We start from the raw sequence: 52,609 nt of genomic DNA on the forward strand, positions 1-52,609 counted from the left end.
GAAAGGCTGGCCGGTCCAATGAGAGCCAGATCTATGCCTGGGAGCAGGTGGAGCAGTTCGTCGGCCTGTACCTTGCCGACACCGACCGCGACAAGCTCGACCCCATCCTCGACACCTGCGTCGAGGAATACAAGAATGGTCGCCGGGGCGCTGGTTACGGGCATCAAGTCGGACTTGCCCGGCGACGTGATCGCCACAGTGACGGAGCCGGTCTATGACACGGCCACCGGGCGCTTCCTGCTGATTCCGCAGGGTTCGCGCATCCTCGGCCGCTACAACAGCCAGGTCAGCTACGGGCAGAGCCGCGTTCAAGTCGTCTGGAACCGGATCATCCTGCCCGACACGTCCTCGCTCACGCTCGACAACCTGGCCGGCACCCGACCCGGCCGGCTACGCGGGCCTGGAGGATGGCGTCGATTGGCATTGGGATCGCATCTTCGCCGGTGCGGTGCTGACCACGCTGTTAGGCGTCGGCGCCGAGCTGGCCGCGCCGGAGAACCGCCAGGACGGCGATCGCATCATCATCGCCGGGCGCGACAGTGCGCAGGACAGCATCAATCAGGTCGGCCAGGAGATGACCCGGCGCAACCTCAACATCCAGCCCACCTTGACCGAGCGACCGGGCCTGCCGGTTCGCATCATCGTCAATCGGGATCTCGTGCTGCGGCCGTACCAGCCGTTGTTCTTCAATCGGGGGGCTTCGCGATGAGCACGACCAAAAGGCTGCGGCTGGGGCCGCTGCCCAAGACCGAAAGCGTCAAGCTGACCTTCGCTTGCCCGGCCGGCCTGAAAGCCGACCTCGACCGCTACGCCGCGCTGCACGCGCAGACGTATGGCGAGGCGGTCGATGCAGCGACGCTGATCCCGCACATGCTGGAGGCGTTCATCGCGGGGGATCGGGGGTTTCCGGGCGGCAGGAGAAACCGGGCGCGATTGCGACAATAATTGAGTACACTCATAAATGAGCAAACTCAGTCAATCGCCATCCATGATCACGACCGACGCGCTCGCCCGACCCGGTCGGCGCGACCGCAACATGCAGGACAAGCATGGCCGCATCTTCCAGGCGGCCGCAGCGCTGTTCGAGGCGCATGGCTATGCCGGCGTCACCACGCAGGCGATCTCCGAGCGCGCCGACGTCGGCGCGGGCACGCTGTTCCGCTACGCGTCCTCCAAGGACGAACTGCTGCTGATGGTTCTTAACCAGGCGTTGCGCGCGGCGCTGGCACAGGGCGCCGCGCGGGCCCGTGGATTGCGCGACCCGGTGGACATCGCGGTGGCGATGGTCGCGCCCATCCTGCAATTGGGCGGCCGGCATGCGGAGAACCTGGCGGTCTACCAGCGCCAGCTGATGTTCGGCGCCCCGGGCGAGAAATACCGCAACGAAGGCCTGGCACTGCTGGCCGGGCTGGAGGCGGCCGTGGCCGCCGGCCTGCTCGAGCAGGCCGGCGCGCGCGGCCTGCCGGCACGCCCGGAGCTGGCGCGAGTGGCCAGCATCTCGATCTTCGGCGCTGCGCATCTGGCGGTCTCGCGCGCCTCCACCGGCGCCCATCCCGGCCATGTCCCGATGGACGACCTGCGCGCGCAGGTCCGGCAAATCGTGGACGGCTATTTCGCGGGCCTGGCTACCGAAGGGCCAGCCTAGCCCTGTTCCCTTCGATACAAGGAGTTGTGCTTTGGACAAGATTAACAAGGTGACGGTGCTGGGCACGGGCGTGCTGGGTTCGCAGATCGCGTTCCAGACCGCCTACAGCGGCTTCGAGGTATCGGTCTACGACATCGACGAGGCGGCCATCGCCAAGGCGCGGCAGCGCCTGGACGGGCTGTTCGAAACCTACGAGGAGGAGGTGGCCGGCGCCGACGGCGACAAGCTGCACGCCGCATTGGCGCGCATCGCCTTGCACACCGACCTGGGTGCGGCCGTGGCCGATGCCGACCTGGTGATCGAGGCCATCCCCGAAGTGCTGGAACTCAAGCGCCAGACCTACGCCAGGCTGGACCGGCTGGCGCCGGAGAAGACCATCTTCGCCACCAACTCGTCCACGCTGCTGCCGAGCGCGATCCAGGACGCCACCGGCCGACCCGACCGCTTCATCGCCCTGCATTTCGCCAACCAGATCTGGAAGTACAACACCGCCGAGGTGATGGGCACGCAGGACACCGACCCGAAGGTGTTCGACGCGCTGCTGGCTTTCGCCGCCGACATCGGCATGGTGCCCATCGCGCTGCATAAAGAAAAAGCGGGCTACGTGCTCAACTCGCTGCTGGTGCCGCTGCTCAACGCGGCCGCCGAGCTGGCCGCCGGCGGCTATGCCGACCCGCACGACGTGGACAAGGTCTGGCGCATCGCCACCGGCGCGCCGCTGGGGCCGTTCCAGATCTACGACATCATCGGCCTGACTACGCCCTACAACATCCTGTCCCACGGCAACACCCACACCCAGCAGCTGGCGGCCTGGCTGAAGGAGCACTACATCGACCACGGCAAGCTCGGCGTCGCCTCCGGCGAGGGCTTCTACCGCTACGACAAGACCCCGAACTGACCCCTCATAAGGAAAGGACAACGCATGTACTACAGCAGCGGCAACTACGAAGCCTTCGCCCGCCCGCGCAAGCCGGCCGGGGTGGAGAACAAGACCGCCTGGTTCGTCGGCTCGGGCCTGGCTTCGCTGGCCGGCGCGGCCTTCCTGGTGCGCGACGGACACATGCCCGGCGAGCGCATCACCATCCTGGAGCAGCAGGCGATCGCCGGCGGTGCGCTCGATGGGCTGGACGTGCCCGAGAAGGGTTTCGTGATCCGCGGCGGGCGCGAGATGGAGGACCACTTCGAGTGCCTGTGGGACCTGTTCCGCTCGATCCCCTCGCTGGAGATTGAAGGTGCCAGCGTGCTCGACGAGTTCTACTGGCTCAACAAGGACGATCCCAACTACTCGCTGCAACGCGCCACGGTGAACCAAGGCGAAGATGCGCGCACCGATGGCCTGTTCACGCTCAGCGAGCAGGCGCAGAAGGACGTGATCAAGCTGTTCCTGGCCACGCGCGAGGAGATGGAGAACAAGCGCATCGACGAGGTGCTGGGCCGCGACTTCCTCGACAGCAACTTCTGGCTCTACTGGCGCACCATGTTCGCCTTCGAGGAATGGCACTCGGCGCTAGAGATGAAGCTGTATCTGCACCGCTTCATCCACCACATCGGCGGGTTGCCGGACTTCTCGGCATTGAAGTTCACCAAGTACAACCAGTACGAGTCGCTGGTGCTGCCGCTGGTGAAGTGGCTTCAAGGCCACGGGGTGAAGTTCCAGTACGGCACCGAGGTGACCGACGTCGATTTCGACATCGCCCCGGGCCGCAAGCAGGCCACCCGCATCCACTGGAAGCGCGACGGCGCCGATGGTGGCGTGGACCTTGGCCCGGACGACCTGGTGTTCATGACCATCGGCTCGCTGACCGAGAACTCGGACAACGGCGACCACCACACCCCAGCCAGGCTCGATGAAGGCCCGGCCCCGGCCTGGGACCTGTGGCGCCGCATCGCGGCCAGGGCACCGGACTTCGGCCGCCCGGATGTGTTCGGCGCGCATATTCCCGAGACCAAGTGGGAGTCGGCCACCGTCACCACGCTGGACGCGCGCATCCCGCAGTACATCCAGAAGATCGCCAGGCGCGACCCGTTCAGCGGCAAGGTGGTCACCGGCGGCATCGTCAGCGTCAAGGATTCGAGCTGGCTGCTGAGCTGGACGGTCAACCGCCAGCCACATTTCAAGAAACAGCCCAAGGACCAGATCGTGGTCTGGGTGTACTCGCTGTTCGTGGACACGCCCGGCGACTACGTCAAAAAGCCGATGCAGGCGTGCACCGGCGAGGAGATCACCCGCGAGTGGCTGTACCACCTGGGCGTGCCGGTGGAGCAGATCGACGAACTGGCCGCGACCGGCGCCAAGACGGTGCCGGTGATGATGCCGTACATCACCGCGTTCTTCATGCCGCGCCAGGCCGGCGACCGGCCCGACGTGGTGCCGGAAGGCGCGGTCAACTTCGCCTTCATCGGCCAGTTCGCCGAGTCCCGGCAGCGCGACTGCATCTTCACCACCGAATACTCGGTGCGCACGCCTATGGAAGCGGTGTATACCCTGCTGGGTGTGGAGCGCGGCGTGCCAGAGGTGTTCAATTCCACCTACGACGTGCGCACGCTGCTGGCGGCGACCGGCCGCCTGCGCGACGGCAAGGTACTGGACATTCCCGGCCCGGCGTTCCTGCGCAACCTGCTGATGAACCGGCTCGACAAGACCCAGATCGGCGCGCTGCTGCGGGAGTTCAAGCTGGTCACCGAAGATTGAAAACGCCGCGCGTGTAGACGCACGGCCTCATGCCGGGAGGCTCCATGCACACACCTCATCCGCCTGCCGGTCAGGCAAGCACAAGCGACAAGACCACCAGCCCACAGGTGGAGCATGGCCCTGGTGCGCACGGCCCTGGCAGCGCGCACCAGGTCACGCCGTTGCACGACCCGGTCTGCGGCATGGCGGTATCCGGGGACTCGCCGCACCGCGTCGAGCATGCCGGGGCCACGCAGGTGTTCTGCAGCGCCCGCTGCCTTGAGAAGTTCGTCGCCGAGCCCGATCGGTATCTCGCGCCCGTGCAGGCGACCGCTGCGGTGCCATCCGCCCCTGGCGGGCACGGGGCACACCATGGCGAACATGCCGCACCGGCCGCTTCTGCCTCGCAGGCAACAGGGGCGCCGTCTCGCGCCGGGATGCTCTACACCTGCCCCATGCACCCGGAGATCCGCCAGGACCACCCCGGCACCTGCCCAAAGTGCGGCATGGCCCTGGAGCCGGAATTGCCCAGCCTGGAAGACGACGACAACCCCGAGCTGAAGGACTTCTCGCGCCGCTTCTGGTGGACGCTGCCGCTGTCGGTGGTGGTCATGCTGCTGGCAATGGCCGGCCACCGGCTGCACCTGTTCGACATGGCGACCCAGAGCTGGGTGGAACTGGTGCTGGCCGCGCCCGTGGTGCTTTGGGCCGGCGCACCGTTCTTCCAGCGCGGCTGGCAATCGCTGGTCCATCGCAGCCCCAACATGTGGACGCTGATCGGCCTGGGCACCGGCGCAGCCTTCGTCTACAGCGTGGTGGCCACCGTGGCGCCGGGCGTCTTCCCCGCGTCCTTCGTCTCGATGGGGCGGGTCAACGTCTACTTCGAGGCGGCGGCGGTGATCATCTCGCTGACGCTGCTGGGACAGATGCTGGAACTGCGCGCGCGTTCGCAGACCTCGGCAGCGATCAGGTCACTGCTGGGGTTGGCGCCCAAGACCGCCCGGCGCGTGCGCGAGGATGGCACGGAGGAGGACGTGCCGCTGACCCACGTGCAGGTGGGCGACCGCCTGCGCGTGCGGCCCGGCGAGAAGGTGCCGGTCGACGGCATCGTGCTCGAAGGCGCAAGCGCGCTCGACGAGTCCATGCTGACCGGCGAGCCGCTGCCGGTGACCAAGCGCGCAGGCGACCGGCTGATCGGCGCCACCCTCAACACCAGCGGCGCGCTGCTGATGCGCTGCGAGCGGGTCGGTACCGACTCCGTGCTGTCGCAGATCGTGCAGATGGTCGCCCAGGCGCAGCGCTCCAAGGCGCCCCTGCAACGCATGGCCGATGGCGTGGCCGGTTGGTTCGTGCTGGCCGTGGTCGGCGTGGCCATCGTCACCTTCTTCGCCTGGGGGCTGTTCGGCCCCGCCCAGGGCTGGGTGTTCGGCCTGATCAACGCGGTCTCGGTGCTCATCATCGCCTGCCCGTGCGCGCTGGGCCTGGCCACGCCGATGTCGATCATGGTGGCGACCGGGCGCGGCGCCAGCCAGGGCATCCTGTTCCGCGACGCGGCGGCCATCGAGAACCTGCGCAAGGTCGACACGCTGATCGTGGACAAGACCGGCACGCTGACCGAGGGCCGCCCGGCCTTCGACCGGGTGGTGCCCGCCGAGGGCTTCGCCGCCGAGGAGGTGCTGCGCCTGGCGGCCAGCCTGGACCAGGGCAGCGAGCACCCGCTGGCCGACGCCATCGTCCGCCAGGCGCGCGAACAGGGCATCGCCTTGGATGCGGTGGAGCAGTTCGACTCGGGCTCGGGCATCGGCGTGCAAGGCCGCGTCGCCGGCCGTTCGCTGGCGCTGGGCAACACCGCGCTGATGGCCCGGCTCGGCGTGGCCGTCGAGGTGCTGGCGGCGCCGGCCGAGGCCCTGCGCCGGGAAGGCGCCAGCGTCATGCACCTGGCCGTGGAGGATCGGCTGGCCGGGCTGCTGGCCGTTTCCGACCCGGTCAAGGCGAGTACGCCCGAAGCCCTGTCGGCGCTGCACGCGGCGGGTATCCGCATCGTCATGGCCACCGGCGACGGCGTGACCACCGCCCGCGCGGTGGCCGCGCGCCTGGGGATCGACGAGGTGCACGGCGAGGTCAAGCCCGAGGACAAGCTGGCGCTGGTCGAGCGCCTGCAGGCCGAGGGTCGGGTGGTGGCGATGGCCGGCGACGGCATCAACGACGCCCCGGCGCTGGCGCGCGCCGACGTCGGCATCGCCATGGGCACCGGCACCGACGTGGCGATGAACAGCGCCCAGGTGACCCTGGTCAAGGGCGATTTGCGCGGCATCGCCGTGGCGCGCGGGCTGTCGCAGGCCACGGTGGCCAACATGCGCCAGAACCTGGCGTTCGCGCTGGTCTACAACGGCCTGGGCGTGCCGCTGGCCGCCGGCGTGCTTTACCCGCTGACCGGCTGGCTGCTCTCGCCGATGTTCGCGGCCCTGGCCATGAGCCTGAGCTCGGCCTCGGTGGTGGGCAATGCGCTGCGGCTGCGCGCCCAGCGTATCAATCCAGGCCGAACTGGCTGATCCCGCACATGCTGGAGACGTTCATCGCGGGGATCGGGTTTCAAGAAGAGGCGCATTCCACAGGCACGATCGCCAAAACACAGCGAATGGGAAAACCCCTTTCTCATGGCTTCAGCAAGACCTTGCCCTTGCGCCCCGGTTGCAGGCTGGCGGCCGCGGCCTGGGCTGCATCGGCCAGGTCGTAGATCGCCTCGACCGGCAGCAACAGTTCACCGGCCAGCGTGCGCTGCAACAGTTCGCCCACCAGCCGGCGCTTGTCATCCGCCGACAAAGCCTGGCTGACCTTGCTGCCCCAGAAACCCTTGACCGTGGCCTGCTTGAAGATGAGTGAGCCCGAGTCGATCTGCATCGGCTCTCCTGCCATCGTGCCGAAGGAAACAAGCGTGCCGCCTTCGCCCAGCAGGCCCAGCAGCGCTGCACTGGCCGCGCCGCCGATGGAGTCGACGGCCGCGTGGGCCAGGGTGGAGCCAAGGAGCGCGCGGGCGCGTTCCTGCCACTCCGGCTGCGCAGTGGAAATGACGTTGCCGATGCCCAGGGCCGCCAGTTCGTCCACGCCCGCGTCGCGGCGCACCAGACTCAGCACCTGCACACCGCGTGCGGCGGCCAGCATGGCCAGCGTCTTGCCGACCGCGCCGTTGGCCGTGTTCTGCACGATCCACTGGCCCGGCTCGGCGTGCAGGAACTCCAGCAGCATCAACGCACTGAGCGGCATGGCGATGAGCTGCGCGGCGGTCTCGTCGGGCAGGGCCTGCGGCACCGGCACCAGCAGCCGCGCCGGGGCCAGGAAGTACTCGGCCCAGGTACCGTGTGCCGAGGCCACGGCAACACGCTGGCCGACGGTGGCGCCTTCGACACCCTCGCCCAGTGCATCGACGATGCCGACCGCCTCGCTGCCGCCGATGGCGGGAAGTTCCGGCTTGTAGCCGTAGCGGCCGCGGATCGTCCACAGGTCATGGTTGTGGATCGGCGCCAGCGAGGTCTTGATGCGGACTTCGCCCGCGCCAGGCTGCGGCACCTGACGGTCGCCGAGTTCGAGGACGTCGGCAGGCTCGCCAAATGTGGTGTGGATGGCACTGCGCATGATGCTGTTCTCCTGCTCAGGCCACGGAAACATGCAGGCGCACGTCGATATTGCCGCGCGTGGCATTTGAATACGGACACACCTGATGCGTGGCCTCCACCAGCTTGCGCGCAGCGGCCTCGTCCAGGCCCTGAACTTCCACATGCAAGTCCACGTCCAGTGCATAGCCGCCGGTGGCCGTCTGGCCGATGCCGACCTCCACCGAGGTGCGCGTCCCGGTCGGCGCCAGGCCCAGTTGCTTGGCGGCCACGGGCAAGGCGTTGTCGAAGCAGGCGGCGTAGCCCATGGCGAAAAGCTGCTCGGGGTTGGCGCCGGTCTTGCCGGAACCGGGCGTGGCCAGGTCGAGCGCCAGGCTGCCGTCGTCCAGCGCGGTGCGGCCGGAACGGCCGCCCGTGGCGGTGGCGCGGGTCTTGTAGAAGATCTTCATGGCTGGCTCCTGTTGGATGAGAGAGGCAAAGGATGAAAGCGGAACGTCACGCAACGCCGGCGAGCGCGGCCTGCGCCTGCGCCAGCGCGTCGGCATACGGTGCGCGCAAGCGCAGGTTGGACGCGCCATCGGCGCTTTGCACCACCACGGCCTTGGCGTAGCTGAAGCGACGGAAGCCGTGGATGCCGTGGTAGGCGCCCATGCCGGACGGGCGCACGCCGCCGAAAGGCACGCTTTCGACCACGGCATGCGTCATCACGTCGTTGATGACCGCGGCGCCGGAGGTGGTGCGGTCGAGAAACGCCTGCTGCCTGGCTGGATCGTTTCCGAAGTAATAGGCCGCCAGCGGACGCGGATGCGCGTTGTCTGCATTCATGACGCTTCTACGTCCCGCGCCAGCAGGGACAACAGCGCCTGGGCCACGCCCTCGGAACTGCCTGGGTTCTGCCCGGTGACCAGGCGGCCATCGGTGACGACGTGCGCCTGCCAGTCCGGGCCCTTCTGGTAGTGGCCGCCCAAGCGGATGAATTCGTCTTCGATCAGGAATGGCACGACGGCGCTCAGACCCACGGCCGCTTCCTCGCTGTTGGTGAAGCCGGTGACACGGCGTCCCGCGACGAGCGGCTGGCCGTTCGCTGCACGCACCTTCACCAGCGCGCCCGGCGCGTGGCAGACCAGGCCCAGCGGTTTGCCGGCGCGCTCGAAGGCTTCGAGCAAGGCGATGGAGGCGGGATCGTTGGCCAAATCCCACAACGGGCCGTGGCCGCCGGGGTAGAACACCGCATCGAAATCCGCGGCGTCCACCTGCGCAAGCGGTACGGTGGCAGCCAGGGCCGCTTGCGCCTGGACGTCCTGGCGAAAGCGTTCGGTCGCGGCCGTTTGCGCATCGGGTTCGTCGCTCTTGGGATCCAGCGGCGGCTGGCCGCCTGCGGGCGAAGCCAGCGTGATGGCGGCGCCGGCGTCCTTGAACACGTAGTAGGGGGCGGCGAACTCCTCCAGCCAGAAACCGGTCTTGTGGCCGGTATCGCCCAGGCGGTCGTGGGAAGTGAGTACGAACAGGATTTTCATAAAAAGCTCCAGGCGTTATCGGGAAAGTGCTTGGTCGGCCGCGATGTGCCGTGCCGTGCCGCAGGCCAGCAACTGCCCCGTGGCGTCGCGCGCCTGCGTCAAAGGCGTCTTGTCCTGGCTCAACTTCGCCAGCAGCGCCGCGCCCAGCCACATCTGGTAAAGCACCCGGGCCAATGCCGGCGATGGTGAGCCAGCAGGCAAGGAGCCGTCCGCGCGGGCTTCGTCGATCAGTGCCGCGATCCTTGCCAGAAGCCGTTGCACACCGGCATCGAGTACCCGGCGCATGTCTTCGGAAAGGTCGGCCACTTCCGCCGCCAGCTTCACCACCAGGCATTCGTCGGCCCATCCCTGTGCCGGATCGGCGGGATCTGCGATCCAGGCATCCCAATACCGCATCAGGCGCTCGTTGCCGTTGCCGGGCACCGAAAGCAGGCCATCGAGCTTGCGCGCGTAGCCATCGACGTACTGTTGCAGCAGCTCGCACCCGAAGGCTTCCTTCGACGGGAAGTAGTGATAGAACGAGCCCTTGGGCACGCCGCAGGCCTTGAGGATTTCGAGCAGCCCCAACGCGGAAAACCCTTTGTGCAGCACGAGCCGGTGCCCCGTATCGAGGATGTGCTGGCGTGTCGCTTCGGCTTTCTTGGTCAGGTGCATGCTGGGCATTATGCATTAAAATAGACCGGTCGTCTACATCTCGGATTCAATCAACACGAAGACAGCCATAGCGCCTATCGGTCCCGCAGCCCTCGCGGAGTAAACCGGCTTTGGCCGGCGCGTCGGGCCGCCTCGATCAGCGCCGTGCTGGCCGGGCTGTCCTTGCCGGCGAAAGCGTAGAAGCGCGCCGTCGCCAATTCCGACAAGGCCAATGCAAAGCTTGAGCACGACAAGGCGCTGTCCAACGCAGTGATGTCGCTGATGGCCGACCACATCGAGCTATTCAAGCAGTTCAGCGACAATCCCGGCTTCAAGACTTGGCTTACAGATGCCAGCTTCAGGGCGACCTATCACCCACCAGCAGGTCCGTAGGTCAACCTGCTGACTTCGCGTGGTTGGTTTACGGGATCGCCCCCCCCCGGCGCATGCCCACGCACGCAGACGCAGACTGCGGCAGCCTCGACGCCAGACACCCCAACGGAGGTGTCGCCGCGCCAGAGGTCGGTTGACACAGCGGTGATCCAGCACTAAACCCAGCCAACATGCCCGTCGGACAGGGGTAATAAGCCTGTCTGCTTGAGCACGTGGTTGTAGTAACTGTTGAGCCGCGGTAGTTGCTACTTCCCGGCGCAGGTGGTCTCACTAGCGAGTTGATACAAGTAGTCCGCCCACGCCTGCATCATTTTTTTCCGCTCCGCCAAGTGCGCGGTGCGGTTATAGGCCCGCCCAAGCGGATCCCGGACTGCATGGGCAAGCTGGTGCTCGATGAAGTCCGGTCGGAACCCAAGCACCTCGTCCAGCACGGTACGAGCCATTGCGCGGAAGCCGTGCCCAGTCATCACGCTCCCGTCGTAGCCCATTGTCCGTAGGGCCACGTTGATTGTGTTCTCGCTCATAGGCCTGGACGCGCCGCGGACACTTGGAAAGACGTACTCGCTCCGCTGTGTCAGAGGGTGGAGCTCCCGGAGGATCGCAATTGCTTGGGTTGCCAAGGGGACGATATGGGGCGTCTTGGTCTTCGAGGCCGTATAACGCCACTCAGCGCCCTCCAGGTCGATGTCAGCCCATCGGGCGCTTCGCAGCTCACCTGGGCGAACGAAGAAGAGCGGAGCGAGCTTGAGGGCGGCTGTGGTGACTGGCGAGCCCTGGTAGGCATCGATGGCCCTAAGCAGCTCCCCGATCTTTGCGGGCTCCGTCAGTGCGGCAAGATGGGTTGTCTTCGGTTGCTCCAGAGCGCCCGTCAGGTCGGCCGCGGGGTTCCGCTCAGCGCGGCCGGTGGCGATGGCGTAGCGGAACACCTGGCCCGCGTGCGCTCGGGCGCGGTGGGCGGTCTCTATCACTCCGCGACGCTCAAGCTTTCGCAACGCATCCAGAAGCAGCGGCGCAGTCACTTCTGTGATCGGCAAGTCTCGGATGCCGGCCATGTCCTTCTCGATCAGTCGGCGCTCGCGCTTTACAGACTGAGGGCTCAACCCCTCCTTGGCGCGCTTCTCCAGCAACTCCAAGCCAACGGCGCCGAAGGTGGTCGCAGCCTGCCCGGCCTTTGTGATGCGCTCTACGCGAGCCACGTGCGCAGGATTCGCGCCAGATCGGACCAGGGCCCGAAGTCGGTCTCGCTCTGCACGAGCGTCGGCCAGCCCCATGGTTGGGTATTCGCCAAGGGTGATCATGCTCGCCTGGCCGGCGTGCCGGTAGCGGTACCGCCAGACTTTGGCGCTACTCGGGCGTACCTCGAGGCATAGGCCCTGAGCATCAGCGACGCGATACGCGCGCTCACGCGGCTTCTGGGCTCGGATCTTGGTGTCAGTGAGCATGTGAGTCAGCGATGTGTGAGTCAGCCGATGGAGGGGGGCTGATTGACTCACAGCGTGACTCACTTCCTGGGCGGATTCAACTGGACGACCATGGACAGCGGTGAGCGATAAGCCAAGTAAAATGCTTGCTCTGAAGTTGTCGAGTGGACTGCTCTGGACGTCAATGGATGGCTATTTGGTGGGCCCACCAGGATTCGAACCTGGAACCAAAGGATTATGAGTCCTCTGCTCTAACCGTTGAGCTATAGGCCCGCTGCCGGTGGGCAAGTGTAGTGGAGGCCGCGGCAGGCGGCCACCGCCGGCGGCTCCGGCATGCGCGGCTCAGTGCGTGGACTGCGAGTACGGGCGGGCGTCGGGCCGGGTGCCCCAGTCGCGGTTGGGCGTGGCCTGCATCGTGAAGCGCAGCTCGCCGCCGGCCATGATCTCGTCGTGGCGCAGGAACGCACGGTCCAGCGGCTTGCCTTCGAGGGTGACGCTGCCGATGTAGGGATGGGCCTCGTCCAGGTTCTCGGCGATGAGGGTGAAGTGCTTGCCGTTGGGCAGGTTCAGGCGCGCACGCGGCAGGAACGGGCGGCCGATGATGTACTCGTTGCTCCCCGGCGCGACCGGGTAGAAGCCCAATGCGGTGAACACGTACCACGCCGACATCTGCCCGAGGTCGTCGTTGCCGGCCAGGCCGTCCGGGCGCGGCGCGTACTGGGTGTCCATGATCCGCTTCAGCCGGGCCTGGGTGCGCCACGGCTGGCCGGCGTAGGCATACAGGTAGGCGACGTGGTGGCTGGGCTCGTTGCCGTGCGCGTACCAGCCGATCAGGCCGGTGATGTCTTCCATGTGCTCGAACACCGCCGGGTCCACCTTCGCATCGAACACCTCGTCGAGCCGTTGCAGCAGCCTGTCCGCACCGCCGTGCGCGGCGGCCAGCCCGGCCACGTCCTGTGGCACGTACCACGAGTACTGCCACGCATTGCCTTCGGTGTAGTCGCTGCCGTAGCCGCTGGCGGCCGGATCGAACGGCTCGCGGAAGCTGCCGTCGCGCCTGCGCGCGCGCATGAAGCCGGTGGACGGATCGAAGGCGTGTTTCCAGTTGCCGGCGCGCTTGGTGAATTCCGCGGCGATATCGTCCCGCCCCATGGCCCTGGCCATGCGCGCGATGCTCCAGTCGTCGTAGGCGTACTCCAGGGTCTTGCTCGCCGCCTCGCCTTCCTCGTCGATCGGCACCCAACCCAGTTCGCGGTACTGGGCGATGCCGTCATAGGGGCCGTAGTCGGCACTGGCGACCATCGCCTGCAGCGCCTCGTCGGCGTCGAAACCACGGATGCCCTTCATGTAGGCATCGGCGATCACCGGCACCGCGTGGTAGCCGATCATGCACCACGTCTCCAGGCCGTGGAACGACCATACCGGCAGGATCCCGTAGGGGCTTTCGCGGCGCGCGGCCAGCAGCGAGTTGACCATGTCGCTGCTGCGCCGCGGCGGCTGCAGCAGGGTCATCAGCGGGTGCAGCGCGCGATAGGTGTCCCACAGCGAGAAGGTCGAATAGTGGGTCCAGCCCTGCGCCTGGTGCACGGCGTTGTCGGGGCCGCGGTAGCGGCCATCGCTGTCCATGAACAGGGTCGGGCCGAGCATGCTGTGGTACAGCGCGGTGTAGAACGCGGTGCGCTGCGCCGGCGGTGCGTCCACCTCCACCGCCGCCAGCGCCTGCGCCCACTGCGCACGCGCGGCGGCGCGGATGCCGTCGAAATCCCACCCGGGCGCTTCGGCATCGAGGTTGGCGATCGCGCTGTCCTCGCTGACCGGCGAGATCGACACCTTGACCAGCAGTGGCTCGCGGCCGCCGGGGCCGAAGTCGAAACTGCCGACCAGTTGCCGGCCCTCGATCTGCGCACGCGCGCCCGGGTCCTTGTCCGCCGGCGGCGGGAAGCCACGGTAGACGACATCGCTTTCGGTGTCGTGGAAAGCGTGACCGCGCAGCGGCCGCGAGAAGCGCATGGCGAAGTACAGCTGCCGTCCCGGCGCCCAGCCGCGGGTCTGGCGGTAACCGGTCACGGTGCCATCCGCACGCAGCCGCAGGCGCGACCACAGGATCTTGCCCGGGTAGTCGTACATGCTGGTGCGCAGGTCGACCAGCACATGCGCCGGCCGCTCCGCGGGGAAGGCATAGCGGTGCATGCCCACGCGCGCGCTGGCGGTGAGTTCGGCGCGCACCCCGGAGTCGTCCAGGGTGACGGCGTAGTAGCCCGGCTCGGCGCGCTCGCTGCGGTGGTCGAAGCGCGAGGTGTAGCCGCTGCCCGGCCGGGCGACGTCGCCACGCTCGTACTTCACCTCGCCGCTGAGCGGCATCAGCAGCACGTCGCCCAGGTCGGAGTGGCCGGTGCCGGAGAAGTGGGTATGCGAGAAGCCGACGATGGTGGTGTCGTCATGCCGGTAGCCGGCGGCCCAGCCATAGCCGTCCCTGCGCGACCGGATCTGCGTGTCGGGGCTGAGCTGGACCATGCCGTGCGGCACCGTCGCGCCCGGATAGGTGTGGCCCTCGCCACCAGTGCCGATGAACGGGTCGACCGCCGCCAGTGCGCGCTCGCCGGCACTCTCGCCGGCCATCGCCGTGCCTGCCAGCAGCACCAGCGCGACCATCCACTTCGCCTGTCCGACTGCCATTGCCCGTCCCCTTGGATCGATCCAATTCCCATCGAAGATAACATCCGTCGCCATCGCGGTAACGGCGCGGCGCCACAAAACGAAAAGGCCCCGCGATGCGGGGCCTTCTCTTCGGTGCCGCGGCGGGGCCGCAGGCCGGTCAGTCGATGTCGAGGAAGCTGCGCAGCTGCTCGGAACGGCTGGGGTGGCGCAGCTTGCGCAGCGCCTTGGCCTCGATCTGGCGGATGCGCTCGCGGGTGACGTCGAACTGCTTGCCGACCTCTTCCAGGGTGTGGTCGGTGTTCATGTCGATGCCGAAGCGCATGCGCAGCACCTTGGCTTCCCTCGGGGTGAGGCCGGCCAGCACGTCGCGCACGGTTTCAGACAGGTTGATGTTGGTGGTGTTGTCGATCGGGGACTCCACGTTGGTGTCCTCGATGAAGTCGCCCAGATGCGAATCCTCGTCGTCGCCGATCGGGGTTTCCATCGAGATCGGCTCCTTGGCGATCTTCATCACCTTGCGGATCTTGTCTTCCGGCATGTCCATTTCCTTGGCCAGCTCCTCCGGCGTGGCCTCGCGGCCGTACTGCTGGAGCATCTGGCGGGAAATGCGGTTGAGCTTGTTGATCGTCTCGATCATGTGCACCGGGATGCGGATGGTGCGCGCCTGGTCGGCGATCGAGCGGGTGATCGCCTGGCGGATCCACCAGGTGGCATAGGTCGAGAACTTGTAGCCGCGGCGGTACTCGAACTTGTCCACGGCCTTCATCAGGCCGATGTTGCCCTCCTGGATCAGGTCCAGGAACTGCAGGCCGCGGTTGGTGTACTTCTTGGCGATGGAGATCACCAGGCGCAGGTTGGCCTCGACCATTTCCTTCTTGGCCTTGCGCGCCTTGGCCTCGCCATAGGCCATGACCCGGCTGATTTCCTTCAGCTCGTCCAGGCTCAGGTGCGATTCCTTCTCCACGTCGAGCGTGGCCTGCTGCTCGGCGACGATCTGGTCCTTGACGTCACGCAGTGCCGAGGACCACTTCTGCTTGCGCTTGATCGCGTCCTCGACCCATTCCAGGTTGGTCTGGTTGCCTTCCCAGGAGCGGATGAAGTCCTTGCGCGGCATGCGCGCGGTGACCGTGGCCAGGTGCAGCACGCGGCGTTCCTGGGCCTTGATCCGGCCCATGGTGTCGCGCAGCAGGCGCACCAGCACGTCGGTCAGCGGCAGCGGCAGCTTCAGGGTGACGAAGGTGGCCGACAGCTCCTCGCGCAGCTTGGCCTGCGTCTTGAGGTCGCCCTTGGCGTGGGCCTTCTTGAACTTGGCCAGGTCGCTGGCCAGCTGCTCCATGCGGTTGGCCACTTCCACCGGGTCCGGACCGGTCGGGCCGGTATCCTCGTCGCCGCCGACATCGTCCTCGTCCTCGTCGGCCTCGGCATCGCTGTCGTCGGACGCGTCGTCGCTGTCGGTGGCGGCCGGCGCCGGCTCTTCCTCGACCAGGTCGTTGAAGCCGACGATGATCTCGGCCAGGCGCTTCTTGCCTTCCTTGTGCAGCTCGTAGTCGGCCAGCACCGCCTCGACCGCGGGCGGGAAGGTGCCCAGTGCAGCCTGCACCTGGCCCAGGCCTTCCTCGATGCGCTTGGCGATGGCGATCTCGCCTTCGCGGGTCAGCAGCTCGACCGTGCCCATCTCGCGCATGTACATGCGCACCGGGTCGGTGGTGCGGCCACCTTCGGTGTCGAGTGCGGTAAGTGCGGCAGCGGCTTCCTCGGCGGCGGTATCATCCACCTCGCGGTTGCCGGTGTTGCCATCGCTCAGGATCAGCGTGTCGGCATCGGGCGCCACTTCATGGACATCGATGCCCATGCCGGTGATCAGGCCGATGATGTCTTCGATCTGCTCCGGATCGACCATGTCGTCGGGCAGGTGATCGTTGACTTCGGCGTAGGTCAGGTAGCCCTGTTCCAGGCCCTTGCTGATCAGTTGTTTGATATCGGACTGCTGGGCAGGACGTTCGTTGGCCATGTAGTGCTCGCGCCACCGGCTGGGGAAAGATAGAGAACCTACTATTATACCAGCGCAGCATAACGCTTGCCGGGCGGTGGTTTCACGGCGCGTCAGGGTCTGAGCAGGAAGGTCACCGGTCCATCGTTGACCAGGCTGACCACCATATGGGCCCCGAAGCGGCCGGTTTCCACCCCGCCTGCGTGTTTTTCACGGCAGATCGCCACCAATCGGTTGAATAGCCGTTCAGCCTCGGCCGGCGCCGCGGCGGTGCTGAAGCCCGGGCGCATGCCCGAACGGGTGTCGGCGGCCAGGGTGAACTGGCTGACCAGCAGCAGGCCGCCCCCGGTATCGCGCAGGGAACGGTTCATCCTGCCTGCATCGTCGGCGAAAACCCGGTATCCCAGCAGGCGCTCGGCCATCCGCGCCAATGCCGCCTCGTCGTCGCCCGGTTCCACGCCGACCAGCACCAGCACCCCCGGGCCGATCTGCCCGACCACTTCCTCCCCGACCGTGACCGACGCCTGGGTGACGCGCTGGATGAGGGAAAGCATGCGGGCTCCTGGCAAGGGGGAGCGGGCACGATATACCGCCCGGCACCGGCTGCGGGCAGGCGCTGCGGCGGCGCGGCCAGGTCCGCCACCCCGGCGGGCTAAACTTGCACGGATGAAACCGGAACGCACCGCCTCGCTGTACTACCGCCTCGCCACCGGACTGACCGCGCTGCCCTGGCGCTGGCAACGCGCCCTGGCCGACGGCCTGGCCTGGCTGTGGCGGCGGCTGGATGCGCGCGAAAGCCGGGTGACGCGGCGCAATCTCGAGCTGGCCTACCCGGAGCTGTCCGCGCCGCAGCGCGCGCGCCTGCACCGCGACATCCTCAGGACCACCGCCCGCCAGGCGCTGGAGACCCTGTACCTGTGGACCCACGATCCCGCCACCAACCTGGCCCGGCACCTGCGCGAACGCCACGGCCAGGCGCTGTACGACGCGGCGCGAGCCTCCGGCAAGGGGGTGATCGTGGTCGCCCCGCACTACGGCAACTGGGAGCTGCTGAACCAGTGGCTGGCTTCGCGCGGGCCGTTCGCCTTCGTCTACGCCCCGCCCGAAAGCCCGGCCGGCAACGCCTTCCTGCAACTGGCCCGTGGCGGCGACAACGTGCGCCAGGTGCGCGCCGAAGGCCCGGCGGTACGGCAGCTGTTCAAGGTGCTCAAGGACGGCGGCACGGTCGCCATCCTGCCCGACCAGCAGCCGAAGAACGGCGACGGCGTGTTCGTTCCGTTCTTCGGCGTGCAGGCGCTGACCATGACCCTGGTCAACCGCCTGGCCGAACGCACCGGTGCCACCGTGCTCTATGCCTGGTGCGAACGGATCGGCCCGGACATCGAGTTCGCCCTGCACGTGGAACCGGCGCCGGCTTCGATCGCCGACCCCGACCTGCAGGTCGCCGCCGGTACGCTGAGCGCGGGCATCGAAGCCATCGCCCGGCGCGATCCGGCGCAATACCAGTGGACCTACAAGCGCTACACGCTGCGCCCGCCCGGCAGCGGCGAAAGCGACCCGTACGCCACCGAGCGCCACCCGCATTGAATGCGCATGCATGATGCCCCTGCAACACTGCGTCACCCCCGCGATCGATTGAATCGCCGGGCGCCGACCCCATTAGGTTGCCGATGAACGCCACATCCCCCTCCCCCGCTGCCGCCCTTCCCTGCTTCGGCGAGACCGCGGCGATCCGTTGCGAACGCGCCGCCGCCGAACTGCGTGCAGGGCGGCCGCTGGTGATCGCCGAGGGCGACCGCCGCCTGGCCACGATGGCGCTGGACAGCGCCTCGCCGGCCGGCTTCGCCGCGTTCGCCCGGGCCGCGGACGACCGCCATTACCTGTTCCTGACCAGCCCGCGGGCGCGGACGCTGGGCATCGACAGCGCCCACGGCATCCGCATCGCACTGGCAGGGCAGGACTTCGACACCCTGGCGGCGCTGGCCTACCTGCGCGACACACCCTCACCCGGCGGCCTTCCCAGCGAAGGCGACGCCCTGGATGCCGCCGCCGTCGAAGTGGCGCGCCTGGGCCTGCTGCTGCCGGCACTGGTCTCGACCACCCTGCATGCCGGCGACAGTGCGTTCGACGGCTGCCTGCACCTGGCCCTGGACGACCTGCGCTGCGGCGCCGCCCAGGCCGGCCAGGACTACGAGCTGGTGACGCGCTCGCCGGTGCCGCTGCGCGATGTCGGCATGACCGAGTTCGCGGTGTTCCGCGGCGGGGTGGCCCAACGCGACCAGGTCGCGGTCATCGTCGGCAGCCCCGACCTGCAGGGGGTGGTGCCGGTACGCGTGCACTCCTCGTGCCTGACCGGCGACCTGTTCGGTTCGCTCAAGTGCGATTGCGGCGACCAGCTGCGGCGCGCCCTGCGTACGCTCAAGGAACTGGGCGGCGGCATCCTGCTGTACCTGGACCAGGAGGGCCGCGGCACCGGCATCGCCGCCAAGATGCGCGCCTACGGCTACCAGCACGAAGGCCTGGACACCATCGACGCCGACGCGCAGCTGGGCTTCGGCGCGGACGAGCGCCGCTACGGCAGCGCGATCGCCATGCTGCGGGGCCTGGGCGTGCAGCGCATCCAGCTGCTGACCAACAACCCCACCAAGGTGCAGCACCTGCGCAACGCCGGCATCGAAGTGCTGGGCTGCATCCCGGTCACCGGACAGATCACCCCCGAGAACGAGCAGTACCTGCGCACCAAGGCCGCGCGGGCCGGCCACCACCTGGATGTCGACGCGCTGATCATGTCCGCGCAGTGACCGCGGCCGTGCCGCGCGGATGACGGACCTCCCGGCGTCCCTGTATGGTCGCGCCATGATCGAACCGCCAAGCCTCCCCACCCTGCCTTCCGCCACGGACGACTGGCAGCCGCTGCCGGCCCGCGGCGCGCCCTTCGCCGCGATCGGCACGGGGCTGGCATCGATGGCCGTGCTGCTGCTGGCCAGCGGCGTGCTGTCGCTGGTACTGCGCAATCCCTGGTGGCTGCCGAGCATGCTGGCCGCCGCCGGCGTCGGCCTGCTGGGCGGGGCCTGGATCGGCTGGCGCCGCCATCGCCGCACGTTCTGGCGGCTGGACCCGCAGGCGCTGGGCGTGCGCCGCGGCCACCTGTGGCAGAGCGAAAGCCACGTGCCGGTGTCGCGCGTGCAGCACCTGGACCTGCGCCGCGGCCCGCTGCAGCGCGCCGCCGACCTGGCGACCCTGGTCGTGCATACCGCGGGCACCCGGATGAACACCGTCGCCATCGCTGGGCTGGCGCAGGAAGACGCCGAGCGCCTGCGCGACCGGCTCGCCCGCCAGCTCGACCACGACGACGCACTGTGAGCCTGCACGACACACCGGACGAGCCCCGGGAGCAGCGCCTGCATCCCTGGTCGTGGCTGTTCGAGCTGCAGCAGCACCTGCAGCAGTTCCTGCTGCCGCTGGTGGCGCTGCTGTTCTTCGGCAGCCGTCGCCAGGATGGCGAGTGGCCGTTCCACCTGGTCACCCTGGCAGTGCTGCTGGCCATGGCCGGCAGCGCGCTGCTGCAATACCTGACCTACCGCTACCGGATCGGCGATGACGCACTGACCGTGCGCAGCGGCATCCTCGAGCGCACCCGCCGCGAGATCCCGTTCGCGCGCATCCACAACGTGGTCGTGCACCAGAACCTGCTGCACCGCCTGTTCGGCGTGGCCGAACTGCGGCTGGAGTCGGCCGCTGGCAACAAGCCCGAAGCGCAGATGCGGGTGCTGCGGCTGGAACAGGCGCTGGAACTGGAACGGCTGATCCGCCAGGGCGGCACCCGCGTGCCGCTGGCCGCGGACAGTACCCAGGCCGCTCCCGGTACGCTGCTCGAACTGCCGCTGCCGGAACTGGTGCGGCTGGGGCTGATCTCCAACCGCGCGCTGGTGGTGGCCGCCGCCGCCATCGGCGCCGTCTGGCAGATGTTCCCGCGCGAGGTCGCGGAGGATTTCGTCCGCGACCAGGGCCGGCAGGCAATGGGCTATGCCAGCCAGCTGCAGCTGGACAGCGTGCCGCTGGCCGGCACCGTCGCCGTCGTCCTGTTGCTCGGGCTGCTGCTGATGGCGGCGATGTCCATCGCTCTGGCGATCGTGCAGTACCACGGCTTCCGCCTGAGCGAGGCCGAGCGCCGGCTGACCGTCGAGCGCGGCCTGCTGACCCGGCTGCGCAGCAGCGTCGCGCACCGCCGCATCCAGGCCTGGACCCTGCGCGAAGGCGTGATGCACCGCCTGTTCCGGCGTCGCCAGCTGCGCGTGGACATCGCCAGCGGCGGTGGCCAGGAGCAGGAGGGCCGGGCCCTGAAGGAGCTGGCACCGGTGGCCGCGCCCGCCGCCTGCGACGCACTGCTGCAGCATCTGCTGCCCGGCGTGCAGTGGCCGCCCGCGCAATGGCAGGCGGTGTCGATGCGCGGCTGGTGGCGGCTGTGCCTGCCGGCGCTGATCATCGTCGCGGCGGCCACGGCACTGGGCTGCCGCCAGTTCGGCGCCTGGGGCCTGCTGCCCCTGCTGTGGCTGCCCTGGTCGGCGCTCAATGCGCATCGCCAGGTCGCACGCATGGGCTACAGCATCGACCCGCAGCGGGTCGCGATACGCGGCGGATGGTGGAGCCGCTGGTGGCGCGTGGCCGAGCTGGACAAGCTGCAGGCGCTGCGCCTGGACCGCTCGCCGCTGGACCACTGCTTCGGCACCGCCACGCTCACCCTGGATACCGCCGGCGCTCTCGGCTCGCCGCCGCTGCGCCTGCATTTCCTCGAGGCCGCGCGCGCCCGCGAACTGATGGAGCATCTGGGGCGGGAGATGGCTCGACGCCGTCTGCGCTGGTAGCGGCACCCGCGCGGGCAGGGCCCGGCCCCCGCCCGGTGCGACCTGCGCGCCCGGCGGCCTATGCCCGCGAAGGCCCCCAGTAGCCCAGCTCGCGGCGGATCTGCAGGCCGCGCCAGATCGCGCCCAGCGGCTTGCGCCCGGGCTTCCCCAGGCGGCCGGCGATGAAATCCTCGGTGGCGGCGATCACCCGCTCGGACGAACGCCCGTCGCGATACGGATGGATCGAATCGGCATAGCGGGTGATTTCCGCCAGCAGCGCCGGCTCGGGCGACAGCGCGCGCGCCAGCATGTCGGGCAGGCGCCGCGGGTCGTCGAAATCGAGCATGTGCGGCTGTGGCACGCGGTTGCGGAAGGTCACCACCGGTTTGTGCTGGACGATGAACTCCGAGACGATCGACGAAGTGTCCGACACCAGCACATCGGCGGCGCGCTGCGCGGCCATCAGCTGTTCCGGTTCGATGAAGCACGCATTGGCGCCGGCCAGCGCACGGTAGCGCTCGAAAAGCTCCGGCGCGCACTTGGGGTGCAGGGTCAGCAGCCAGTAGCGTTCGCCGCCGGCGATGTCGGCGGCGATGCTGTCGTACAGGTGCGGCGCCGCACTGAGGCGCTCGGTGAAGGTGGAACCGAACAGCACCACCGCGCGTCCGCCGGCCGCCGCGCGCAGGCTGGCGGCCTGCCCGCCGTCATCGCGGAACAGCGGGTCGAGTTTCGGCCAGCCGGTTTCCTTCACCACGAAATGCCGCTCGCGCGCGGCCAGTTCCTGGAACGGCCGCGTCGTCGCCGGCCCCTGCGTGCAGTACAGGTCGAACAGGCCGCGCACCCGGAAATGGCCGCGGGCGTCCTCGCGCTTCTGCACGTTGAAGCCATGGAACAGCTGCACCTTGGCCCCGGCCACGAACGGCGGCACCCAGTTGGCGGCGCTGAGCACCGCGCGTGGCCGCATCGCCAGCGCCTGCTGCAGGCCGATGGCCGGTACGCCTGCCAGGGTCGCCCCGGCCGCGCCGCCCTCGAACCAGGCCGCGACCGCGTGGCCGTCCGCGTGCAACGCCTGCGCCAGAGGCGCGAGAATAGGCAGCGCATAGCGCTCCGTCGCAAACAGCAGGTATCCGGCCATCACCATGTCCTCTTCGACCGCTCCCACCGAACGGCCTCGCATCACGGCCTGCATTATCGCGTTCAACGAAGCCGCACGCATCGGCGACTGCCTGGCCTCGCTGGCGTTCTGCGACGAGATCGTGGTGGTGGATTCGTACTCCAGCGACGCCACCGTGGCCATCGCCGAAGCAGCCGGCGCGCGGGTGCTGCAGCGCGCGTTCGACGGATTCCGCAGCCAGAAGGCGTACTGCGTGGAGCAGGCCCGCCACGACTGGGTGCTGTGCCTGGACGCCGACGAGCGTGTGGGTACCGAACTCCGGCACGCCATCGAGCAGGCCCGGGACACCGGGTTCGACGGTGCGGCCGGCTACCGGTTCGCCCGCCTGTCCGAGTACTTCGGCCGGTTCCTGCGCCACGGCAACGCCTACCCGGACCGCGTGCTGCGCCTGTTCGACCGCCGTCGTGGCGGTTGGCGCGGCGCGCGCGAGATCCACGAGGCCGCCAGCGTCGATGGCCCGGTGCGCACGCTGCGCGGCGACCTGGTCCACTACCCCTATCGTTCATTCGAACAGCAGCTGGCCAAGACCCAGCGCTACGCGCGGATGATGGCCGAGCACGAGTTCGCCCGCGGCAAGCGCGCCACCCTGGGCAAACTGGTACTGGCGCCGGCCTGGCGCTTCTGGCGCGGCTGGCTGCTGCGCGGCGGCTTCCGCGACGGCTGGCACGGCCTGGTGTATGCCTACGTGCGCGCCAACTACGTGCGGCAGAAGACCATCATGCTGTGGCTGCTGCAGAACGGCCGGAACGTGGCCGATCCGCCGCGCGATCAGCCCTGAACCGGCTGCCTCAGCCGCGGACCGGCTGCCGCTGTTCGGCGGTCCGCTGCCCTGGCTGCCGCTGCTCGTTCTGCCGGCGGTAGCGCTCGGAGGCCGCCACCAGCGACAGGCCCGTAAGCACGCCCACCAGGGTGGCATAGGTGCTGACGGTTATCTGGTGGGCGAACATCGACTGGGTCACGCCGCACAGGATGTAGGCCACCACCACCATCACCCCGGCCGCTGCCGGGCCGCGGAATCCGTCCACGCCGCTATGGCGATGCAGGTGGATGAAGAGCCACAGCGGCAGGCCGTAGATGCACAGCAGCAGCAGCAGGCCGGGGATGCCCTGGGTGGCGCCCCACTCGGCGATGTCGTTGTGCGCGTGCCCCAGGTGGCAGCGCGCCTCCACCGCCTGCGGCAGCCGGCAGTCCGGCAGGCGCTGCATGGCGATGTCGAACTTGCCGATGCCCACGCCCGTCCATGGATGCTCGCGGAACGTGTCCCAGGCCACCTGCAGCCGTTCCAGGCGTGCACCGGCCGACGAGTCCACGTCTCCGGCCTCGATGCGCTGCACGTCGCTGTGCAGTTCGGTCAGGCGGGTAAGCTCGCGCAGTTGCGGGACCGCCAGCACCAGCGTCGCCGCAACCAGCAGCAGCCCGGCCAGCGACACCAGGCGCAGGCGTCCGCTGCCGCGGCGTATCGACAGCGTCATCGCCACCAGCAGTGCCAGCAGCGCCGGCCATACGCCGCGGCTGCCACTGAGCAGGATCACCGTGCCACCAGCCGCCATGCCCAGCGCGATCCAGCCCCAGCGCCCCGGGGGACGACAGAACACCAGCAGGATCATGAGCACCAGGGTGACATCGGCCAACACGATGGAATTGGTCCACGCCTCCGCACGCGGCCAGCCCTGGACCACCTGGTAAGCGGCGATGGCCAGGGTCGCGAACAGGCCGAACAGCGCGCCCCACCACAGCATTTCCTGACGGGGCCGGAACGCGCATACCCACAGCAGCACCCAGGGCATGGCCAGGAACCGGGTGCGGTAGCCTTCATCCCTGAACGCCTCGGCGGACTGCCACGACGACACCAGCGACGAGGCCAGCGCCGCCACGGTCAGGGCCAACAGCAGGTAGCCGATGACGCCGGCACGCACGCGCCACAGGTCGGAAAACCCCCGCGCACTGGTCAGCAGCAGTACCAGGGCAAACGGCAGCACGTTGAAGGGCGTGCTCACCATCGCCGCCGGCAACAGGAACAGCCCTGCCGATGCCAGCATGCCCAATGCGTCTTTCCGCTCAAGACCAGTGGTCGCGGTATACGTCAGATTGCGTGCCATCCTTGCAACTCTGGGACCAACGCCATGAATCATTCCCTACCAGACACGCCACGACCGGCGTCCATGGCCCTTGCGGTCGTGGATACCACCCCGGCCTAGACAACCGGGGGACAATACCACGCCTGTATGATTGTCCTTAACAGGCGGCTTCCTCCCGGCGATATCTCCTCAATGAAACGCATCCTGGTCACCGGCGGCGCCGGCTTTCTCGGTTCGCACCTGTGCGATCGCCTGGTCGGCAGCGGCCACGATGTGCTCTGTGTCGACAATTTCTTCACCGGCAGCAAGCGCAACGTCGCGCACCTGCTGGGCAACCCCGGCTTCGAGCTGATGCGCCACGACGTGACGTTCCCGCTCTACGTCGAGGTGGACCGCATCTTCAACCTCGCCTGCCCGGCTTCGCCCATTCATTACCAGCACGACCCGGTCCAGACCACCAAGACCAGCGTGCATGGGGCGATCAACATGCTGGGCCTGGCCAAGCGCCTGGATGCGCGCATCCTGCAGGCGTCCACCAGCGAGGTGTATGGCGACCCCGAAGTGCACCCGCAGCAGGAGGGCTACTGGGGCCGGGTCAATCCGATCGGCCTGCGCAGCTGCTACGACGAGGGCAAGCGCTGCGCGGAAACGCTGTTCTTCGATTATTTCCGCCAGCACGCGCTGGACATCAAGGTGGTGCGCATCTTCAACACCTACGGCCCGCGCATGCACCCCAGCGATGGGCGGGTGGTCAGCAACTTCATCGTGCAGGCGCTCAAGGGCGAGGACATCACCATCTACGGTGACGGCAGCCAGACCCGCAGCTTCTGCTACGTGGACGACCTGGTCGATGCCATGGTCCGCATGATGGACAGCGAGCGCGGCTTCACCGGGCCGGTCAACATCGGCAATCCCGGCGAGTTCACCATGCTGGAACTGGCCGAGAAGGTGATCTCGCTGGTTGGCGGCAGCTCCAGGCTGGTGTTCCAGCCCCTGCCGCAGGACGACCCGAAGCAGCGCCAGCCGGACATCGCGCTGGCCCGCTCGGCCCTGGACTGGGAGCCGAAAGTGGCGCTGGACGACGGCCTGAGGGAGACCATCGCCTATTTCCGCCAGGTGCTGGCGGCATGAGCATCGCGGCCACCACGTTCTCGGTCGTCATCACCAGCTACAACTACCTGCAGTTCGTCGTGGAGGCGGTGGAGAGCGCGCTTGCGCAGACCCGGCCGGCCGCGCAGGTCATCGTCGTCGACGATGGCTCCAGCGATGGCTCGCCGGCCATGCTGCAACAGCGCTACGGCGCCGATCCGCGCGTGACCCTGCTGTTCGGCGAGAACGAGGGCCAACTGGCCGCGTTCCAGCGCGGCACGGCCGCCGCCAGCGGCGACGTGGTCTGCTTCCTGGATGCCGACGACCGCTGGAAACCGCAGTACCTGGAGAAGATCGGCGCGGTCTACGACGCACGGCGCGATGTCGATTTCGTGTTCAGCGACCTGCGCACCTTCGGCATCGACAACCAGGACATCCTGTACGAGGACAGCAAGGCGCCGATCGACCTGGGCTACACCGCGATCAGCACCTACTTCTTCGTCACCTGGTACGGCGCACCGACCTCGGCGCTTTCCCTGCGCCGGCGCTGGGCGGACACCGTGCTGGACCTGCCGCCCAGTTTCCGCAAGCAGTGGAAGCTGTGCGCCGATGCCTGCCTGGTCCACGGTGCCAGCATCCTGGGCGCGCGCAAGTTCTACCTGCCGACCGGCTGCGTCGAATACCGGACCCACGGCAGCAACGGCTGGTGGGCGACCCGCCAGGAGCCGGCCTCGCTGCACCTCAACGGCCTGCGCAACTACGGGATCGTCCGCCACTACGCATGGCGCAGCGGGCTGGACGACAACTGCTGCGTGCTCAGCAAGAACGAGTACCGCACCAAGCCCGCACCGACGCGCAAGGAGCGCAAACGCTATGCGTCGCTGGCCCTGCGCGGCGATGCGCCGTGGTGGAAGCGTTACGAGCGCGCGGCCAGCATCCTGTTCGGGCACAGGCGCGGCCGCTGAAAGCCGGGCCTCCCGCGCGCCAGCGCGTGCCGGTGGTCAGCGACAGGACACTGCCCGGGTGCGGAAACGCCCGGGCAGGTTGTGCAGGAACCAGCGCACGTCAAGCTTGAGGCGATAGCCCTCCCGGGCAAGCCAGCGCCACGGCCCGACCGGTTCCTTCTCCCCGGTGCGGGCCTGGATGATCGACTCGAAGCTCTCGTCGCTGCTGACCAGGCCCGGCTTCAGGCCCAGGCATTCCACGCCGTGCAGCCAGGCCAGGTCCATGTAGTCGTCGACCGCCACGACCCATTCGTCCGCATGCCGCAGGAACCGCTCCGCCGCCGCCGGCGCCAGGTAGTAGCCGAACGTGCACAGCGGGCTGCGCCAGTAGCGGTGCAGGACGAACTCACCGAAACGGCACCACGGTTCGCTGGGCCTGTCGGCGGCATGCAGGCGGAAATACCCCACCTCCTCTGGCAACTGCGGCAGATCGGCCAGCAACCCCGGCAGGCGCGGGTCGATCGCGATGTCGTCTTCCAGCACCAGCATCGGCTGGCCACTTTCCACGCAGCGCTGCCAGAGCAGGTAGTGGCTGGCCCAGCAGCCCACCTCCCCCGGACGGAACGGCCTGCCCTTGCGCAGCAGCCGCTTCTTCTCGGCGACGTGGCCGAAAAGTGGATGCGGCTGGCGCCCGTTCACCGCTGAGAAGAACCGGAAGCGCAGCCCCCGCGCGGCCGCCTGGCGCTCCTTCGACACCCGCCGGTCAGCCGATGCGGGCAGGTTGATGACGTAGATCGGCAGTTCGCTCGTTGACCGAGACATGACAGAGACTTCTGGTTTCAGGGAAACGACGACGGTGGAACGCGGAACGCCCTGCCTGCAGGGCATCCGGGCCCGCGGCGCATACCACCGGCTTCGGGCGGGGCGGCTTCACATGACCCGCACATACCTTCACCAGCATTGCACGACCATCAGAAAACCGACGTGAATGGGCGTCGCCGGCCCATTCAGTCAGTGATTCTTCACCAGCCGCGCATGGAAGAAGCCATCACCGTCGTGCTCGCCCGGCAGGCGCTGGCGCGTCCCGGCATCGTCGTGGCCGAAGCCCTCCGGCAGCCGGTCGATGCGCGCATCCTCCGTCCGCGCCAGGAAGGCGGCGATCTGCTGCTGGTTCTCGCGACGCAGGATCGAACAGGTGGCGTACACCAGCACGCCGCCCGGCGCGAGCACCTGCCACAGGGCATCGAGCAGCCGCGCCTGCTGGGCAACCAGCGCATCGATGTCGCCGGGACGCCGGTGCAACAGCACGTCGGGCTGGCGACGGATCACGCCGGTGGCCGAACACGGCGCATCCAGCAGCACCGCGTCGAAGGGCTCGCCGTCCCACCACGCGGCGCAATCGGCCGCGTCAGCCGCCCGCACCTGCGCCGAGGCGCCCACACCGGTGCGGTTGAAGGTCTCGCGGATGCGCTGCAGGCGCCGCGCATCCACGTCCAGCGCCAGCAGCCGCAGGCCGGGATCGCGTTCCAGCAGGTGCGCCGCCTTGCCGCCAGGGGCGGCGCAGGCATCGAGCACCCGCGCACCGGGCGCCGGCGCCAGTGCATCGGCCACCTGCTGCGCAGACAGGTCCTGTACCGACACCGCGCCCTCACCGAAGCCCGGCAGGCTGGCGACCGGCACCGCGACCGGCAGGCGGATCGCGTCGGCGGCCAGGGCCGAGCCCTCGGCCTCGATGCCCGCCTCGTGCAGCAGCGAGAGATAGGCATCGCGCGGGTAGCGCTGGCGGTTGACCCGCAGCCACAGCGGCGCCGGCTGCAGGCTGGCGGCGAACACCGCCCCGGCCTGCGCCGGCCAGTCCCGGCGCACATGCTCCTGCAGCCAGGCCGGCCATGCGTCCTCGGCACGGGCGTCGGGGAAACCTTCACGCTGCGCCCGGCGCAGCACCGCGTTGACCAGCCCGGCCTGGCGCTCGCGCCCCAGCGCGCGTGCCGCATCGACCGTGGCCGACAGCGCGGCATGGGCCGGCAGCTGCAGCGCATCGAGCTGGGCGAAGCCGGCCAGCAGCAGCCCCTTCAGGTCGGCGTCGCGCGCCCCCAGCGGTTTCTGCAGCCATTGCCGCAACGCCTGCTCGTAGACCGCGTGGCGGCGCAGCGCGGCGAAGCAGATCGCTTCCAGCAGGGCGCGGTCACGGCCATCGTCCAGCTTCGGCAGCACGGCCGCCAGCTCGGCCTTCAACGAACGGCCGCGGCCGGCGACTGCCGCCAACACCTTGGCCGCCAGCAGGCGCGTCTGCACGCCCGGCTGGTGTGCGGCGCCGCCCTTCCACGGCCCGGATGCCGAGACCACCATCCGCTCAGCCCTCCACCGGCAGGTCGCGGCGGGCATTGAGGTAGTCGGCGGCGGTGATCGCCTTGCCGCCCTCGCGCTGCACCACGCGCAGGCGCAGTGCGCCCTGCCCGCAGGCGATGTCGATGCCCTCGCGGGATGCGCCGATCACCGTGCCCGGCGCCTTGCCGCGGTTGTCGTCGGTGGCCACCGCACCATGGATGCGCACGCGCTCGCCGGCCAGCATGGCCTCGGCCACCGGCCACGGGTTGAAGGCGCGCACCCGCCGCGCCAGCGCCGCGGCGTCCTGGCTCCAGTCCAGCCGCGCCTCGGCCTTGTCGAGCTTGTGCGCATAGGTGACGCCGGCCTCGGGCTGCGGCTGCGCGACCGGCTTGAGGCCGGCGCGCAGCAGGCCCAGGCCGTCGGACAACACCTGCGCGCCCATCTCGGCCAGGCGGTCGTGCAGCAGGCCGCCGGTATCGGTGTCGGCGATGGCCGTGCGCTGGCTCAACAGCACCGGCCCGGTATCCAGCCCGGCCTCCATCTGCATCAGGCACACCCCGGTCTCGCCGTCACCGGCCTCGATCGCGCGCTGGATCGGGGCCGCGCCGCGCCAGCGCGGCAGCAGCGAGGCATGCACGTTCCAGCAGCCGTGGGTGGGAATGGCGAGCACCGCCCTGGGCAGGATCAGGCCATAGGCGACCACGACCATCAGGTCCGGCTGCAGGTCGCGCAGTTGCTGCTGGGCCTCGGCGCCCTTCAGGCTCTCGGGCTGGAACACCGGGATCCCGCGGGCGATGGCATCGAGCTTGACCGGCGACGGCATCAGCCCACGGCCGCGGCCGGCCGGACGGTCGGGCTGGGTGTACACCGCGACCACCTCATGGTGGCGCGCGGCCGCACCGAGCGAGGCGACGGCGAATTCCGGCGTACCGGCAAAAACGATTCTCATGGCAATCCAACTCCCGGAAAGAACGACGGCGCCGGGGACGGCGCCGTGCGATGCGCTGGTGCACGCCCGGCCAGGCCGGGGGCGCGGCTCAGGCGACGTGCTTGCGCTGCTTGGCCAGCTTCTTGCGCACCATCTCGCGCTTGAGCGGCGAGAGGTAATCGATGAACAGCTTGCCGTCCAGGTGGTCCATCTCGTGCTGGATGCAGGTGGCCAGCAGGCCTTCGGCCTCCAGCTCCCGTGCGCGGCCCTCGCGGTCGAGGAAGCGCACCACGATGCTGTCGGCACGGGTCACGTCGGCATAGATGCCGGGCACCGACAGGCAGCCTTCCTGGTAGACCCGGCCGCCTTCGCTGGCGCTGGCGATCTGCGGGTTGATGAAGACCTGCGGCGCGTCGTGCTCCTCGCTGACGTCGATCACCATGAAGCGCTTGTGCACGTCCACCTGGCTGGCGGCCAGGCCGATGCCGGGGGCGTCGTACATGGTCTGGAACATGTCGTCGAGCAGCTGCTGGAACGCCGGGGTGGTCACTTCGGCAGGGTCGACCGGGACCGCCTTGGTGCGCAGCCGCGGGTCGGGGAATTCGAGAATGGGCAGGAGGGCCATGGGGTGCACCGGATGGGAGATGCCGCACAATTCGGCAGGACGTCCCAATTCTAGCGCCTGCGCTTGCCCCGCGCCCCGGGTTCTGCACTATAGTGCGCGAACCTGTTGGGGAATCAGGCAGATCGCAGCCATGCTGAAACAAATACGTACGGTCGCCGCCGTCGCGTTGCTGACCGTGACGACCTATGCGGTGGCGGTCGAGACGGGCGCCAGCCATCCGGACACCTACGTGGTGCGCAAGGGCGACACGCTGTGGGACATCGCCGCCCGTTTCCTGAAGAAGCCGTGGCTTTGGCCGGAGATCTGGCAGGCCAACCCGCAGGTCAAGAATCCGCACCTGATCTACCCGGGCGACGTCCTGAGCCTGGCCTACCTGGACCGGGTGACGCCGCAGGGCACCGTCCAGCCGGGCAAGCGCGACGAAGCGCCGATCAACGCGATCCCGCTGGCCCAGGTTGAACCGTTCCTGAAGAACCTGACCGTCATGGACAGCTTCAAGGAACTGCCCTACGTGGTCGGCCTGGAAGACAACCGCATGCGCGCCAGTGCCGGGCAGCAGGCCTATGTCCGCGGCCTGCAGGGCGCACAGCCCGGCCAGCGCTATGCCGTGCTGCGGCCCACGGTGCGTTATGGGCAGCCCAAGCCCAGCGACGACCTGGACGAACGCGGCAACGTGACGCCGTTCACCGGCGACCTGTGGAAGAGCTACGTGGCCAGCAGCGACCGCCATGAACTACTGGGTTACGAACTGGCCCAGGTCGCGACCGGCACGGTCACGCACGTTGGCAGCGGCGAGCGCGAAACCAGCACCCTGCTGCTGCAGGCCAGCGGCCGCGAAGTGCGCGCCGGCGACCGCCTGGTCCCGGTCCAGGCCAACCCCTACGACCTGCAGTTCGTGCCGCACGCGCCCACCGCAGCGGTGGCCGACGGCCACCTGCGTGTCCTGGCCGTGGCCGATACCCTGACCTCGGGCGGCCCGCGCGATGTCATCGCCATTTCCGGCGGCGCCCGTGACGGTATCGACAACGGCACCGTGTTCTCGGTCTGGCGCAGCGGCCGCCATGTCACCGACCGGGTGACCGGCATGGCCACCTCGCGTACCGATGATGGGCTCAAGCCCGGCGCCGGCCGGGTGTCGCTGCCGGCCGAATATGCCGCGCACGCAATGGTGTTCCGCACTTTCGACAAGGTCAGCTATGCGCTGGTGATGGAAGGCACCAAGCCGGCGCGCGTCGGGTACGAGCTCAAGCACCCGGACGCCCAGTAAGCGACGCGGCGTAATCCCACGCAGCAGTACGACGGCGCCCGAGGGCGCCGTCGTCGTTTCCGGGCCAGCATGCGCGCATGCCAGCCCTTCCCGACCCCACCGGCGAGCGCGCAGATGAAACCCGGGCGCTGTTGGCACTGGTGCTGGCCGGCGGCCGTACCCGGCCACTGCGCGACCTGCTCGACCACTTCGGCAGCGCATGCCATGCACTGGCCGCCGGGCCCCGGGCCTGGCAGGCCGCCGGCCTGGACCGTCAACAGGTGCAGGCACTGGGCACCGCGGCGCCGGCGGCCAGCGAACAAGCCCGCCGCTGGCTGGAGCACCCTCGCCACCACCTGCTTGGCTGGGGCGACGACGACTACCCGCCGCTCCTGCGCAGTTGCCAGAATCCACCGCTGGCCCTGTTCATCGACGGCGACCCGGCATGCCTGTGGCAGCCCGCCATCGCCGTCGTCGGCAGCCGCAATCCCAGTGCGGCAGGGTGCGAGAACGCCTACGAGTTCGCCCGCGCACTGTCGGCAAGCGGGCTGGCGATCGGCAGCGGCCTGGCCGCGGGGATCGACGCGGCCGCCCATCGCGCCGCGCTGGACGCCGGTGGCGCCACGTTCGCGGTGATCGGCACCGGTCCGGACCTGGCCTACCCGCGCCGCCATGCCCCTCTCCAGACGCTGGTCGCCGCCCGCGGCGCGGTGGTCAGCGAGTATCCGCCCGGCACACCGCCGCGCAACGGCCAGTTTCCGGCCCGCAACCGGGTGCTGGCAGCACTGTGCCTGGGTACGGTGGTGATCGAGGCCGCCGCGCGTTCCGGGGCGCTGATCACCGCCCGGCTGGCGGCCGAAGCCGGGCGCGAGGTGTTCGCGGTGCCCGGATCGATCCGCAATGCCATGGCGCGTGGCTGCCACCGCCTGATACGCGACGGTGCAATCCTGGTGACACAACCGGCCGACATTCTTGAAGGCGTGGCCAATCTGGCCGGCGAACTGGCAGGCGCCTTGCAAAACCGGTTGCTGACCCCCATTCCAGAGGCCCCGGGCAGTGCTTGCCCGGCCCCCACCCCACCGGACCCGGACTACCAGCGCTTGTGGAATGCGCTGGGCCACGACCCAACCGGTATGGATTCGTTGATCAGGCGCACTGGATTGACGGCCAGCAGGCTGTCATCCATGCTGCTGGTCATGGAACTGGAAGGGAAGGTGTCGTCCGCATACGGCTGCTACACCCGCACCTGAGGTTCCTTCACCTCCACAGCGCCGCATGGCGCAGGCCGAGGCAATGAAAGAGAGCATCCTGGACGTCCTGCTGTATCTGTTCGAACACTATTTCAGCGAGGACGCCGATCTCATCCGAGACCGCGACTCCCTGCAGAACGGCCTGATCCAGGCCGGTTTCAGCCCCACCGAGATCAGCAAGGCCTTCGACTGGCTCGACGCCCTGGCCGAGCAGCGCCCGGCCGTGGGCCAGGCCCGGGTGGACGGGCCGGTACGCATCTTCCATGGCCCGGAACTGGACAAGCTGGACGTGGAGAGCCGCGGCTTCCTGCTTTTCCTGGAACAGCACGGCATCCTCGATGCCGACCAGCGCGAACTGGTGCTGGACCGGGCGATGGCGCTGGACCAGGACGAACTGGACCTGGACGACCTCAAATGGGTGGTGCTGATGGTGCTGTTCAACCAGCCCGGCGCCGAAGCCGCCTACGCCTGGATGGAAACGCAGATGTTCGTCGACGAACCGGAGCCGCTGCACTGAGTACCCGTGGCGCGTTGCATCGCGCCCCGGAATCGGCGTGCGGCGCGAATGGACGCATCGGCCCCCGCGCCGACCTGGACCGGGGCGCATGGCCCGGCATTTCCACCGGGCTGGGTACCGGCCGAAGCAGCACGCCCCTGCACGCCCAGGCGTGCCCTAGCCTGGACAGCCACAAGGAGTCCCCGTGAGCGAGTGGTTCTATGCCGAGGGCAACCGCGAACGCCGCGGTCCGCTGCCCGCAGCGAGCATCGTCGAGCTGTTCCATTCCCGGCGCATTGCCGGCGACACCCTGGTGTGGCGCGAAGGTGCCACCGACTGGCGGCCGCTGAGCGAGTTCGCCGACGAACTCGGCCTGGACATGCCGCCAGGCCAGCCCGTCGCGCCGCCGTTGCCGCCCCCGGTGCAGCACGCGCCTGCCGTCGAGCCGGCGCCGGCGCGGCCCGGACTGTCCGGGTGCGCCGTGGCCGGCGTGGTCGCCGCGGTAGTGGGCGTGGTGCTGCTGGCGATCGGCGGCATTCTCGCCGCCATCGCGATACCCGCCTACAACAGCTACCTGATGCGCGCGAAGATAACCGCGGCGTGGGCGCAGCTGCAGCCGCTCACCCAGGACGTCGCCCGGTTCGCCAGCGCGGCCGGCCACTGCCCGGTCAACGGCGACAGCGGCTTCGAAAGCCCGGAAAGCTACGCCGCCGGCGATGTCGCGAGCGCGCGCGTCGGCCGTTTCGAGAACGGCCACTGCGGCGTGGAGGCGCGTTTCCGGGTACCCGGCAAACAGGCGCTTGACGGCAAGCACCTCTGGCTCGACTACGATACGCAGACCGCCACCTGGACATGCAGCTCCGACGTGGCGGACGAACATCTGCCAGCCCAGTGCCGCGGCTGAGCCGGGACGAACACCACCTTACAGGGGAATATTGATGAGTCAGTGGTATTACGCCGATGCGCAGCGCGAGCGGCATGGGCCGGTCGAAGCCGATGTCCTGCGCGACAAGTTCCGCAGGAACGAGCTGGACCTGGGCAGCCTGGTCTGGCGCGAGGGCATGTCGCAGTGGCAACCGCTCTCGGCGATGGCCGAGGAGCTGCAGCTGCTGGTGCCGGCGGCCGCCACGGCCGGCATCGACCTGCGCGCGGACTACCAGGCCATCGAGGACGGCACCGCCGTCGCCAAGGCCAGCGCGGCGGCGCCATCGCCGTATGCGGCGCCCGCCAGCGCCACCACCGGCGAAGCGGTGGTCAACGGCGGCGAGATCGTCTACGCCGGCTTCTGGAAGCGGGTGGCGGCCTATTTCATCGACAGCCTGATCGTCGGCATCGTCGGTGGCGTGGTGGCGATGGTCATCGGCATGGTGCTGGGCATCGGCATGGCCGGCGTCGGCGGCGGCAGCGATGCCATGGGCGCGGGGTTCATCGCGATCCAGCTGCTGACCAACCTCGTCTCCATCGGCCTGGCCGCCGCCTACTACGCCGGCTTCCATGCCTCGTCCGGCAAGGCCACCCTGGGCAAGATGGCGGTGGGCATCAAGGTGGTGCGCAGCAACGGCGAGCGGATCACCATCGCGCGCGGCATCGGCCGCTACTTCGCGGCCATGCTCAGCGGCCTGATCCTGTGCATCGGTTACCTGATGGCCGCCTTCACCGAGCGCAAGCAGAGCCTGCACGACATGATCTGCGACACCCTGGTGGTGGACAAATGGGCCTTCACCGACCACCCGGAATGGCAGCAGCGCGGGCTGGGCACGGTGACCATCGTGATCCTCTCGCTGTTCGGCGTAATGGTGCTGGTGGGCCTCGTCGCGCTGCTGGCGATCATCGGCATCGCCGCCTCCAGCTTCAGCTGAGTCACATGCCGCCGCTTGACAACGGCGGCCTCTCCGTGATTTCTCTGGACAAGGAAAGCTGAACGCCCGGGCCCTGCCCGGGCGTTGCGCATCTCCGTATCGGCCCCCGCGGCTTCACTATCGGGCGCGTTTGCGCCACCCTAGCGCCCCCCACCGGGCCCCGCCCTCCCCGCAAGAACCCACTGACATGCCCAAGCACCTGCTCATCGTCGAATCGCCCGCCAAGGCCAAGACGATCAACAAATACCTCGGCAAGGACTTCACCGTCCTGGCCTCGTATGGGCACGTGCGCGACCTGGTCCCGAAGGAAGGCGCGGTCGATCCGGACCACGGTTTCGCCATGCGCTACGACCTGATCGAGAAGAACGAAAAGCACGTCGAGGCCATCGCCAAGGCCGCCAAGGGCGCCGACGACATCTTCCTGGCGACCGACCCGGACCGCGAGGGCGAGGCGATCAGCTGGCACATCGCCGAGATCCTGAAGGAACGCGGGCTGCTGAAGGACAAGTCGATGCAGCGCGTGGTCTTCACCGAGATCACCCCGCGCGCGATCAAGGAAGCGATGGCGCAGCCGCGCGCCATCGCCGACAACCTGGTCGACGCCCAGCAGGCGCGGCGCGCGCTGGATTACCTGGTCGGCTTCAACCTCTCCCCGGTGCTGTGGCGCAAGGTGCAGCGCGGCCTGTCCGCCGGCCGCGTGCAGAGCCCGGCGCTGCGCATGATCGTCGAGCGCGAGGAGGAGATCGAGGCGTTCAAGGCGCGCGAGTACTGGTCGATCCAGGCCGACTGCGCGCATCCGACCCAGCATTTCTCGGCCAAGCTGATCAGGCTGGACGGGCAGAAGTTCGAGCAGTTCACCATCACCGACGGCGACACCGCCGAGGCCGCGCGCCTGCGCATCCAGCAGGCCGCGCAGGGCCGCCTGCACGTCACCGACGTCGCCAGCAAGGAGCGCAAGCGCCGCCCGGCGCCGCCGTTCACCACCTCCACCCTGCAGCAGGAAGCCTCGCGCAAGCTCGGCTTCACCACGCGCAAGACCATGCAGGTCGCGCAGAAGCTGTACGAAGGCGTGGCGATCGGCGAGGAAGGCACCGTCGGCCTGATCTCCTACATGCGTACCGACTCGGTGAACCTGTCGCAGGACGCGCTGGTCGAGATCCGCGACGTGATCGCCCGCGACTACGGCACCGCCTCGCTGCCGGACAAGCCCAACACCTACACCACCAAGAGCAAGAACGCCCAGGAGGCGCACGAAGCGGTGCGCCCGACCTCGGCGCTGCGCACGCCGGCGCAGGTGGCCAGGTTCCTGACCGACGACGAGCGCCGGCTGTACGAGCTGATCTGGAAGCGCGCCGTGGCCTGCCAGATGATCCCGGCCACGCTCAATACCGTCAGTGTCGACCTGTCCGCCGGCAGCGAGCACGTGTTCCGCGCCAGCGGCACCACCGTGGTGGTGCCCGGCTTCCTGGCCGTCTACGAGGAAGGCAAGGACAGCAAGAACGCCGAGGACGAGGACGAGGGTCGCAAGCTGCCGGCGATGAAGCCCGGCGACAACGTGCCGCTGGAGCGGATCGGCGCCGAACAGCATTTCACCCAGCCGCCGCCGCGCTACACCGAAGCGGCGCTGGTGAAGGCGCTCGAGGAATACGGCATCGGCCGTCCCTCGACCTACGCCTCGATCATCCAGACCCTGCTGTTCCGCAAGTACACCGAGATGGAAGGCCGCAGCTTCAAGCCCACCGACGTCGGCCGCGCGGTCAGCAAGTTCCTGTCCAGCCACTTCACCCGCTACGTCGACTACGACTTCACCGCCAAGCTCGAGGACGAGCTGGACGCGGTGTCGCGCGGCGAGGAGGAATGGGTGCCGCTGATGGAGCGCTTCTGGGGCCCGTTCAAGGAACTGGTCAGCGACAAGAGCGAATCGCTGGACCGCACCGACGCCGGCAGCGCGCGCGTGCTCGGCACCGACCCGGGCAGCGGCAAGGAAGTGAGCGCGCGCATCGGCCGCTTCGGGCCGATGGTGCAGATCGGCACCGTCGAGGACGAGGAAAAACCGAAGTTCGCCTCGCTGCAGCCCGGCCAGAGCATCTATTCCATCTCGCTGGAAGACGCGCTGAAGCTGTTCGACATGCCGCGCAGGCTCGGCGCCGACGCCAATGGCGAGGAAGTGAGCGTGGGCATCGGCCGCTTCGGCCCGTTCGCCAAGCGCGGCAGCACCTACGCCTCGCTGAAGAAGGAGGACGATCCGTACAAGATCGACCTGGCCCGCGCGCTGTTCCTGATCGAGGAAAAGGAAGAGATCGCCCGCAACCGCATCATCAAGGAGTTCGAGGGTTCGGACATCCAGGTGCTCAACGGCCGGTTCGGTCCCTACATCAGCGACGGCACCCTCAATGGCAAGATTCCCAAGGACCGCGAGCCAGCCTCGCTGACCCTGGCCGAAGTCCAGCAGCTGATGGCCGAGACCGGCAAGCCGGCGCGCAAGGGCTTCGGCGCGAAAAAGGCCGCCACCAAGAAGGCCGCGGCGAAGAAGAGCGCGGTGAAGAAGGACGCCGCGCCGAAGAAGCCGGCCGCCAAAAAGGCCCCGGCCAAGAAAGCGGCGGCCAAGAAGGCCACGACCACCAAGACCCCGGTGAAGAAGGCCGTCAAGAAAGCCGTCGTGAAGGCCGTGAAGGCACCGGTGGACGACGACACGCCGCCGTTCTGAGCGTGGCCTCCCGCTGCCGCCCCGGCAGGGGGATAATCGGTGTACCTGCTCCAGGCCGCCCACGGGCGGTCTGGTGCGTTTGGCCTCCCTGCGTTCCCACGGCCGTCGCCGCGGCAGCCAACGGTACCCCCGATGATTGAACTCGATCTGCAGAATGTGGTCCCGGCGCTGCGCGCCGGAAGCGTCATCGCCTACCCGACCGAGGCGGTCTGGGGCCTGGGCTGCGACCCGGCCAACGAAACAGCCGTGATGAAGCTGCTGGCGCTCAAACAGCGGCCGGTCGAAAAGGGCATGATCCTGATCGCCGCCGACGTGGCGCAGCTGCAGGGCTGGGTGCGACTGGACGCACTGGCCGCGGACCGCCTCCAGGCGGTGCTGGACAGCTGGCCCGGGGCCAATACCTGGATCGTGCCGGCCGGGCCGCTCGCCCCGCGCTGGATCACCGGCGAGCACAGCGGCATCGCGGTGCGGGTCAGCGCGCATCCGCAGGTACGCGCCCTGTGCCAGGCCTGGGGCGGCCCGCTGGTCTCGACCAGCGCCAACCTCGCCGGGCAGCCGCCGGCACGCGCCCGCGACCAGCTAGACCCGGCCCTGCTGGCACAGCTCGACGGCCTGCTCGACGGCGCCACCGGCGGGCTGGCGCAGCCCACCCGCATCCGCGTCGCCGCCACCGGGCAGGTGCTGCGCGAATAGGCCGCCCGGCGTGGGACCCGCTCCGGGGGCGGCAGGCGCCCGGCAGCGCACCGGAGACGCCCGCCTACCCGCCGTGCGCCATATGCGGCACCATGGCCGCATGCGCGTCCGCCTGCTCCTGCCCGGGTTCCTGGGCCTGCTGCCCGCCATGGCGATGGCCACCGAGCCGCCGCCCGCGGGCAGCGTGCGCATCTACCGCTGCGTCGCCGGCAATGGTGCGGTCACGCTGCAGGACGCCCCCTGCAACGGCGCGCACCGCCAGCAGGTGCTGGACATGCAGCGCCCCCAGGACCCGCCGCCGCGGCCGGTGGCGGCACCCACGACGCCCCCTGCGCCACCGCCGCCCGAGCGCGAGGTACGCATCGTGACCGTACAGCCGCCGCAACCCCTGTACGAGTGCATCGCGCCGGACGGCGAGCGTTACACCAGCGATGACGGCGTCGGCAATCCACGCTGGGTGCCGTTGTGGGTCGGCGGTTATTACCCGCCGGGGCCCATGGGCAGCCCCGCCCCGGGCTCCGCTGGCGGCGGACTCCAGGGCGGACGGCCCGGCCACGGCCATCCCCATCCCGGCGGGGCCGCGGTCGCCACCGGCACCTGGGTCCGCGACGCCTGCCACCCGCTGCCGCAGCAGGAAGTGTGCGCGCGACTGCGCGACCGCCGCTGGGAACTGGTGCGGCGCTACAACAGCGCGCTGCAGAGCGAACGCCAGGCCCTCACCCGCGAACAGCGCGGCATCGAGGCGCGGCTGGGCCGCGACTGCGGCGGTTACTGACCGGTACCGCTGGTGGCTGCCGGCCAGCGCAGCTCGCAACGGGCCATGCCGGCCGCCACCTGCATTTCCAGCCGCCAACCGACACGCGCGGCCAGCCGCCGGGCGATCTCCAGGCCGAGGCCAAAGCCCGGCACGTCGGCCGCCGCCTGCCGGTTGCATATCACCAACCGCCCAGCATCGGCCTCCACGCCGATGACGCCGGCGTCGCCGTGCTGGATCGCATTGAGCAGCAGATTGGCCAGCAGCGTCTCCACCACCTCGCGCGGCGCGTCCCAACACAGCCCCGGGGCGATGCGGACGTCGAACGCCTGCGCGCGGGCGCCCGCCAGCGGTTGCAGTTCGTCGACCAGTTCGTCCAGCGCCGGCCGCGCCGGGGTGGGTTGCCCGCCGCACAGCACCGTATCGGCGGACAGCCACAGGATCGCGTTGCCCGCCCGCTCCAGCCGCGACAGCGCGCGCCGCAGCCGCGACAACGCCGGAGACGATGGAGTCGCCGCCGTGGCTTCTTCCAGCAGCGCCAGGCTGGTGCGTGCCGACTGCAGCGGCGTGCGCAGCTCATGGGCGAGGAAGGCGAGCGTCTGCCGCTCGCGTTCGACCGCCTGGTGGCGGCCGCGCCAGACATCGGCATGCAGGCGCAGGATCTCGGCGAACTCGTGCACCGGTTCCGCGCCGGCCAGGGCGTCAAGGCTGGCCGGGTCCGGCGCCGACCGCACCTGCGACAGCAGGCGCCGCGCATGCCGCTGCGCACGGCCGACGAAGGCATTGGCCAGCAGCCAGGCGCACAGCAGGGTCGAGCCGAACACCGCCGCGGCAGGGCCCAGGCCGGCGCGCAGGCCGGCGGTCACCGTGAGCTCGCCGGTGACGTCGTACAGCAGCACCGCGCGCGTACCGTCCGCCGCGGACAGCAGCAGCGCATGCACGTAGCGCCCGTCATCGCGCCTGAACTCGGTGATCGTCCCGGCGCCGCGGTCGCCCAGCCGCTGCCGTTCCGCGGCCGGAAGCCGGTCGAACGCGACCCACTGGAAATGCTCGGGCAGTGCCGGCGTGCGCATGTCCGCCGGCAGGGTTGCCGCGACCGTGCGCAGGCGCCGGTCGATGAAGCTGTCTTCCAGCACGAACAGCAACAACAGGGTGGCGCCCGCGAACAGCAGCGACAGCAGCGCGGCGAACAGCATCCAGCGCCGGACCAGCGCGATGCGCAGGCTAAGCCGGCGCATCGCCGCGCTCCGCGCTGAAGCGATAGCCGACGCCGCGCACGGTGGCGACCAGCGGCATGCCGAACACGCGCAGGCAATGCCGGCGCAACTGGTAGACATGCATGCGCAACGGATCGCTGTCCGGCGGCTCGCCCTGCCACAGCAGCTCGCACAGTGCCTGCCGCGACACGACGCCCGGGCTGGCGCGCATCAGCTCGCGCATCAGCACGAAACCGGCGGCATGCAGTGGCAGCGATTGCCCGGCGCGCTGCAGAAGATGGTGCCGCGTATCCAGCACGAAATCGCCGGCGCGCAGCGACAGTCCACCGCTGCAGGCAGCATGCGCGGTGATCGCGCGGGCGCGGGCCAGCAGTTCGGCGGGCGCGAATGGCTTGACCATGTAATCCACCGCTCCCGCCTCGAACGCCGCCAGCTTGTCGTCCAGCGCGCCACGCGCGGTGAGGAACAGCACCGGCGGGCGCAGGCCGGCATCACGCTTGAGCTCCCGGCACAGCGCCAGCCCGTCCTGCCCCGGCAGGTTCACGTCCAGCACCAGCAGGTCGAATGCCTGCGCCTGCAGGCGCAGCCGTGCCTGCGACGCGTTGTAGGCGAAATCCACCTCCACGCCGTGGCTGTCCAGGTAGTCGCCGATACCGGCGGCGATGTCGACATCGTCCTCCACCAGCAGCAGCCGCAATGACGGTGCGCGCAGCTTCATCGCCTTTTCCGTTCGGGGCGCGCGAGTGTAGTCATCCATGCGCCAGGCGTTGCAAGTGCCAGGCATCGCGCCAGCGCTGCTGCATCGCGGCCACCAGCGCATGCATCAGCAGCAGCCGCTTGTCGGCGCCGGGCAGCGAGCGGCGGACCTCCCGTGCGGCGGCGATGCCGCCCCGGCGATAGGCCTCCATCACCCGCACCGCCTGCTCTTCGCCGGTGGCTTCGCGCGGCGCCGGCACATGGCCCAGGGTCCTGACCATCGCCTCGGCGACCGACCACGTCGACCAGGGGTTCTGGCCGGTCACCAGGCGGCCGTCGACCACGGTGTTGTCCAGGTAGAGGCCACCTTCGACGAAGCGCGCGCCGCGCTGCGCCAGCGCGTCCTGCAGCAGCGTGTCGAAGCGCTGGCGCGCATCCTTCATCAGGAACAGCTCCTCGGCATTGCTGAAGCCGGTGACGCGGCGCCCGCGCAGCAGCGGCGTGCCGTCGTCCAGGGTCACCTCGAGCAACGCCGCCGGGCCATGGCATACCGCGCCGATCACGCCGCCGGCACCATGCACATGGCGCACGAGCCGGGCGATCGCGGCATTGCCGGGAAAATCGAACATCGCGCCCTTGCCGCCGACGAAGTACACCGCGGCGTAGCGCGTGGCATCCACCTGCTCCAGCGGCAGGCTGGCCGCGAGCCTGGCCCGCGCCTGCGCGTCGTTGAGGAAGGCATGGTCGGCCACGCCCATGTCCTCGTCGTCCACGCGCATCGGCGGCGGGCCGCCGAGCGGACTGGCGATGTCCACCTCGTAGCCGTTGGCGATGAAGGTGTAATAGGCGCGCGCCAGCTCGGTCAGCTCGAAGCCGGCGCGCTTTTCGGTACCCGGGAACACCCCGGCGCTGCTGACCACGGCCAGGATCCGGCCACGCGCCGGTGGCGGTGCATCGCGCAGGAACGCCAGGTCGGCCACGCGACTGCGCGGATCGGCCGGAGGCTGGCTGCCCAGGTCCAGGCTGTACAGGTAAAGGCCCGCGCCTGCCGCCAGCACCAGCGCCGCAACCAGCCCGCCCAGCAGCAACCGCTTGATCCAACGCCGCATGTTCCACTCCCGGGCCGCGCCCATGTTCGGTATGCGGCCACGTTGCAGCGGCGATGTAGAACCAGGATCAGTCCATGCATCCCGGCGCGGCGGCTCAGAATCCGTAGCGCAGGAAGCCGCCGTCCACCGCGATGCACTCGCCGGTGACGTAGCTTGCAGCCGGCAGGCACAGGAAGCCGACCGCCGCGGCCACTTCCTCCGGCTCGCCAATGCGGCGCATCGGCGTGCGCGCGATCACTTCGTCGTAGTAGTCGGCGTCGGACAGCGGCCCGGAGGTGCGCCGGGTGCGGATGTACCACGGCGCCACCGAGTTCACCCGGATGCCGTCCTCGGCCCATTCGCAGGCGAGGTTGCGGGTCATCTGCTGCAGCGCCGCCTTGGTCATGCCGTAGACCACGCCGCTGCGCACATGGGTGATGCCGGAAACGCTGCCGACGTTGACGATGGCCGAGGCGGCGTGGCGGGTGAGCAGCGGGTAGGCGTAGCGGGATAGCTCGAATGCCGAGAACAGGTTGGTCTCGAAGATGCCGCGCCACTCGTCCTCGCTGTAGTCGTTGGCCGGCCTGGTGATGTTGCCGCCGGCGTTGTTGACCAGCAGGTTCAGCCCGCCATGGTCCTCGACCCAGTCCAGGATCGCCTGGCGGTCCTCGTCGTCGGCGACGTCGGCCGACAGGCCATGGATGGCGCGGTCGGGGAACTCGTCGGCCAGGTCGTCGCGCGCCTGCGCCAGTGCGTCCGCATCGCGCGCCACCAGCAACAGGTCGGCCCCGAAACCGAGCAGTTCGCGCGCGATCGCCAGGCCGATGCCGGCGCTGGCGCCGGTGATCAGTGCGGTCTGTCCGTCCAGCCGCCAGCGGTTCGTGTTCATGGGTGAAGGATACCGCCGCATCGGCCGCGGGTCAGGTTGCCGCCGCGGCGTTGTGTCAGGATGAGGCCAGCCTGCACAGGAGCACGCCGATGGATATCCGTCATTGCCTGTTGCCGATGGCCCTGGCCCTGCTTGCCGGTTGCGGCAGCCCGCGGCCGCCGGAGACCGAGCGCCGGCCCGATCCGCAGGCCGCGGCGACGCGCCGCGACGACGCCCCGGCGCGGGTACAGGCCACCGCCACGCGCGCGGAGCCGGCCCCTACCGGGTGGAAACCTGCGCAGCCGACCGGCAACGCGCCGTAGCCACGCGCACGGCGGCGCCCGCTGAAACGACAACGCCGCCCGGAGGCGGCGTTGCCAGGTCACGCGGTGGCGGCCCTCACAAGCCGCAGAAGCAGTAGGCCAGCGCCTTGACCGGCGCGCCGTTGCGATCCTTCACCGCATCCTCGACGAAGCGCAGCTGCGCATCCATTTCCGGCATCGTGCGCGCCAGCATCAACCGCGCCATGCTGGAATCGGACAGCATCCAGGCGCCGGCGCGGCTGCCGGCGAAGCCGGTCATGAACTGCGCGAACGGCGTGGCCGCCTTCTCGATGTAGTTCACCCGGTACTTGTCCGGGTCGCCGAGCTTGGCGCGCCCGGCGGCGTCGGCGATCGCGGCCTTGAGGCCACCGAACGCGTCCACCAGCCCGCGCTCCTTGGCCTGGGCACCGCTCCACACGCGGCCGCGGGCGACCTCGTCGATGGCGTCCACGTCGCGGCCGCGCGCCTGCGCCACCTTGCCGGTGAAGTCGGCATAGCCCTTGTCGATGACCGACTGCACTACCCGGCCCACCGCAGGATCCATCGGCCGGGTGACGTCGAACGCACCGGCGAAACGGGTGGTGCCCACGCCATCGGTATGCACACCGATCTTGTCCAGGCTGCGCGCGAAGTTGGGGATCATGCCGAAGATGCCGATCGAGCCGGTGATGGTCGATTCGTCGGCGTAGATGCGGTCGGCGTTCATGCTGATCCAGTAACCGCCGGACGCGGCCAGGTCGCCCATCGACACCACCACCGGCTTGCCGGCGGCCTTGAGCGCGTCGACCTCGCGACGGATCTGCTCGGAGGCGAACACTTCGCCGCCCGGGGAATCCACGCGCAGCACCACCGCCTTGACGTCGTCGTCGTCGCGCGCGGCACGCAGCAGCGCCGAGGTGGAGACGCCGCCGACGCGGCCGGCCGGCAGGTCGCCCCCGGCGATTTCGCCCTCGGCCACCACCACCGCCACCTGCGGGCGGTGGTCGATCGGCGAGCGGCGCGCGTCCACCTGGGTCAGGTAGTCGCCCAGCGCGATCTGGCGGAAGCCGCCATCGGCGTCGCTGTCGGCCACGCCACGGTCGGTGAGCAGCGCTTCCACTTCCTCGCGGGTCTTGAGCCCGTCCACCAGCTTCTGCTGCAGGGCGAAGCGCGCCAGGTCGCCACCGGCGGCGGCGATGCCCTCGGGCAGCGTGTCGATGCCGGCGGCCAGCTGCGCGGCGTCGAGCTTGCGCGCCCTGGCGATGTCGCCCAGGTAGCGCTGCCACACGTCGTTCATCCAGAACAGGTCGGCTTCCTTGGCCTGCGGCGAGGCGGCGTCGAGCACGTAGGGCTCGGCGGCCGACTTGTACTCACCCACCTTGAACAGGTGCACGTCCACGCCCAGCTTGTCCTGCAGGCCACTGCGGAAGTACTGGCGGTAGCGCCCCAGGCCTTCAAGCAGCAGGCTGCCCATCGGGTCCAGGTAGACCTCGTCGGCCTGCGCGGCCAGCAGGTACTGCGACTGGCCCATGTTCTCGCTGAAGGCGACCAGCTGCTTGCCGGAGGCGCGCAGGTCCTGCAGCGCGGCGGCGACCTCGCGCATCGACGCGAAGCCCGAGGGCTGCAGCTTGTCCAGTTCCAGCACCACGCGCTCGATCTTCTTGTCGTCGCGCGCGGCCTCGATGGCGCGGATCAGGTCGCGCAGCTGGATTTCCTCGGCGTTGCTGTCGCCCACCGCCTTGGCCAGCGCACGGCTGACCGGGTCGGTGCTGTACTGCTCGACCAGCCGGCCTTCCGGCGCGATCACCAGGGTGGTGCGGTCCTGCAGGATCTTGGCCGACGACGCGCCCTTGCCCATCGCCACCATCATCACGATCAGCACCAGGAACAGCAGGCCGAAGAACACCAGGTTGAGGATCAGCCGCCGGGTGAAGTTCATCACGTCCCACAGCCCGACGAAGAAGCTGGCGATGGGGTTGCGGCGGGGCAGCGGTGGAGGATTCATGGACGCTCCGGAAGGGGCTTGTTGCAAAGCAGGATACCCATAACCGGCGAGCCGGGCATGGGCTTCAAGTCAGGGTGCCGGCTGGAGGAACAGGCGCTGGCTGCTGATCCGCAGGCGCCAGCCCATCAGCACGGCGGCCGCGGTCAGGCCCATGATCAGGCCGATCCACATGCCCTGCGGCCCCCAGCCCAGGCCCAGGCCGAGGCCGGCGCCGAGCGGCATGCCCACGCCCCAGTACGCGAACATGGCGATGAACATCGGCACGCGCGTGTCCTTGAGCCCGCGCAGCGCGCCGGCCGACAGCACCTGGATGCCATCGGGGAACTGGAAGGTCGCCGCGTACAGCAGCAGGGTGGAAGCCAGCGCGGCCACCGCCAGGTCATCGGTGTACAGGCGCACCACCGCGTCGTGGCCCAGCAGCAGCACGGTGATCGACAGCATCTGCGTGACCAGCACGATCGCGTAGCCGGCCCAGGTGGCGCGGCGCACGCCCAGCGGATCGTTGCTGCCCACCGCATGGCCGACGCGTACGGTGGTGGCCTCGGCCACGCCCATCGGGATCATGAAGCACAGCTGGGCGACATTGATCGCGATCTGGTGGGCGCTGGCCTCGACCGCGCCGATACGGCCGATCAGCAGCGCGGTGATGATGAACAGACCGCCTTCCATGAGCACGGTGATGCCGATCGGCAGGCCGGTACGCAGCAGGTCCCAGATCGCGCGCCAGCGCGGCGGCTCGAAATGCCCGAACAGCTGCAGGTGGGCGAAACGCCGGGTCTTCCACAGGTAGCCGGCGAAACACAGCGCCTGCAGCCACATCGTCACCGACGAGGCGATGCCCAGGCCTTCGGCGCCCATTTCGGGAAAGCCGAAGCGGCCGTTGCACAGCGCATAGCCCAGCGGCCCCAGCACCAGCAGCCCGCCGAACCCGAGCAGCATGGTCGGCAACGTCCAGTGCATGCCCTCGCTCAGGTAGCGCATGCAGAAATAAAGCGTCAGCGCCGGCACGCCCCAGCGGATCGCATGCAGGAAGCCGGTGGCGCCGGGCACGATCTCCGGGGCGATGCCGAAGGCCGGCAGGAACGCCGGCACCACGCTGAGGAAAGCGAACATCAGCGCGCTCAGGCCCACGCCCAGCCACAGCGCCTGGCGGAACAGCGGGCCGATGTCGCGCTCGCGGCCGGCGCCGTGCAGCTGCGACACCGAGGCGGTCAGCGAGATCAGGGTGCCGATCGGCACCAGCATCGGCAGCCACAGCAGCGCGGTGCCGATGCTGACAGCGGCGAACGTATCGGTACCGTGGTGGCCGGCGATGGTGTTGTCGACGAAGGCGATCAGGCCAGTCGAAACATGGCCCAGTACAAGCGGCAGGGCGAGCAACCCGGTGGCGCGCACTTCCTGGCGGAAGCGCGGCGTGGCGGTGATGGACATGCGGGGAATGACGCGGACTGCGGCCGGCGCGGGACGCGCTGTTGCCGGGTCGCGGAAGCAGCGCATTGTAATGGCAATGGATGAAGCCGGGTGAAAGACGGCCGCACCACGCCTCCCGGCGCGCGCACCTCAGCGCGATTCGGTGCTTTGCCGCAGCCAGTCCGCACGCTGGGCCTGAGGCAACGCCAGCAGCCGCTCGCGCAGCGCATCGCGTTCCTGCGGCGGGGTGCGTTGCGACAGCACGCCCAGTTGCGCCAGCTGCGTGGCATCGAGCTGGTACAGCAGGGCCAGCATCGGCGCGCGCTGGTGTTCGGGCAGGTAGCCCAGCAACGGTTGCAGCTTCGGATAGTGCGCGCCCAGTTGCGGCCCCAGCCGCCAGCCATCGCGATGCAGCCGATCCAGCGCCACGAAGCGGTTGCGCAGGGCCTCGCGCTCGGCGGGAGGCAACGCCGCCATGTCGGCCGCGGCCCGGCGCACGCGCTGGCGCTCGGATTCGGGCAGCGCGCGCCATGCCGCGTAGCGCGCGCGCAGTTCACGCTGCCGGGCCGGGTCCAGTGCCGGCCAGTGCGCCCGTGGATCGGGCCCGGGGGTGGCAGTGCCTGTTTGCGCGACAGGTACCGCAGGCAGCGCCGCCGGCGTCGCCAGCGACGGCGCGGCCGGCAGCAGCGCAAGCAGTAGCGGCAGCAATCGCTCAATCCTCGGCATCGACCGTCTCCAGTGCGCTACCGGCAGGTTCGGCGCGGCCGGGCTGCGCCTGCGATTCGTCCACCGGCACCGGGCCGCCGGCGGCATACCAGGCATGGAAGTCGGCATCCTGCGCCAGTGCCAGTTCCGGGTCGGCCAGCATCGCGGCATCGTCCGCGGCACGGCTGCCGGGGGCCGCAGGCCCAGCGGCGATGCTGTCATCCGGCAGGGCTTCCACCTGTACCGGGCCGTTGTCCGCCACCGCGCCCTCGGCCGCCGGTGCGGCCGCGCCGGGCAACGCCGGGCCATGTCGCGTCCACCACCAGGCCGCGACCAGCGCCAGCAGCAGCAGCGGCAGGCACAGCAACAGCCAGGTCCGCCGGCTCCAGCGCGCCCGGGTACGGCGCGGCGCGCGCGGGGTACGCGCATCGGCCTCTGCGCGGGGCACCGGCGTTGTCGTGGGTGCCGGTGCGGCAGCGGGTACGGTCGCCGCGCGCAGCTGCTCCAGCTGTTGCAGGCGAGCGGCCGGCAGGTCGCGCACCTGTGCCTGCACCTGCTCGGCCAGGCCGCGCCAGGCCAGCGCATCCGGATGGCCCTGCGCATCCAGCGGGCAGGCAGCAGCCAGCGCACGCCGGTATGCATCGGGCGTGAGCCCCAGCACGGCGGACGCGGCGTCTTCGTCCAGGCCACCGCCGACGCGCAGCAGCAGCGCCAGCCGCGCGGCCGCCGGCAGCCCCTGCAGGTGGGTCAGCGCAGGTGGCCAGTGCCCGTCCGCGGACGCCGCCCGCAATTGCGGGTTGCCGCACAGCAACGCCCAGAAGCGCGCCGGCCAATCGGCCATGGGCATGTCCGTGGCGGGGCCGGCAAAGGCACGCATGGCGGCCGCCACGGCGCGGCCGGCGGCGGCCTCGTCGCCGGTCTGCAGGCTGGCAACGGCCAGGGCGCGGCGTTCGACACCTTTCAGGAAGGCGGACAGGGCGCTGGCTGCGGCCGGCGTGGGGGAGACGGGTGCAGCCATCAGGTGGACTCCTTCATCGCCGGGCATGATACCCAGCCCATCCCGCCCTGCAGCGGCCGCTGGCGGCGGCCTGCACACCGCCTTCACGCCTTTGGCAGCGGCCCTTGCCGCAACTTGTGCACAGCGTCAATAGTCCGGCCCCGATTCCTCGGAATTCCGCCCCGACACCTGCATTTCGCTTTTGTTTCACGAACAAGTTGTTGATTTTAAACGTATTGATGCCGTGGCTATTTTTTGACCAATTTGAGTGAAAGGCTTCAACCACCGCCCTGGACGCGTGGAGCACAACGCTGATGCACAGAGTTATCCACATGTTGTGTGGATAAGCCCAAATCTCCAATCGGGGCCTGCGTTTACGCGGTGTTTATGCTTCCGGCGCTGCACAAGCGCCCGCAAGTGAACGCGCCCGCCGGGGTGGGCGCGATCAGCCCGGCGCCGCCTGGCCCGGGGGTGTGCCGGGCACCGGCCGCCGCCTACACTGCCGCCCATGCCCACCTGCCCCACCCTGCGCATCGCCCTGCCGGTTCCGTTGCCACAGACCTTCGACTACCTGCCTCCGCCCGGCAGTCCGGCGCCGGACGCCGGCGACAAAGGGCGCCGGGTGCGGGTTCCGTTCGGCAACCGCGAGCTGGTCGGCATGGTCGAGGGCATCGGCGCGGTGCAGGACCAGGCGACCCTGCGGGAGGCGCTGCAATGGCTGGATGGCCCACCGCTGCTCGGCGGCGAGCTGCATGCATCGCTGCGCTGGCTGGCCCGCTATACCCATGCGCCGCTGGGCGAGGTGGTCGCCACCGCGCTGCCGGCACCGCTGCGGCGTGGCGAACCGCTGCCCGATACCCACGCCTGGGGCTGGGAGCTGACCGCGGCGGGACGCGAGGGCGCGGCGCGGCTGCGCGGCGGCAGCCGCCCACGGCGCCTGGCCGAACTGTTGGGCGATGGCGCGCTGGGCGAGGAGGTGCTGGCCGTACGCATGGACGGTTGGCGCGAGGCCGGCCGCAGCCTGCTCAAGCGCGGCTTCGCGCAGCGCGTGGCGCTGGCCGAATCGGCGCCGGCTGCCCGGCCGCAGCCCGGTCTGGTGCCCAACGTCCAGCAACAGGCAGCGATCGAGGCGATAACCGCAGCCGACGATTTCCAACCCTTCCTGCTGGACGGGGTCACCGGCAGCGGCAAGACCGAGGTCTACCTGCAGGCCATCGCCCGTTGCCTGGAACAGGGCCGGCAGGCGCTGGTGCTGGTACCGGAGATCGGCCTGACCCCACAGATGCTGGCCCGCTTCCGCAGTCGCCTGGGCATCGCGGTGCATGCGCTGCATTCGGGCCTGAACGACAACGAGCGCGCGCGGGTGTGGGCGGCAGCCGCGCGCGGGCAGGCGCGGGTGATCGTCGGCACCCGTTCGGCGGTGTTCACGCCGCTGCCGGAGGCCGGGTTGCTGATCGTCGACGAGGAACACGACGGCAGCTACAAGCAGCAGGATGGCATCCGCTACCACGCCCGCGACTTCGCCCTGGTGCGTGGCAAGGCGCTGGACGTGCCGGTGGTGCTGGGCAGCGCCACGCCGTCGCTGGAGTCGCTGCACAACGCGCGCGCCGGCCGCTACACCCACCTGCGCCTGCAGCAGCGCGCCGGCGACGCGCGACCACCGGCGGTGCGGGTGTTCGACGTGCGCAAGCGGCCACTGCAGGACGGCCTGTCGCCGGAAGTGCTGGCCGGCATCGAACAGCACCTGCGTGCCGGCAACCAGGTGCTGGTGTTCAAGAACCGGCGTGGTTACGCACCCGTACTGTTGTGCCACGACTGCGGCTGGACCGCGCCGTGCAGCCGCTGCAGCACGCCGTTGCACACCACCCCGATGACCGTGCATGGCGCCGGGCGCCGCCTGCAGTGCCACCACTGCGGCGCGCGCGCGCCGGTACCGCTGGCCTGCCCGGACTGCGCCAGCCTGGCGCTGCAGCCGCAGGGCATCGGCACCGAGCGGCTGGAGGAACGGCTGCTGCAGCTGTTCCCGGATTTCCCGGTACTGCGCATCGACCGTGGCACCACCGCCCGCCGCGACGCGCTGGAACAGACCCTGGCCACGCTCGGCGAGCAACCCGGCATCCTGGTCGGCACCCAGATCCTGGCCAAGGGCCACGACCTGCCGCGGCTGACCCTGGTGGTGGTGGTGGGAATCGACGAGGGCCTGTTCTCGGCCGACTTCCGTGCCAGCGAGAAGCTGGCCCAGCAGTTGATCCAGGTTGCCGGCCGCGCCGGCCGCGCCGACCGCCCCGGCGAGGTCTGGCTGCAGACCCACCACCCGGACAACGCACTGCTGCACACGCTGGTCAACGGCGGCTACCACGCCTTCGCCGACGCCGAACTGGCGCAGCGCGAGGCCGCCGGCTTCCCGCCGTTCGCGCATCTGGCGCTGATGCGCGCCGAGGCCAGGCAGGTGGAGCATGCCAACGCGTTCCTGGCCACGGTGAAACAGGCCATTCCCGCCGCCAGCCCGGTCGAATGCTACGGCCCGATGCCTGCGCCGATGCCGCGCCGCGCCGGTTTCCAGCGCGCCCAGCTGCTGCTGTCGGCGACGCAGCGGCGTGCCCTGCACGGCCTGCTCGACACGCTGATGCCGCAGGTCTACCTGCTGCCGCAGGCACGGCGCGTGCGCTGGTCGCTGGACGTGGACCCGATGGACCTGTACTGAGCGCGGCGGTCCGCCAACAGGGTCACACCGCCACTGCCCACCGCAGATCCGGCCAACCCGGTGCGTACGGGAGGTCCGCCTCCATCGGGGCAAAATCGATGCCCTCGCATATCCATGCCAGCAGCCTGCGGGTCTCGTCCTGGGTATCGACCCCGAGGTCGCGGCGCAGCGCCTGTTCTATGCGCGCGTAGGCATTGACCGCCTCGGCATGCATGCCATTCCCTGCATAGGCGCGCATCATGCGCCGGGCATGCGACTCGTTCCATGCGTCGCGCTGCAGCAGCACGCGCGCGATGTGCAGTGCGGCGTCCCATCGCCCGGCCGCCAGCATCCGGTCGCAATGCCGCTCGGCGACGCCTACCAGTTCGGCCTCCAGTGCAAGGCGCGTGCTTTCCAGCCACGCGCGGAAATCCACGCCGGCGACATCGTCCATGCCGGCAAGGAAAACGTGCTGCCCTTCCAGTATCGCCAGCGCTTCCGCCGGTTCCTCGGCCAGCCGGTCGATGTCGAAGAGCGCCCTCCCGACACGCCGTACCGCCACGCCGTCGCGCTCCACCCACAGCACGCCCGGCCCCAGTTCCGCACGGCAATAGTGCTTCAGGTTGCACAGCACCTGGCGCAGATTGGTCATCGCCTGCGTTTCGCCCAGCTGCGGCCACAGCAGCATGGCCAGCGTCAGCCGCGAATGGCGGCGCTCCGGCTCGGCGGCCAGGTAGCCCAGCAGCGCCCAGCCCTTCCTGTAGATGAGTTGCGGCGGCATGGCCGCGCACGCGCTCAGGAGCCGGACTCCCCCGCGTCCGGCAACCGCGCCGTCCTGTTCCCGCCCTGCTGGACGCGTCCCCATGACATCCCCCGTGCATCCCGTAGTCGGTACCGGCGACCAGCCGGGCATGCCCGACGCGGGGCGCACCATCGCGATGCGCCCGCAGTCACCGGCCCCGGCCATGCCTGCCGGAGCACATTAGCCGGCGCACAAGCAGGCCACATCCACGAAATCAGGTAACGGCTCCCGCTCAGGCAGCCAGCGGCAACTCCAGCGCCACCCGTGGACCGGCCAGCCTTT

47 protein-coding genes, 1 tRNA gene and 1 pseudogene are annotated in these 52,609 nt (G+C 69.5%); 24 read left to right on the forward strand and 25 right to left on the reverse strand.

Translation table 11 applies throughout. The features are described from left to right. From ABB33_RS18840 to ABB33_RS00030, 7 genes and pseudogenes are all read left to right on the forward strand, one after another. A partial coding sequence (locus tag ABB33_RS18840; protein ID WP_162531818.1) for a hypothetical protein occupies positions 1-218 on the forward strand: 218 nt, incomplete at its 5' end. After that, positions 136-709: pseudogene (locus ABB33_RS00005) on the forward strand (TraB/TrbI/VirB10 family type IV secretion system protein); the annotation flags it as partial. The gene ABB33_RS18840 and the pseudogene ABB33_RS00005, both read left to right, overlap by 83 nt. Beyond that, on the forward strand, positions 706-945 hold the full coding sequence (locus tag ABB33_RS00010) for a DUF2274 domain-containing protein (protein WP_033474861.1): 240 nt from the start codon (positions 706-708) through the stop codon (positions 943-945). The pseudogene ABB33_RS00005 and the gene ABB33_RS00010, both read left to right, overlap by 4 nt. 43 nt (positions 946-988) lie before the next feature. Continuing rightward, positions 989-1,645, forward strand: coding sequence for a TetR/AcrR family transcriptional regulator (locus ABB33_RS00015; RefSeq protein ID WP_198421470.1), 657 nt, complete (start codon positions 989-991; stop codon positions 1,643-1,645). Positions 1,646-1,676: 31 nt separating this feature from the next. Continuing rightward, on the forward strand, positions 1,677-2,543 hold the full coding sequence (locus ABB33_RS00020; RefSeq protein WP_054661665.1) for a 3-hydroxyacyl-CoA dehydrogenase: 867 nt from the start codon (positions 1,677-1,679) through the stop codon (positions 2,541-2,543). A gap of 24 nt (positions 2,544-2,567) precedes the next feature. Beyond that, positions 2,568-4,337: an oleate hydratase gene (locus ABB33_RS00025; protein ID WP_033474863.1), complete on the forward strand. Its 1,770-nt coding sequence runs from the start codon at positions 2,568-2,570 to the stop codon at positions 4,335-4,337. Between the two features lie 29 nt (positions 4,338-4,366). Then, complete coding sequence (locus tag ABB33_RS00030) at positions 4,367-6,868, forward strand: heavy metal translocating P-type ATPase (protein ID WP_380609824.1); 2,502 nt, start codon at positions 4,367-4,369, stop codon at positions 6,866-6,868. 103 nt (positions 6,869-6,971) lie between these two features. Here the strand turns inward: ABB33_RS00030 and ABB33_RS00035 are convergent, their stop codons facing one another. The 10 genes from ABB33_RS00035 to dtd form a co-directional block, all read right to left on the reverse strand. Continuing rightward, positions 6,972-7,949: a zinc-binding dehydrogenase gene (locus ABB33_RS00035; RefSeq protein WP_033474915.1), complete on the reverse strand. Its 978-nt coding sequence runs from the start codon at positions 7,947-7,949 to the stop codon at positions 6,972-6,974. Positions 7,950-7,965: 16 nt separating this feature from the next. Further along, positions 7,966-8,376: an organic hydroperoxide resistance protein gene (locus ABB33_RS00040; RefSeq protein ID WP_033474864.1), complete on the reverse strand. Its 411-nt coding sequence runs from the start codon at positions 8,374-8,376 to the stop codon at positions 7,966-7,968. A 46-nt stretch (positions 8,377-8,422) separates the two neighbouring features. Then, entirely contained in the window at positions 8,423-8,752 is a 330-nt protein-coding gene (locus tag ABB33_RS00045; RefSeq protein ID WP_033474865.1) for an aldehyde dehydrogenase family protein, read from the reverse strand. Then, positions 8,749-9,444 carry a type 1 glutamine amidotransferase domain-containing protein gene (locus tag ABB33_RS00050; RefSeq protein WP_033474866.1) on the reverse strand — a complete coding sequence of 232 codons (696 nt, stop codon included), beginning with the start codon at positions 9,442-9,444 and terminating at the stop codon, positions 8,749-8,751. The genes ABB33_RS00045 and ABB33_RS00050 overlap by 4 nt, the downstream gene beginning before the upstream one ends. A 15-nt stretch (positions 9,445-9,459) precedes the next feature. Then, positions 9,460-10,098, reverse strand: coding sequence for a TetR/AcrR family transcriptional regulator (locus ABB33_RS00055; protein WP_081044035.1), 639 nt, complete (start codon positions 10,096-10,098; stop codon positions 9,460-9,462). A 617-nt stretch (positions 10,099-10,715) separates the two neighbouring features. After that, complete coding sequence (locus tag ABB33_RS00065; protein ID WP_054661656.1) at positions 10,716-11,912, reverse strand: tyrosine-type recombinase/integrase; 1,197 nt, start codon at positions 11,910-11,912, stop codon at positions 10,716-10,718. Positions 11,913-12,088: 176 nt separating this feature from the next. Then, a tRNA-Ile gene (locus ABB33_RS00070) sits at positions 12,089-12,164 on the reverse strand. 69 nt (positions 12,165-12,233) lie between these two features. Further along, a complete protein-coding gene (locus ABB33_RS00075) occupies positions 12,234-14,543 on the reverse strand; it encodes a GH92 family glycosyl hydrolase (protein ID WP_380609840.1) in 2,310 nt (769 codons plus the stop codon). Between the two features lie 163 nt (positions 14,544-14,706). Next, positions 14,707-16,560, reverse strand: coding sequence for an RNA polymerase sigma factor RpoD (rpoD, locus tag ABB33_RS00080; protein ID WP_054661650.1), 1,854 nt, complete (start codon positions 16,558-16,560; stop codon positions 14,707-14,709). Positions 16,561-16,652: 92 nt separating this feature from the next. Beyond that, the gene (dtd, locus tag ABB33_RS00085; protein WP_056930728.1) at positions 16,653-17,093 is read right to left on the reverse strand and encodes a D-aminoacyl-tRNA deacylase; all 441 of its coding nucleotides are present in this window, start codon (positions 17,091-17,093) and stop codon (positions 16,653-16,655) included. A 112-nt stretch (positions 17,094-17,205) separates the two neighbouring features. Between dtd and ABB33_RS00090 the strand changes: the two genes are divergently transcribed. The 4 genes from ABB33_RS00090 to ABB33_RS00105 all read left to right on the forward strand — a co-directional run bounded on the left by ABB33_RS00090 (position 17,206) and on the right by ABB33_RS00105 (position 21,404). Beyond that, the gene (locus ABB33_RS00090; protein ID WP_056930729.1) at positions 17,206-18,126 is read left to right on the forward strand and encodes a lauroyl acyltransferase; all 921 of its coding nucleotides are present in this window, start codon (positions 17,206-17,208) and stop codon (positions 18,124-18,126) included. A gap of 83 nt (positions 18,127-18,209) precedes the next feature. Beyond that, positions 18,210-19,340 (forward strand): GTP cyclohydrolase II RibA, encoded by a 1,131-nt coding sequence (gene ribA / locus ABB33_RS00095; protein WP_056930730.1) that lies wholly within the window; start codon positions 18,210-18,212, stop codon positions 19,338-19,340. Positions 19,341-19,395: 55 nt separating this feature from the next. After that, complete coding sequence (locus tag ABB33_RS00100) at positions 19,396-19,902, forward strand: PH domain-containing protein (protein WP_182212671.1); 507 nt, start codon at positions 19,396-19,398, stop codon at positions 19,900-19,902. Next, positions 19,899-21,404 (forward strand): PH domain-containing protein, encoded by a 1,506-nt coding sequence (locus tag ABB33_RS00105; RefSeq protein WP_082594909.1) that lies wholly within the window; start codon positions 19,899-19,901, stop codon positions 21,402-21,404. Before ABB33_RS00100 ends, ABB33_RS00105 begins: the two co-directional genes overlap by 4 nt. Positions 21,405-21,462: 58 nt before the next feature. On the opposite strand, the gene ABB33_RS00110 is transcribed toward ABB33_RS00105, so the two are convergent. After that, positions 21,463-22,521, reverse strand: coding sequence for a CDP-glycerol glycerophosphotransferase family protein (locus tag ABB33_RS00110; RefSeq protein WP_182212890.1), 1,059 nt, complete (start codon positions 22,519-22,521; stop codon positions 21,463-21,465). A gap of 1 nt (position 22,522) precedes the next feature. On the opposite strand from ABB33_RS00110, the gene ABB33_RS00115 reads away from it, so the two are divergent. Continuing rightward, entirely contained in the window at positions 22,523-23,335 is an 813-nt protein-coding gene (locus ABB33_RS00115) for a glycosyltransferase family 2 protein (RefSeq protein ID WP_054661634.1), read from the forward strand. A 10-nt stretch (positions 23,336-23,345) separates the two neighbouring features. Here ABB33_RS00115 and ABB33_RS00120 read toward each other — a convergent pair whose 3' ends face one another. After that, entirely contained in the window at positions 23,346-24,596 is a 1,251-nt protein-coding gene (locus ABB33_RS00120; protein WP_225546672.1) for an O-antigen ligase family protein, read from the reverse strand. Between the two features lie 231 nt (positions 24,597-24,827). Between ABB33_RS00120 and ABB33_RS00125 the strand changes: the two genes are divergently transcribed. Together ABB33_RS00125 and ABB33_RS00130 are read left to right on the forward strand one after the other, a co-directional pair. Further along, positions 24,828-25,766, forward strand: coding sequence for a UDP-glucuronic acid decarboxylase family protein (locus ABB33_RS00125; protein ID WP_054661631.1), 939 nt, complete (start codon positions 24,828-24,830; stop codon positions 25,764-25,766). Further along, positions 25,763-26,689: a glycosyltransferase family 2 protein gene (locus ABB33_RS00130; RefSeq protein ID WP_054661628.1), complete on the forward strand. Its 927-nt coding sequence runs from the start codon at positions 25,763-25,765 to the stop codon at positions 26,687-26,689. The genes ABB33_RS00125 and ABB33_RS00130 overlap by 4 nt, the downstream gene beginning before the upstream one ends. 36 nt (positions 26,690-26,725) lie before the next feature. Here ABB33_RS00130 and ABB33_RS00135 read toward each other — a convergent pair whose 3' ends face one another. From ABB33_RS00135 to def, 4 genes are all read right to left on the reverse strand, one after another. Next, positions 26,726-27,490: a glycosyltransferase family 25 protein gene (locus tag ABB33_RS00135; RefSeq protein WP_056930732.1), complete on the reverse strand. Its 765-nt coding sequence runs from the start codon at positions 27,488-27,490 to the stop codon at positions 26,726-26,728. A 189-nt stretch (positions 27,491-27,679) separates the two neighbouring features. After that, positions 27,680-29,017: a 16S rRNA (cytosine(967)-C(5))-methyltransferase RsmB gene (gene rsmB / locus ABB33_RS00140; protein WP_056930733.1), complete on the reverse strand. Its 1,338-nt coding sequence runs from the start codon at positions 29,015-29,017 to the stop codon at positions 27,680-27,682. 4 nt (positions 29,018-29,021) lie between these two features. Beyond that, positions 29,022-29,945, reverse strand: a complete 924-nt coding sequence (gene fmt / locus ABB33_RS00145) for a methionyl-tRNA formyltransferase (RefSeq protein ID WP_054661619.1) — start codon at positions 29,943-29,945, stop codon at positions 29,022-29,024. Between the two features lie 88 nt (positions 29,946-30,033). Then, entirely contained in the window at positions 30,034-30,549 is a 516-nt protein-coding gene (gene def, locus ABB33_RS00150; RefSeq protein WP_054661616.1) for a peptide deformylase, read from the reverse strand. 130 nt (positions 30,550-30,679) lie between these two features. On the opposite strand from def, the gene ABB33_RS00155 reads away from it, so the two are divergent. From ABB33_RS00155 to ABB33_RS00190, 8 genes are all read left to right on the forward strand, one after another. Continuing rightward, positions 30,680-31,816 carry a LysM peptidoglycan-binding domain-containing protein gene (locus ABB33_RS00155; RefSeq protein WP_056930734.1) on the forward strand — a complete coding sequence of 379 codons (1,137 nt, stop codon included), beginning with the start codon at positions 30,680-30,682 and terminating at the stop codon, positions 31,814-31,816. Between the two features lie 77 nt (positions 31,817-31,893). After that, positions 31,894-33,045: a DNA-processing protein DprA gene (dprA, locus tag ABB33_RS00160; RefSeq protein WP_056930735.1), complete on the forward strand. Its 1,152-nt coding sequence runs from the start codon at positions 31,894-31,896 to the stop codon at positions 33,043-33,045. Positions 33,046-33,088: 43 nt separating this feature from the next. Beyond that, positions 33,089-33,562, forward strand: a complete 474-nt coding sequence (locus ABB33_RS00165; RefSeq protein WP_054668528.1) for a DUF494 family protein — start codon at positions 33,089-33,091, stop codon at positions 33,560-33,562. A 184-nt stretch (positions 33,563-33,746) separates the two neighbouring features. Further along, positions 33,747-34,445, forward strand: coding sequence for a pilin (locus tag ABB33_RS00170; protein WP_056930736.1), 699 nt, complete (start codon positions 33,747-33,749; stop codon positions 34,443-34,445). Between the two features lie 34 nt (positions 34,446-34,479). Further along, positions 34,480-35,400: an RDD family protein gene (locus ABB33_RS00175; protein WP_056930737.1), complete on the forward strand. Its 921-nt coding sequence runs from the start codon at positions 34,480-34,482 to the stop codon at positions 35,398-35,400. 187 nt (positions 35,401-35,587) lie between these two features. Further along, complete coding sequence (locus ABB33_RS00180; RefSeq protein ID WP_056930738.1) at positions 35,588-38,107, forward strand: DNA topoisomerase I; 2,520 nt, start codon at positions 35,588-35,590, stop codon at positions 38,105-38,107. 132 nt (positions 38,108-38,239) lie between these two features. Then, positions 38,240-38,800 (forward strand): L-threonylcarbamoyladenylate synthase type 1 TsaC, encoded by a 561-nt coding sequence (gene tsaC, locus ABB33_RS00185; protein ID WP_056930739.1) that lies wholly within the window; start codon positions 38,240-38,242, stop codon positions 38,798-38,800. Between the two features lie 100 nt (positions 38,801-38,900). Next, a complete protein-coding gene (locus tag ABB33_RS00190; RefSeq protein ID WP_056930740.1) occupies positions 38,901-39,575 on the forward strand; it encodes a hypothetical protein in 675 nt (224 codons plus the stop codon). Here ABB33_RS00190 and ABB33_RS00195 read toward each other — a convergent pair. The 4 genes from ABB33_RS00195 to ABB33_RS00210 form a co-directional block, all read right to left on the reverse strand. After that, entirely contained in the window at positions 39,569-40,792 is a 1,224-nt protein-coding gene (locus ABB33_RS00195; protein ID WP_056930741.1) for a sensor histidine kinase, read from the reverse strand. The two genes, ABB33_RS00190 and ABB33_RS00195, sit on opposite strands and share 7 nt — an antisense overlap. After that, positions 40,779-41,489, reverse strand: coding sequence for a response regulator transcription factor (locus ABB33_RS00200; RefSeq protein ID WP_056930742.1), 711 nt, complete (start codon positions 41,487-41,489; stop codon positions 40,779-40,781). Before ABB33_RS00200 ends, ABB33_RS00195 begins: the two co-directional genes overlap by 14 nt. 31 nt (positions 41,490-41,520) lie before the next feature. Continuing rightward, positions 41,521-42,576: a type 1 glutamine amidotransferase domain-containing protein gene (locus tag ABB33_RS00205; RefSeq protein WP_161809390.1), complete on the reverse strand. Its 1,056-nt coding sequence runs from the start codon at positions 42,574-42,576 to the stop codon at positions 41,521-41,523. Positions 42,577-42,670: 94 nt separating this feature from the next. Further along, complete coding sequence (locus ABB33_RS00210; RefSeq protein ID WP_054661583.1) at positions 42,671-43,444, reverse strand: SDR family oxidoreductase; 774 nt, start codon at positions 43,442-43,444, stop codon at positions 42,671-42,673. Between the two features lie 89 nt (positions 43,445-43,533). Here ABB33_RS00210 and ABB33_RS00215 point away from each other — a divergent pair, with 89 nt between their 5' ends. Further along, positions 43,534-43,746 carry a hypothetical protein gene (locus ABB33_RS00215; protein ID WP_152984896.1) on the forward strand — a complete coding sequence of 71 codons (213 nt, stop codon included), beginning with the start codon at positions 43,534-43,536 and terminating at the stop codon, positions 43,744-43,746. Between the two features lie 76 nt (positions 43,747-43,822). Here the strand turns inward: ABB33_RS00215 and sppA are convergent, their stop codons facing one another. The 4 genes from sppA to ABB33_RS00235 form a co-directional block, all read right to left on the reverse strand. Next, positions 43,823-45,730, reverse strand: a complete 1,908-nt coding sequence (gene sppA, locus ABB33_RS00220) for a signal peptide peptidase SppA (protein ID WP_056930744.1) — start codon at positions 45,728-45,730, stop codon at positions 43,823-43,825. 69 nt (positions 45,731-45,799) lie between these two features. Continuing rightward, entirely contained in the window at positions 45,800-47,161 is a 1,362-nt protein-coding gene (locus tag ABB33_RS00225) for an MATE family efflux transporter (protein ID WP_054661573.1), read from the reverse strand. 129 nt (positions 47,162-47,290) lie between these two features. Next, entirely contained in the window at positions 47,291-47,866 is a 576-nt protein-coding gene (locus ABB33_RS00230; protein WP_082594912.1) for a DUF3106 domain-containing protein, read from the reverse strand. Next, positions 47,853-48,863 carry a hypothetical protein gene (locus ABB33_RS00235; RefSeq protein WP_056930745.1) on the reverse strand — a complete coding sequence of 337 codons (1,011 nt, stop codon included), beginning with the start codon at positions 48,861-48,863 and terminating at the stop codon, positions 47,853-47,855. The genes ABB33_RS00230 and ABB33_RS00235 overlap by 14 nt, the downstream gene beginning before the upstream one ends. Before the next feature lie 487 nt (positions 48,864-49,350). Here ABB33_RS00235 and ABB33_RS00240 point away from each other — a divergent pair, with 487 nt between their 5' ends. Then, positions 49,351-51,546 carry a primosomal protein N' gene (locus ABB33_RS00240; RefSeq protein ID WP_056930746.1) on the forward strand — a complete coding sequence of 732 codons (2,196 nt, stop codon included), beginning with the start codon at positions 49,351-49,353 and terminating at the stop codon, positions 51,544-51,546. Positions 51,547-51,568: 22 nt separating this feature from the next. On the opposite strand, the gene ABB33_RS00245 is transcribed toward ABB33_RS00240, so the two are convergent. After that, on the reverse strand, positions 51,569-52,306 hold the full coding sequence (locus ABB33_RS00245) for an AfsR/SARP family transcriptional regulator (RefSeq protein ID WP_056930747.1): 738 nt from the start codon (positions 52,304-52,306) through the stop codon (positions 51,569-51,571). Between the last annotated feature and the right edge of the window lie 303 nt (positions 52,307-52,609).

Source organism: Stenotrophomonas acidaminiphila (genome assembly GCF_001431595.1).
Lineage (GTDB): Bacteria > Pseudomonadota > Gammaproteobacteria > Xanthomonadales > Xanthomonadaceae > Stenotrophomonas > Stenotrophomonas acidaminiphila.

What these genes read in the sequence shown, in the direction of transcription:
- ABB33_RS00190 (WP_056930740.1), top strand. Translation starts at nt 38,901, where the DNA reads ATGCGCGTCCGCCTGCTCCTGCCCGGGTTCCTGGGCCTGCTGCCCGCC.
- ABB33_RS00180 (WP_056930738.1), top strand. Translation starts at nt 35,588, where the DNA reads ATGCCCAAGCACCTGCTCATCGTCGAATCGCCCGCCAAGGCCAAGACG.
- ABB33_RS00210 (WP_054661583.1), bottom strand. Translation starts at nt 43,444, where the DNA reads ATGAACACGAACCGCTGGCGGCTGGACGGACAGACCGCACTGATCACC.
- rpoD (WP_054661650.1), bottom strand. Translation starts at nt 16,560, where the DNA reads ATGGCCAACGAACGTCCTGCCCAGCAGTCCGATATCAAACAACTGATC.
- tsaC (WP_056930739.1), top strand. Translation starts at nt 38,240, where the DNA reads ATGATTGAACTCGATCTGCAGAATGTGGTCCCGGCGCTGCGCGCCGGA.
- ABB33_RS00195 (WP_056930741.1), bottom strand. Translation starts at nt 40,792, where the DNA reads ATGCGCCGGCTTAGCCTGCGCATCGCGCTGGTCCGGCGCTGGATGCTG.
- ABB33_RS00045 (WP_033474865.1), bottom strand. Translation starts at nt 8,752, where the DNA reads ATGAATGCAGACAACGCGCATCCGCGTCCGCTGGCGGCCTATTACTTC.
- ABB33_RS00025 (WP_033474863.1), top strand. Translation starts at nt 2,568, where the DNA reads ATGTACTACAGCAGCGGCAACTACGAAGCCTTCGCCCGCCCGCGCAAG.
- ABB33_RS00230 (WP_082594912.1), bottom strand. Translation starts at nt 47,866, where the DNA reads ATGCCGAGGATTGAGCGATTGCTGCCGCTACTGCTTGCGCTGCTGCCG.
- def (WP_054661616.1), bottom strand. Translation starts at nt 30,549, where the DNA reads ATGGCCCTCCTGCCCATTCTCGAATTCCCCGACCCGCGGCTGCGCACC.
- ABB33_RS00215 (WP_152984896.1), top strand. Translation starts at nt 43,534, where the DNA reads ATGGATATCCGTCATTGCCTGTTGCCGATGGCCCTGGCCCTGCTTGCC.
- ABB33_RS00075 (WP_380609840.1), bottom strand. Translation starts at nt 14,543, where the DNA reads ATGGTCGCGCTGGTGCTGCTGGCAGGCACGGCGATGGCCGGCGAGAGT.
- ABB33_RS00225 (WP_054661573.1), bottom strand. Translation starts at nt 47,161, where the DNA reads ATGTCCATCACCGCCACGCCGCGCTTCCGCCAGGAAGTGCGCGCCACC.
- rsmB (WP_056930733.1), bottom strand. Translation starts at nt 29,017, where the DNA reads ATGGTGGTCTCGGCATCCGGGCCGTGGAAGGGCGGCGCCGCACACCAG.
- ABB33_RS00130 (WP_054661628.1), top strand. Translation starts at nt 25,763, where the DNA reads ATGAGCATCGCGGCCACCACGTTCTCGGTCGTCATCACCAGCTACAAC.
- ABB33_RS00030 (WP_380609824.1), top strand. Translation starts at nt 4,367, where the DNA reads ATGCCGGGAGGCTCCATGCACACACCTCATCCGCCTGCCGGTCAGGCA.
- ABB33_RS00035 (WP_033474915.1), bottom strand. Translation starts at nt 7,949, where the DNA reads ATGCGCAGTGCCATCCACACCACATTTGGCGAGCCTGCCGACGTCCTC.
- ABB33_RS00235 (WP_056930745.1), bottom strand. Translation starts at nt 48,863, where the DNA reads ATGGCTGCACCCGTCTCCCCCACGCCGGCCGCAGCCAGCGCCCTGTCC.
- ABB33_RS00205 (WP_161809390.1), bottom strand. Translation starts at nt 42,576, where the DNA reads ATGCGGCGTTGGATCAAGCGGTTGCTGCTGGGCGGGCTGGTTGCGGCG.
- ABB33_RS00100 (WP_182212671.1), top strand. Translation starts at nt 19,396, where the DNA reads ATGATCGAACCGCCAAGCCTCCCCACCCTGCCTTCCGCCACGGACGAC.
- ribA (WP_056930730.1), top strand. Translation starts at nt 18,210, where the DNA reads ATGAACGCCACATCCCCCTCCCCCGCTGCCGCCCTTCCCTGCTTCGGC.
- ABB33_RS00015 (WP_198421470.1), top strand. Translation starts at nt 989, where the DNA reads ATGATCACGACCGACGCGCTCGCCCGACCCGGTCGGCGCGACCGCAAC.
- ABB33_RS00240 (WP_056930746.1), top strand. Translation starts at nt 49,351, where the DNA reads ATGCCCACCTGCCCCACCCTGCGCATCGCCCTGCCGGTTCCGTTGCCA.
- dprA (WP_056930735.1), top strand. Translation starts at nt 31,894, where the DNA reads ATGCCAGCCCTTCCCGACCCCACCGGCGAGCGCGCAGATGAAACCCGG.
- ABB33_RS00050 (WP_033474866.1), bottom strand. Translation starts at nt 9,444, where the DNA reads ATGAAAATCCTGTTCGTACTCACTTCCCACGACCGCCTGGGCGATACC.
- sppA (WP_056930744.1), bottom strand. Translation starts at nt 45,730, where the DNA reads ATGAATCCTCCACCGCTGCCCCGCCGCAACCCCATCGCCAGCTTCTTC.
- ABB33_RS00090 (WP_056930729.1), top strand. Translation starts at nt 17,206, where the DNA reads ATGAAACCGGAACGCACCGCCTCGCTGTACTACCGCCTCGCCACCGGA.
- ABB33_RS00010 (WP_033474861.1), top strand. Translation starts at nt 706, where the DNA reads ATGAGCACGACCAAAAGGCTGCGGCTGGGGCCGCTGCCCAAGACCGAA.
- ABB33_RS00200 (WP_056930742.1), bottom strand. Translation starts at nt 41,489, where the DNA reads ATGAAGCTGCGCGCACCGTCATTGCGGCTGCTGCTGGTGGAGGACGAT.
- ABB33_RS00125 (WP_054661631.1), top strand. Translation starts at nt 24,828, where the DNA reads ATGAAACGCATCCTGGTCACCGGCGGCGCCGGCTTTCTCGGTTCGCAC.
- ABB33_RS00135 (WP_056930732.1), bottom strand. Translation starts at nt 27,490, where the DNA reads ATGTCTCGGTCAACGAGCGAACTGCCGATCTACGTCATCAACCTGCCC.
- ABB33_RS00245 (WP_056930747.1), bottom strand. Translation starts at nt 52,306, where the DNA reads ATGCCGCCGCAACTCATCTACAGGAAGGGCTGGGCGCTGCTGGGCTAC.
- ABB33_RS00115 (WP_054661634.1), top strand. Translation starts at nt 22,523, where the DNA reads ATGTCCTCTTCGACCGCTCCCACCGAACGGCCTCGCATCACGGCCTGC.
- dtd (WP_056930728.1), bottom strand. Translation starts at nt 17,093, where the DNA reads ATGCTTTCCCTCATCCAGCGCGTCACCCAGGCGTCGGTCACGGTCGGG.
- fmt (WP_054661619.1), bottom strand. Translation starts at nt 29,945, where the DNA reads ATGAGAATCGTTTTTGCCGGTACGCCGGAATTCGCCGTCGCCTCGCTC.
- ABB33_RS00175 (WP_056930737.1), top strand. Translation starts at nt 34,480, where the DNA reads ATGAGTCAGTGGTATTACGCCGATGCGCAGCGCGAGCGGCATGGGCCG.
- ABB33_RS00155 (WP_056930734.1), top strand. Translation starts at nt 30,680, where the DNA reads ATGCTGAAACAAATACGTACGGTCGCCGCCGTCGCGTTGCTGACCGTG.
- ABB33_RS00055 (WP_081044035.1), bottom strand. Translation starts at nt 10,098, where the DNA reads ATGCACCTGACCAAGAAAGCCGAAGCGACACGCCAGCACATCCTCGAT.
- ABB33_RS00120 (WP_225546672.1), bottom strand. Translation starts at nt 24,596, where the DNA reads ATGCTGGCATCGGCAGGGCTGTTCCTGTTGCCGGCGGCGATGGTGAGC.
- ABB33_RS00165 (WP_054668528.1), top strand. Translation starts at nt 33,089, where the DNA reads ATGAAAGAGAGCATCCTGGACGTCCTGCTGTATCTGTTCGAACACTAT.
- ABB33_RS00065 (WP_054661656.1), bottom strand. Translation starts at nt 11,912, where the DNA reads ATGCTCACTGACACCAAGATCCGAGCCCAGAAGCCGCGTGAGCGCGCG.
- ABB33_RS00040 (WP_033474864.1), bottom strand. Translation starts at nt 8,376, where the DNA reads ATGAAGATCTTCTACAAGACCCGCGCCACCGCCACGGGCGGCCGTTCC.